Raw genomic sequence first — 56,049 nt, forward strand, 5'->3', positions numbered from 1 at the left:
GCTTGCGGCCACTTGCTGAAACCATTCACCAGGTTCGCCAGGTCCTGCGGAGTAAAATCAGAGATCAAGGCGCCGCTTCCGGAGCGACGAAGGACCGCCTCGGCGATAGCGACTGTGGCCTTGCGACAGTCCGGTGCTTCCGGCCACTTGCTGAAACCGTTCACCAGGTTCGCCAGCCCCTGCTGAGTAAAGTCAAAGAGCCGGACGTCGCGTTTAGCGCGGCGAAGGACCTCACTGGCGATCGCCACTGTGGCTTCGCGGCAGTCCGGCACTTCCGCCCACTTACTGAAACCATTTACCAGGCACGTCAGATGCTCCTGCATAAAGTCAGAGAGCCCGACCTCGCTTTCGGCGCGGCGAAGGACCTCATCGGCGATCGCGGCTGTGGCCTTGCGACAGTCCGGTGCTTCCGGCCACTTGCTGAAACCATTGGCCAGCAACGAGAGATTTTGGCTGCCCAGCTCACCTAGTACGCCCCTTTGATCCTGACAAATTCGGGCGATTCTCATCGCTCCATCGCGACATTTCGTCGACAATGGGTCCCGACCGAATGATGATGCGAAGAGCGAAAGCGCTCTCGGTTCAATCTTCTTCATTAACGCGAGATCAAGCTGCGACAGCCGAGCTGCGACAGCCCTGCAAGCTTCTATCCCTGCCTGCCCTCCCGCATACCGGCTCACCGCATTGCACGTAGTGGCGTACCCCCATGATTGCCGGGCGTCGATATCTTCCTCCAAGCGCGGGACAAATTTGCGTTCAAAATCGACGGAGGCCTTTTGCATGAACGTTGCTTGATCCGGCATCCGCAGGCGCTTGGAATGCTTCACCACCTCTCTTGAGAACCCCCCGATGTCACGCGCGTTAGCAATTCCTCTTAGTGCTGCATGCAACTCGCCTGAATACTGTGGATCAGGTCGCTCAAAGCTGGCGTGGCTCTGCGCGGCTACGTCGTCTACGCGCCGCTTTCCAAGTCCAGGACCCAGGTCGCTTGCGGATTGCCTTGGCTGCGGAAGCGCGCCCGATTGCGAGCTCTCGGCCGCCTGATTGCGCTGGCGCATGCTTGCTTGCGAGTCTCCGGCCGCCCGATCGCCGCGCCAATGCTCGCTATCAGAGCGCGAGGAGCCTTCTTCCCGATAGAGTGCGCGACGATCCTGTCGCTGAGGCGGGCGCTCAGCCCATTGCGAGCCCTCGGCCGCCCGATCGCCGCGCCAGGGTTCGTCCCCGAAACGCGAGGGGCCTTCTTCCCGATAGGGTGCGCCACGATCCTGTCGCTGAGGCGGGCGCTCAGCCCATTGCGAGCCCTCGGCCGCCCGATCGCCGCGCCAATGCTCGCTATCAGAGCGGGAAGAGCTTTCTTCCCGATAGGGTGCGCCACGATCCTGTCGCTGGGGCGGGCGCTCGCCCCTTTGCGAGCCCTCGGCCGCCCGATCGCCGCGCCAATGCTCGCCACCAGAGCGGGAAGAGCTTTCTTCCCGATAGGGTGCGCCACGATCCTGTCGCTGGGGCGGGCGCTCGCGGCGCCAGGGTTCATCCCCGAAACGCGAGGGGCCTTCTTCCCGATTGAATGCGCCACGATCCTGTCGCTGAGGCGGGCGCTCGCCCCTTTGCGAGCCCTCGGCCGCCCGATCGCCGCGCCAATGCTCGCCACCAGAGCGGGAAGAGCTTTCTTCCCGATAGGGTGCGCCACGATCCTGTCGCTGGGGCGGGCGCTCGCGGCGCCAGGGTTCATCCCCGAAACGCGAGGGGCCTTCTTCCCGATTGAATGCGCCACGATCCTGTCGCTGAGGCGGGCGCTCGCCCCTTTGCGAGCCCTCCGCCACCTGATCGCCGCGCCAGGGTTCATCCTCGAAATGCGACCAGCCTTCCTCCCTATCCAACCCGCGCCGCCTCCCGCGTGCGCCAACTGATGGATGAGGAGACGCGTCCCGCAGGATATCACTGGTGCGGACGGGTCCGCCCTCTGGATTTTCATGGTCGGAACGCATCCGCTCCATGAGCGAATTGAACTGTTGGCCACCTTGTCCAGAGGCAGGACCGCGGGCCCCCCCTATGTCCTGCGCGCCCCCAGCTCTGACTTGCCCACTGTACAAGCCACCACGTCGACCAATACCCGTCATAGCCAACCCCGAGTGCAAATGAAAATACAATTGCGCACGGTCATTCCTGTCGCATTGCACGCTGAGGGTATCATCATACTCGTGGTATCTGACGGAAGCCTGACTAGACCTCATGTTGGACGAGTATCGCAATAACCTGGCGAGAGATTTATTGCTTTGCGCGGCAACCACCACTGGCGCCTCACAGGTCGGCATGCGGGCAGGACGGGATGAGGTGGCTATGAAGGATCGACTGGATGACATTCTTCAACCGCGATCTTTGCCGGACGATCTGATTGCGCCGCGTCACTTGCCGGCGCAGCGCCTGTGTCGGCTCGTCCGGAATCCAGACTTCTGGCAGGAAGCCGCTGTCGCCAGAACGCCGGCATCGATCGTATCCGTCTTGATCTTGGCATAGGCAATGATGCGCACCTGCTTCGGGTTTGCGATCACCACTTCTGTACGTGCGGCGCGACAACCGCGGCGGCCGAGGACGCGTTGCCAGTGGCCTCTATCACCACGATGTCGCTCGGCGCCAGCTTTGCGGCAAACGCCTCTAGCAGTCGCGCCGCATGTCGACACGGCCCAGCCGCCTGAGCCTGCCGTCCTCCCACGCCACCGCCTCGGCGAAGGCGCGGTGGATATCCAGTCCGATGATGCACATGCCTGTTGCCTCCTTTCTGGCTCGGTCAAGAACGGGAGCTGGCGGGCAACACGACATCTACTGATCCGCGCTCGCAGCGCATCCGGGAAAGTCGCGAGGGGCGGCCATGTAACGAGCTCGGGCTCTCAGCCAACGGTCTAAAGACGGCCTGCCCGCACCTTCGTGCTCCCGGTGCCCCAGGTCCCGGATGGGCTCACCATAAGGCCGTTCCAAACAAAGAAACAGCAGGACGAATAGGCACCGCAGATCACATACCGGATAACGGCCAGGTCGAAAGAATGAACCGGACTATCAAGGATGCCACCTACTACGAGAGCCACGATCAGCTTCGCCAGCACCTTGCAGACTTCGTCTCCGCCTACAACTTCGCTCGTAGGCTGAAGACCCTCAACGGCCTCACGCCTTACCAGTTCATCTGCGAAGCTTGGGCCACAGAACAACAACGCTTCAAGCTAAATCCGCTCCAGCAAAATGCCGGGACTAAACACAAGGCTATGAGCAACTTGCGGGCGAGCGCTACGATCATCTTCGTTTTGCGTGCGGCGGTCGGACCTTCCGTTCGCGCCCGGTACCATTGGGCCAGAGCGCTATCCTTCTGGAAACGCAGAAAGCGCCAAGCAAGCTGGATCAGGCCGCGACGGACGCGGGCGTTACCTGCCTTCGCCAGTCCCTTCTGGCGCCGCTTGGAGCCACTTTCGTCGGGCGCGCCGGTCAGGCCGGCATAGCGCGCCACAGCCCGCCGGTCGCGAAGATTGCGGGAGAGCACCTCCTGAACCAGCATGTCTGCTGTCTCGATGCCGATGCCGATAATGCTGGCGATGAGACGCACCATCGCGTGCGGCCCCGCCGCCGGCTCCTGTTCGAGACGCGCAAGGCGGGCCTTCTCGATCGCTTTGATTTGCTCGCAGACCATGGCGAGCCGGGCCATGTCGCGCCGGAGCTCATCGATCGTATTGGGTAGCAGTGGCAGACCGTCCGGTGTCCGCAGCCCGTCAAGGCGCTGTACTGCCTTTCGCAATTTGGGATTGAAGCTGCGGATCCCGAGCCACGCCAGGATCGCCTTCATGCGGTTGATGATCCGCGTGCGCTCGCTGACCAGACTTTCCCGCTCACGGCTTGGACGCCTGGCATCCTCTTCCTCGAGCGTCGGAACTGCGACCATCCCGCAATGTCCACGCTCGCCGCGCAGCCAGCCCAGGAAGACGCGCATCAGCATCGCCGTGTCCAACCGATCGGTCTTCGCCCGACGATGTTCGCGCGACACCGCGACGCTAGTCGAATGGACGACGTGCACCTCGATGCCGCGCCTCTCCAGCCACCGCGCCAGCCAGAACCCATCGCGCCCGGCCTCGAAGGCCAGCGCAATCCGTTCGATTGCATTGCCCACCTTGACCGCCTCGTCACGCCACCGCTCCACCAGCCGCAGCAAAGCAATAGGATCAGGCTCCAACTTTTTCAGAGGCAAGCGTTCAATGCCGGGAACCTGTCCCGCCGCCAACCAACTCGATTCACTCATTTCAACAACGACGATTACGCTGCTATTTTGATCAAACGGGACGAGCGAACGGCTCAGATCGTCAACCTGGGTCAAACTCAGCGCGCGCGCAGCCAGTTCCTCTTGCGTCAGGTCCTGCTCATGGCCGCGAGGGGAAGGTGGGCGGCCGAGACCGCCCGGAGCCGGCAAAGCAGATCGGGCTCGGTCCATTGCGAAGCAGATCCTGCGGTCTCGGCCCGCCGGACGCCTTGTTGAAGGATTCGACTTGAGGACGTTTCTCGCTGAAGCTCCCCTTATCGTGACCTATCGGTGGCGAGAACGAGGAACCTGTGCCAGCAGCTGGCAGGGATCGACCTCCAGAATCTCCGCTAGTTCTAAAAACTCAATGACGTCCAAACGACGTTCACCGCCCTCATACTTTGCGACGAAGGACTGTGGGCGGCCCAGCGCCTGCGCAACCTGGAGCTGGGTCAGGCCCTTGTTCTTTCGCGCCGCAATCAGCTGTTTCAGCATCTGGCGCTGGCGAGATGATCGAAGGGATTTCGGCATTTTGCGAACCGGCCATGAAGGAACCGGCTCGCCGACTAATCCCAGTTTCGGAGTATCCCGTTTTAGGATATTGACCGGGCGTCAGGGCGGACGCGCGATCGTACAAACCGAGAGAGAGAATTGGGAAACAGATCGCGCCTCGAGCCTAATGAACCCGTTATCGACGAAGTCCCCTGGTCGGACAGTCTCACGGCCTACGACAGGGAGCATTTCACGATCTACATGCGGCTGCTGGATGCATCGGCCGACAACGCAAGCAAGGAAGAGATGGCGCAAGTCATTCTCGGCCTCGATCCGGTATGCGAACCGGAGCGAGCCCTAAAGTCGCTTGACAGTCATCTGCGACGTGCAAACTGGATGGTGAGGACGGGCTACAAGGCAATGTTCGGCAGCTGACCATTTGCTCGGGTGCGCCACACCGCATTTTCAAGTGAGCAGGTCCTTGTATCCATCGTTCATGAGGGCATGGCCGCGGCGTATGGCGCGACGGATCAGGTCGCGCAGATGATCGCGCGGATCTGCCCAATCGGCCCTGACGCGCGCTTGGCCAAGCAGGGCTTCGGCGATGACCCGGTGCGTTGCCCCCGACAGCGACCCATCGAGCGCACGAAGGACGAAGCGGAGACGTCGGCCACGCGCCTCCGCACGAAACAGGGTATTCGGCAGCCGTCCGCGCATCGCCAGGCTGTTGAGGCATTCAAGTGCCCATAGCCGATGCTTCGCCTGCCCGGCCGGCCAGATCGCGTCGACCTGCAGGCGCACGCGCTGAGCGACTGTCGCACCTGAAACCGCGAGCTGAAGATGTCGCTCAGCAGGGCGCAACAGAACGTGCTGGCGGCCGTTGCCTGCCAAAAGCACCGTGGCACGACATGGCGGCGCCGTCAGATCGAAAGCGGGCGGCGCGGCCGAGGAAGATGCCGGTTCGGCGGTGATCGGCAAGACGTAGGGACATTGGCGTGGACACCAGAATACACGCGCATCAGGCCGCAAGGAGTCCGCGAAACAAAACGCCCCACCGCGTCAGGTCGGCGCGCGACGCGATGATGTCGAGCGACCTTGGACTGCCCAGCCATTCGGCCCCCTCCAGTGCCTTGGCCAGATCGTTGCGGAATGCCGGATTGCGCCGCAAGAACTCCCAGGCCCACTCTCGCCGCGTCAGACGAAACGTATGCTGGTACGCCCTATCATCGCACCAGTCCGGCCAGTCGGCTCCGGTGTCCTCCACCGACCTCATGGACAAGCCCCACGGACAAACCGACCAGGCATCACATCGCGCCGCAGGCTATTGGCGCCCACAGAACCGGCCCATGGAAACCGCCATTGCGCCGAACGGAACCAAGCGTCTCGGCCGAGACGTCGAGATATCCGGCCACCGCGCGGGTTAGGCTGATCGCGTGCGGTTCGCCGATCCGCTCAAGCGGCCAGCCGGCGCGGCGCAGGATGCGCTCCATGCGCAGATCGGTGACCGTGACAATTCGCTCGAGACTGCATGACAGGCCGAATTCGATGATGCCGGCGAAGAGTTCGTAGGTGGCGACAGCCACGCCGCCGGCGCCCTTGGGGGTCGATGGCTGAAGATCGAGGGCAAAGCGGCTGCTTTCCCAGATATCCGGCTCGCTGGGCGCTGCCTTGCCTTCCAACAGCTCGGCAAAAGTGTTGCCCAGCATGGTGGGTCCGGTCGACGGAAGCAGCCGCGCGCATCCCTCGACAGCACCGCCGAAACCGCGCAAAAGGAGATAGTTCGGTTTCAAGGAATCGAAGCAATCGATCTCGTAGCGGCCGTTCGTCGGCACCTGCCAGTCCAGCCGCTCCTTGAAGACGCGGTAACGCAAGCGGTGCATTTCATGAAGTTCGTCGACAAAGTCGCCATAGCAATCGGGTGTAACAAGCTGAATCACGCTGGGCCTCCTTAAAGGGATCACCCTGGCATTGGAGGCGAACCTTCGGCACGAAGCATCCTGTGCAACTGTACAGGGTAAAGCTGCTTGTCAGAAAAGATCGTTGTTGGAAGCCGAAAGCTGCATCACGGCTTGCATGACTGTGCGCACGCCGAGCTTCTTCCTGGCATTGTCCAGATGATACGCGGCTGAACGGCGCTTGACGCCCAGGATACGGCCGGTCTCCCACGCTGACTTGCGGCGCGCCGCCCATTGCATGCACTCATATTCCCGCAGCGTCAGCGCAATACCACTTATCACTCGATCGGTAACAAGCTTGCGACGAATGTGAATATGGAAACAGGTCGCCATGAGTTGAAGCGCCTGTTCATAGCGCTCGGCGGCGAGCAGGAACGAGCGATTGGGTTCGTCAGCGGCAAAGGTCACGGCCGCGACACCGCCCCGGCGTTCGACAATCGCAATGGTCACACCGCAGCGGTCGGCTGTTCGGGAGCTGGTGGTTGAGGCGAAGCGAACCGTCCGGGTCGGCGCGCGGAAAGCGACCAGAGCGCGTTGACCAACGTCAAGCCGGCATCGCCGTGCAGTTTTCCGCGCACCGAGCAAGCGGATGGGCCATCGGATCGCCAGCGCTCGAGCTGGACGGCCGCGCAGCCGGTCCCCGCCATCAGCCGGGCAGCATTATGGAAAGCATGCTTGGCACCTCGTGCTGGGGGTCGAAAGGCAAGTCGACTGCCGTCAGTGCTCGTTTTTAGCCTGCTCCCGGCGCCAAGCATGCATGATCATCATGTTACGGCGTAACGCCGAGGGTGGCTGGCGGGCCAAGCAGCACGATGCCGACGCTGTCACCGACAAGAACGATGTCTCGCGGCGCGCAATCAACCAGCTTCGCGCTCGCCCTGCCCGCAGGCCAACCAGTGGCGTTCCGCGCCTGCGGGAACGAATATCCGGAGGCGTGATGGCATTGCGTCCCGACCGCGCTCGAAGGTGCCTTCCCTCACGTTACCGCCGGCCGGTGTCGCGTTTGAAGCCCATTGGTGCAGCTGGGAAGAGCTAAAATCACGCAATTGGTGGTGTTGACGCTCCGGCAGGCATGATAAAGATTGATTAAATCGATTGAGTTCCTTCGCGGCGGGGTTGCGACCATTTTGGGGAACATGGACGCAAAAGACACCAGAAAAGCCCGCGCCGGACGCAAGGCCAACGACGTCAAGGCGGATCTGATCGCTGTCGTGGTCGCGGTCACCGATGGGCACCCTTGCGTTCTCACCATTGGGCAGGCCAATGCACTTCCGTCGGACCCGTTCGAGTTCGATCACCGCTCGCTACAATCGGGCCTTCGGGCATGGGTCGAACAGCAAACCGGTCAGCCGCTTGGTTACATCGAGCAGCTCTACACATTCGCCGACCGCGACAGGATCGGCGCCGAAAACCCGCAACGTGTGATTTCGATCAGCTATCTCGCACTCACCCGGCAAGAATATGCCAGAGACTCGGCCAAGCCCTGCTGGGGGAGCTGGTACGATTACTTCCCGTGGGAGGACCATCGCTCCGGCACGCCGCCGGTGGTGCTGGATGTTCTGCGCCCCCGTCTGATCGAATGGGCGCAAGGCGCGCCAGAGGTCGAGGCGCGTCGCGAGCGCCAGCGGCGGGCAGCAGTCGCTTTCGGCTTCGACGATCTGGGCTGGAACGAGGAGCTCGTTCTTCAACGCTATGAGCTGCTCTATGAGGCTGCGTTGATTGAAGAGGCGGCTCGCGGCGGGCAGCATGCGGGTGCCCTCGCCCCGATGCCGGGCAGATCGATGGTCGCCGATCATCGCCGCATCCTGGCAACAGGTATTGCGCGGTTGCGCTCCAAAATCAAATACAGGCCCGTCGTGTTCGAGCTGATGGCGCCGGTTTTCACGCTTCTACAGCTGCAGCGAACCGTGGAGGCGCTCGCCGGCAGGCTCGTTAACAAGCCGAATTTCCGCCGCCTGATCGAGCAGCAGGAGCTAGTCGAGGAAACAGGCGAGACCACCACGGAAACCGGCGGGCGGCCCGCCAAGCTTTATCGCTTCCGTCATGCCATTCTCGACGAGACGGTCATAGCTGGGACAAAATTGCCGCTGGCGCGGTCTTGACATCCTTATAGTCGGTGTAGAAATATCCCCCTTATAACCAGATTGACTATAATTGGAGGCGCCGATGACGCGGGCGTTACCTACGGCCACCTCCCTATACGATCGCGTCAGCCGCGTGATTCCGTCAATCGAATGGTCGGCCTTCAGCGACGACATCGACGCAATCCTGGGGCTGAAGCGCCAACGCAACGCCGTCATCCTGGCCCACAACTATCAGACGCCGGAGATCTTTCATTGCGTGGCCGACATCGTCGGCGACAGCCTGGCTCTCGCCCGCAAGGCAATGACGGTCGAGGCGCAAGTCATCGTGCTCGCAGGCGTGCATTTCATGGCTGAGACGGCCAAGCTGCTCAATCCCGACAAGACAGTACTCATCCCGGATCTCGGCGCCGGCTGCTCGCTGGCCGACTCGATCACGGCATGGGACGTGCGGTTGATGCGTGAGCGTTATCCGGGAGTTCCGGTTGTCACCTATGTAAATACGTCCGCCGCCGTGAAGGCTGAGTCCGACATTTGCTGCACCTCGGGGAATGCGCTGGCGGTGGTGAAGTCGCTCGGCGCGCCTCGCGTGATCATGTTGCCCGACGAATATCTGGCGAGAAACATCGCCGCGCAGACAAAAGTCGAGATCATTGCCTGGAAGGGACGGTGCGAGGTGCATGAGCGCTTCGCAGCGTCCGACATTCAAGAGCTGCGCGAGGCCTATCCCGGCGTAACGGTGCTTGCTCACCCTGAATGTCCACCGGAGGTCGTGGCGGAGGCAGACTTCGCTGGCTCGACGGCGGCGATGTCGGACTACGTCGGACAGCACAAGCCAGCGCGTGTGATGCTCATGACGGAGTGCTCGATGAGTGACAACATTGCCGTCGAACATCCGGAAATCGAGTTTGTACGCCCCTGCAACCTGTGCCCGCACATGAAGCGCATCACGCTCGCCAACATCCGCAGCGCGCTCGAAGAAAACCGTCACGTCGTCACGATCGATCCCCATGTTGCTGAGCGGGCCCGTTGGGCTGTGGAGCGCATGCTCTTCGTATGACGCAAGAGATGCGTGACATTGGCGGGGCGCCAGTAATCATCGGCGCGGGCGTTGCCGGCCTGGTGACGGCGCTTCATCTGGCGCCGCAACCAGTCGTCCTTCTCTCCACGACCCCGCTTGGAACGGACGCCTCCAGCACGCTGGCCCAGGGCGGGCTCGCGGCGAGCGTCGGCGAAGACGACAGCCCCGAACTGCACCTCACCGATACGCTTGCCGCCGGCGATGGGCTTTGCGACGAAACGATGGCCAGGCGGGTGGTCGAGGCCCTACCTAACGCAATCGACCATCTCATTCGTCTGGGTGCTCCTTTCGACCGTGCGTTGGATGGGAAACTGCGGCTCGGCCTCGAGGCGGCGCATTCGCGCCGCCGGATCGTGCACGCCGCCGGCGACGCCACCGGCCGCGAGTTGTTCCGCACGCTCCTCGCCGCGATCCGGCGGACACGTTCGATCACGATCCTGGAAGGCGTGACAGCCCTTCGCCTCGTGGTTGCGGAGGGCGGCATTGTGGGCGTGTTGGCGGCCCGACATAGCGGTACCTTCGCACTGCCGACGCGACGCGTGGTGCTTGCGACCGGCGGCATCGGCGGCCTATTCAACGATACAACGAACCCACTTGGCTCATTCGGGCATGGTCTGGCGCTGGCTGCCTGCGCAGGCGCCGAGCTTGCCGATCTTGAATTCGTGCAGTTCCATCCGACCGCCCTCGACAGCCCCCGCCGACCAATGCCGCTTGTAAGCGAAGCCGTACGCGGCGAAGGTGCAGTGCTCGTCGACGAACACGGTCAGCGCTTCCTTGCCAATACGCCCGGCGCCGAGCTCGCCTCGCGTGACGTGGTCGCGCGGGCCATCTCCTGTCAGCTCACCGTGGGACGTCGTGTCTATCTCGACGCCCGGCAATGCCTCGGCCAGAAATTCGCCAGACGCTTTCCGGCGATCGACGCGGCTTGCCGGCAGGCCGGCATCGATCCCGCCATCGAGCCGATCCCGGTACGCCCGGCCGCGCACTATCACATGGGTGGCGTGGCCGTTGACGCTGAAGGGCGCAGTTCCGTCTCCGGCCTGTGGGCATGCGGCGAAGTTACATGCACCGGGCTGCACGGCGCCAACCGGCTGGCCAGCAACTCGCTTGCCGAGGCGGTCGCAACAGCCGCGTGGGTAGCGGCAAGCGTCGGTGGCACTTGCGCCGGCTGGCAGTGGCCCAGGCTTCCTTCAGCCGGTCCCTTGCGACCTGACCCTTCACCCCTACGCCAAGTCGTCTCGAATGCGCTTGGTATCATCCGCAATGGCAAGGGGCTACGCCAGGCCGTGGCGGCTCTGCTGCCGATCGCCGTTGGCGAGACGGCGGCGGCCGACCCGGGACTGGTGGCGATGTTGATCTCGATTGCGGCGCTTCGACGTGAGGAGAGCCGCGGCTCGCACCACCGATCCGATTTCCCCGGGCGCGGTGCTGCCGCCCTCCCCTCGCGACTGACGCTCTGCACAGCCTTTGAGAATGCCGTCGCGCTCAGCTGGCAAGCATCCGAACGGAGCTGTTGATATGACTTCACTTGCACCGCTTCCCCAGATCATCATGGAACCCATCGTGCGCAGTGCCCTCCTGGAAGATCTGGGCAGAGCTGGCGACATTACGAGCGACGCAATCATCCCAGCCGATTGCAAGGCGACGTTTGCGTTGAATGCCAGGCAGGCTGGCGTTGTTGCCGGGCTCGATCTGGTCATGTTTGCCTTCCTGCTGGTCGATCCTGGGATCAGCATACAGTTGCGGTGTCCCGAGGGTGGCAAAGTGTCGGCCGGAGAAACCATCGCGATGGTAAACGGGCCGGCGCGCAGCCTGCTAACGGCCGAGCGGACGGCGCTCAATTTCCTCTCCAGGCTGAGCGGCATTGCGACGGCTACCGCCGCGCTGGTGGATGCGGTACGCGGTCATAACGCAAAGATCGTGTGCACACGAAAGACGACACCCGGCCTACGTGCTCTGGAAAAATATGCGGTGCGCGCTGGCGGCGGCGCCAATCACCGCTTCGCACTCGACGACGCCGTGCTCATCAAGGACAACCACATCGCCGTTGCCGGCGACATCCGCACCGCAATCGAGCGCGCGCGCGGCGCGATTGGCCACATGGTGAAGATCGAGGTCGAGGTCGACACGCTTGACCAACTCGAGATGGCGCTTCAGGCGAGCGTCGACGCCGTACTGCTCGATAACATGTCCCTCGAGGATCTTGGCCAGGCCGTGGCGATGGTCGGCGGCCGGGCTATCACCGAGGCGTCGGGTCGGGTGACACCGAAAACGGCTTCGGCAATTGCGGCGACCGGCGTCGACCTTATCTCGGTCGGCTGGCTTACCCACAGCGCTCCCATCCTCGACATTGGCCTGGACATGCCAGCCAACCGGAATTGTAGCAGGCATCTGAACTGAGGGAGAGGACATGAACCGGAACCGCAGGAACTCCTTTGGCCGCAGACTAACTTGCGCCAGCACGTCCCCAGTTCCACCGACCGTCGACGCAAGCCTGCTAGCTGCACGACCACACAGTTCAACCGGCGAGGCGGGAGTGACGGGCCAGGAGCAAACAAAAGACTGCGTGGACGTACTTGGCTCTATCATATGCCGGCTCGACGAACTGCGCCAGATGGCGGCCTCCCACGGGCTGGAAACACTCAGTTTTCTACTGGACGTCGCCTTCACCGAATCCTGTGACGCGATTAGAAGGGAGCGTTCCTCCGCTCAAGGCGAAACAATGGATGCCGCGGTCCGCGCTGACGACGTGAGTTGAGCCATTGCCGGCAGCAGCTGGGGTCTTCTGTTTTGAACGAAACCGGTAATCGCCTTTCCACACGAGTACTTCTGGCTGGGCCAAGGGGATAGGTTTGTCGATCGGCAAGGCGGCGGCCCGCGGCCGCTGAGCGAGCGTGATGTGACGTTGCTCGCCGACCTCGCGCGCCTCGTCGAGCCCCGCGACGCAGGGCGATCCGGAGCGTCCGCTGCTGTGGGTGTCGAAGAGCCGCGACAAGCTGGCGTCGGCGCTCGTTGACATGGGCCACGCGATCAGCCCCAACAGCGTGCGCAAACTGCTCACCGAGCTCGGTTTCTCGCGCCAGTCCAACCGCAAGGCGGAAGAAGGCTCCAAGCATCCCCACTGCAACGCCCAGTTCGAGCACATCAACGCCAAGGTCATCGCGGCGCAAGCGGCGGGCCAGCCCGTCATCTCGGTCGAAACCAAGAAGAATGAGCTCGTCGGCAACTTCAAGAATGGCGGAACCGATTATCGCCCGAAAGGCGACCCGCACCGCGTGAACGTGCACGACTTCGAGGACAAGAAGCTCGGCAAGGACGACGTGAGCGCCAACGCCGGCTTCGTCAGCATCGGGATCACGAGCGATATGGCCGAGTTCGCCGTGCAATCGATCCGTTGCTGGCTCGAACGGTGCGCGCGTGCGGCTCTGGAAGGTCGAGCTGCAAAGGCTTGCCGACGAGACGGTGCTGGTGATCCGCGTCCACCACTATCCGCCGGTCACATCGAAGTGGAACAAGGTTGAGCATCGGCTGTTCGCTGTTCTGCCACATCACGCAGAACTGGCGCGGCCGGCCACTCACGGATCGCATAGCAGTGGTCGAACTGATCGGCGCCACCTCGACAAAGGCCGGTCTCAAAGTCGAGAGCGCACTCGACACGCGCAGCTACCAGAAGGGTATCAAGGTCAGCAATGCCGAGATGAAGCGCCTCGACATCACAAGCGATCAGTTCCATCCTGAATGGAACTACTCAATCAAACCGGGGCGGTCGCTAAAATCGTAGCGCTTATCGCTGCAGGTGTCCTAAGGAAGCAAAGCCGGCCGTTTTTTCTCCGCCATCCGCTCCGACGACGATCGCGCGGGGAGCGCCCAGATCCATCCGACCTGCTAATGAAAAGATCGAGAAGCACCAACGCAACGCCGGCCATCAAAACTTCAGACGGCGCCAGAATCCCAGGCCAGACCGGAACGAGGCAGGGGCCGTCCGGTACCAGGTCGTTTGCTACGTGAGCGATCAGCCAGTTCGATGCCGGAACGTGGGCCATGAAGTTGGCCAGCGCCAAGCACGCCGGTCAATCCTATTCGGCGGCGCAAGTCAAAGCCGCTCGTCCTGAAATTCGCCGGTCTCTGTCAGATCGGCTTGAACATGCTTTCCGCTGAGTCGGATTTCAAACGCGCCCAGAACTCAATGGCATACCGATCCGTCATCCCCGCCACGAAATCGCACACTTCGCGGGCCCGACCAGTGATGTTGTCTGCCTTGTTGAAACGCTCTCTGACGTCCTCTGGCATCAGAATATCGCCCTTGTCAGCCATCAGCGCTTCGAAAAGATCGGTCACAACATCGTAACCTCGATATTCGCCCAGCTTCACGCGCGGGGCATAGATAGCGGCCTCATAGGTGTACTGTTTCAAGACTTCCTTCCGGCGCAATCGCCCTTTGGACAGCTTCACTTGGCTCAGAGGCGGACATTGCTCGTTGTAATCCAGCTCCACTGACGAGATGAATTCGTGCACCAGCTGCGACGACAACTCTGTGCGGTTGTATCCGTCATCACTGATCAGTCTGGACGTCTTATAAACAGCGGTAAATCGCTTGAATCCTTCCCGCTCGGCCTCCAGCTTCTGTCTTCTGGCCGCCTCGGCTGGCTGCAGACTGTCGCGATCCTCGTGGTCGCGCATTCCAGCGCCATCCGGACTCCCAGTCACATCTACCCCCGCGCCACTTTCATCGTTATCGGGCTCGCCCTGGAACAGTCCGGCAAAGATATCGAAGAATACGTCGAGCACATCTTCCTTGCTGACGTCCTCCTTGATCTGCTTCGATACGCTCGCTGCCACCTTGTCCAACAGCGCATCCTTGGTCGCTAGGATCTTCGCAGGGCTGAGGAACCCCACCTTCAGGCAGTCTTCAAGATCGTAGACGGAATATGCAATGTCGTCTGCCAGATCCATTATCGAGCATTCGAGCGACTTGAACTCTTTTCCGCGCTTCAGTTTGAAGTCGCCCACTACCGAGCTTTTGATGTTCTCGACGATCGTTTTTTCCGTAGCGTAGTAGCCCTTCTCGACCTTTGAGCCTTCAGGGCGCACGGCTTTGATCATGTTGTCGTACTTCAGGATAGAAGCCAGCGTCCGATGGCAGAGATTTAGACCGGCCCTTATATCTCCATCGCCATCGAGAGGTTTGGCGTATTTGACCTTCTTCTCCAGCCTGGTCAGAATTCGCAAGGTTTGGGCATTGCCCTCAAACCCGCCATATTCAAGCATCGCATTGTCGAGCGCCCCTTCACCGTTGTGACCGAATGGCGGATGGCCAATGTCGTGAACCAGACCAGCGGCGAAACACAACCTGACGTCAATCGGTTCAGGCAAAGTAGTCTTGTATGTGTAGTTGATGAACTCGGCTATTCCCTGGGCTATCTGGGCCACTTCAAGCGAATGTGTCAGACGGCTCCTGAAAAAATCGGACTCGCGGCTGGGGAATACCTGTGTCTTTCCCTGCTGACGGCGGAAGCTGGCGCTGTGAATGATCCGACCGTGATCTCGGGAGTAATTGTGCCGGTAGTCCTTATTTTGGGGGTCCGCGCCGCCGCGGACCACTTCCCTGGTTTCATCGTTGCTCGTGTAGAGCTTAATCTTGCTTTTCGGCGCTGTTTTTGACGGGCTCTTTGGCGGTTTTGCCATCGTTCTCTGTCTCTTCCCTCATGCGGCGTTCGAAGCGCATGCGAAGAGCCCTATCCAAGGTTCCGAGCTGCGACTCAGCATCTTTACGAGCGTTTGCGATAGCGGTCAAAAGCATCTTCGTTTCCCTTTGTTTACCATTGTGGATACTTTATATTTTTATTGTGTTCTCATTATGTTCCGATTTCACGCAAGCGTCAATTAGAGTCTTGGTCAGCAACCAGACGCATTCGTGTCGGCACACTGGCCTGTCGGACGACATCCGCGATGTGACTTGTCAGGCCGACCTCCCCCTCCAGTATCAGGCCATGGCCGAACGGAATCATTGTGAGAGCTACTCGTAGCGCTTCCAGGCCATCTCGAACATCGAAACTTTTCCATTCCGCAGCCTCTCCCGGGACAATTGTTGCACCGGATGAAACGCTGCGCCCCTTATGCAGTTGCAGCAGCCACGCGGTGCGACCGTCATATGCCCATTCGAATCTCACTGCACCAAGTTGAGCGGAAGTTCGTTGATAGAGAGTTTCAACTGCACTCAGAACTTCAGGTGGAAGTTCTTGAGGCGCCTTCTTGCCGAGCATGAAGGCGTCGCCGGCGCCAAGAACTCCCTCGACGTGGAGGTTTCCCTCAGCGTCGCAAATCGCAGCACCCGACCAGGTCGCGGGGACGCCTTCCTGCGCAATGACTGACGCAATTGCGCGATGATCAGGGTCTTCCGCATTCAGGAGCTTGAACGGGTCAGTCCAACCTCGAACAGTCGTGAAATGGCCCGGCACCTGTTCGGTCGGACATGTCCGTGTCCAAATTTCGCGGGTTCCCGTGCTCTCGCCGAACGAGAATGGAGCGACCCGGCGAGAAATAACTGTCGTCCGCGGCACGGGCACGCCGGCAAGATGACCGATCAGCAACCCGTACGCCTTGTCTCCAAGCAGGCGGGAGAAGCCATTTGGCCATCTCGGCTCCACGTCAGCGGCATGCATGGCTTCGTTCTCACCGAATTCCCAATATATGACATGGGATTGACGATAGCCGCGCGGCTTGGGGTGAAGGCTGAACTCAAGGCGCGCAGATTTTGCTGACGCGAAGTCGGGACCAAATCCGTAGACTATGTCGAACAGCCGGCGCGCCCAGTCAGAGCGTAGCGTCGCGAAACCCGCTTTCTCGACCCCGCGTGGCGTAACATCGGGACCAAATTCAACGATGTCATCAAGGATCACCCCCGAAACTCCGCCATCGCTGACATCAATAGTCTCGTTGACAATCGTGAACCAGCCTGCGGCAGAGAGACGCTCAACCGCAGCCACGACATCAAGTGGCGAGGAAAGTCCGTAAAGAAACTCGGCACTCTGAGGCCGGTGTTCGTTGAAGCTCCGGACGTTGAGTGTGCCTTCGACGCTCCTCAAATAGAGAGCCCCGATCGCCTCCGCCGGCGTATCGAAGTGCTGATCGGCCGGCAGCCCAGCGAGCCGGGCAAACTGCTGTATCGGAGCCCCGGCTTTCGGTGCGAAACTCACGAATTGCGCGACATTGAATTGTTCAGCCAGTCGCGCCAGCACAGCATCCTTGCGGAAGGCAGAGGGGCGGTCGCTCATGTAGCTCGATCGATCAGGCATGGCAGTCGGTTCATTGTGCTGGCTCGGAAATGGACACGACGAGAAGATGTGAGGCCGCCACCTTAGCGCCTTTTGTACGAACTGGACCAGCAGCGACGGCTCTATCGTGTGGAAAGAGTGCTTCTTGACGTCGCTGGGGGCTAAGTTGCCACAATGCGACGGCGGCGACTATAGACTCCACGCCCCTCACGACATGTCGGCCAGACCGCGAAGAATATTCATTATATGTATTCTTCTTTCCGGCCTTGTCTCAGCGAGGCGTCGAACGATTGCATCGATCTCCGAACTCGAAACCGCTTCCTTCATGGAATGGACTGAAAGCCAGGATGTCAGCCTCCGCTCCAGCTTAACGGTCATTTTAACACGAAAATTCAAAACTTTACTGATGTACGATTGCGTGTAACCACAAGACAATGCCAGCTGCACCTGGCCTATACCGAGCCGGTCCATAGCCTCTCGTACCTCGTTCAGCAGCGTGGTGTTTTCCGTTGTCATTTTGATCAAAATTGTCTATGAATTATATGAATAGAGATTGGAATCGAGAGATGCAACAGGTTATCTCGCTGAAGGAAGGGCAGCCGATCTTCCTGCACCTGCCGGATGCCGATGCTGAGGTCATGCCGTCGGTCCCCTGGGGGAATTTCACAGCAGTGTTCACCCCGGCTTTCTGGGCAACTCAAGTTTGGATGGACGCGCTTGACGTGCCCGACGAGAGCGGACTTGGCGAAACGCTCGCGGAGGAAGTGGTCGCGTGCCTTCTTGGCGGGCACGGCGCCCCTGCTGAGGTTGGCCTTGCTGCCTATGATCGCGTCCGCTCCTATATGCGCGCGAACGGCCCTCGCCTGTCTCTAGCCCAGGCGGAAGCATTGCTATCAGAACCGCTATCAGTCCTCGGACGATCCGTGCGATACCGCTTCGCAAAGCAACGTGCCGGCTATCTGCACGGATGCCTTGAAGGCGTTCCGATGATTGACGAGGCCCAGTTGAATGACAGAGAGCTGCGCGATAGTCTTTGTTCCCTGCCTGGGATCGGTCCGAAGACCGCATCATGGGTAGTTCGCAATCGTCGACGCAGCGACGACGTTGCTATACTCGACGTTCATATCATCCGCGCCTGCCGCCAAATAGGCGTTTTCCCGGCAAATGCTAATCCAGCTACCGATTATTTCGGACTGGAGAAGAAATATCTGGATTTCAGCTCTGCAATTGGAGTCCGAGCATCGATGCTTGACGCCGTAATGTGGAAAATCATGCGAAGCGTGCATCCGCGCCTCCTACAAACGTTGATGAATGTATCGAATCAGGCTCTAGTCCTCCCGCACTAAGCGAGGAGGACTGGACATGAGCGGTGGCGGCGGAGGCAGTGGACGGAATGATCTCGGTCCCGCTGTCGGAGGCGGATTTGATCAATGCAGCCGCGAATACCAGACCCCCGTGAACAGTCCGAAGCCTTCGGTTCTTGGGCCGCTTAACGTCGGCGACGTTCTGGATGTCGATGTTGTCGCCATAGGCAGTTCTTCAACGCTTGTCGTACGGGATGCCCGCGGAAACCTCGGCGGGTCGCTCACGTTCGTTGGCTATCTGCAGGTGATCAACTGCATCGTCCAGCAGGCGGTGCCCTATAAAGCTGAGATTCTGTCGATCTCCGGCGGCGTCTATACGGTCAGGGTCTACCCGGTGTGAGCCGCGACGTAACCGTTGCAGGCGGTGTCTACCATGAGCGTTGCCTGCAACCCGAATGGGATCATATCTTCGGGTCGGCAGGACGCGCCGCGTTTTCGATCGCGCAGCTTGCAAGTGGCCGCGTGCAATTACGAGGTTACGCCAACAGCCGGCTCAGCGATCGGATTGCTGTTGAGGCAGAACTCGCTGACGTGCAACTGGATCTTCTGGGGACCGAGCAGGCAGTCACTTTCGATTATGTCCATACGCTCTCGATACCGCTTATCTCGCCGCCACCGGCATTGCTGAAGAGACTACCAGACATCAAGGTCGAGAACAGTATCGTCATCCGCTACGGGATGATCGAATCAGACGTCGTCGTGTCCGCGAACATCGCAGTATACGACCCTCAATCCGCGTTCGACGCCCAACCGTTCAGACGAAACGGTTCGTCGGCAGCTAGGCTCGGTGTGGTTCTCAACCGGTTGGAGATGCGGTCCATCACCGGCACCGACAATCCGCGCGACGGCGCCAATTGGCTGTTTCACAATGACGGCGCCGAAGTCGTTGTCTTGAAGATGGGCGCACTGGGAGCATTGGTCCTCACGCCTGACCACCAACAACAGATTCCGCTCTACGAATCGGATTCAGTCTGGAAGCTCGGGTCAGGCGACGTGTTTTCCTCAACGTTTGCCGGTTTGTGGGCGATAGAGGGGAGGGACCCGGTCGAAGCCGCGGATTTGGCGTCGCGCGCAACCGCTTGGTACTGCAACTCGCGAACCCTTCCGCCTCCCACTCCAGATGGTTTGATGTCCGCCAGGGCAACACCGATCAAGCCTGGCTCCGGACGCATATACCTTGCCGCACCTTTCTTTGACCTTGGACAACGCTGGCTGGTCGAAGAGGCGAGGCTCGCACTCATTGATGCCGGCGCAGACGTTTTCTCGCCCGTACATGAAATCGGACCCGGCAAGGCCGACGTCGTCGCTCCTGCGGATCTGATCGGTTTGGACGGCTGCGACGTCATCTTCGCAATACTTAATGGCATGGACCCCGGAACCGTATTCGAAGTCGGGTACGCGAGAAAAAAAGGCATCCCGATCGTGGCATTGGCGGAGAACGAGAAGGAGGAAGACCTAAAGATGTTCGTGGGCTCGGGGACGATCGTGGCTCAGGACTTCGTGACCGCGATCTACAAGGCGATATGGAGCCTGCCTAAATGAGGACGGCATTGCTTCTCTCTGGAGGCATGGACTCGGTCAGCATCGCTTGGTGGAAGCGCCCGGACGTTGCCATCACCATCGACTATGGGCAGAAGCCGGCTGAGGCTGAAATCGTCGCCGCCGGCCAAGTCGCGCGACTCCTCAATACCCCCCACGAAGTCATTCGCGTCGATTGCTCGGCTCTAGGATCTGGGGACATGGCGGGCCGTGCGCCGTCTGAGGTCGCGCCAGTGTCGGAATGGTGGCCATTCCGCAATCAGCTGCTGATTACGCTCGCCGGCATGGCCGCGGTGAAGAGTGGGATTAAACGCCTCCTTATCGGCGCCCTCGCCACCGACGGCGTCCACGCCGACGGGCGTCCCGATTTTGTCGAGCATATCTCGAAGCTGCTGGCGCTCCAGGAAGGCGGCATCACTGTAGAAGCTCCGGCGATCGAGCTGGATGCGGTCGAACTGGTGCGAACATCCGAGATCGACCAAGCGACCCTCGCCTGGGCGCACTCGTGTCACGTCGGGAATTACGCCTGCGGCAAATGCAGGGGTTGCGTTAAGCATTACAACACGTGGTCGGCTCTTGGCTGGACGCCTCACTGAAGAAGCTGCTCCCCGGGAGCAGCCAGGTGACTGGTCTGCCTGGTTGCCGGCAGGCGCGTTGATACGTGAGCTTCCCAAGCCGGAAGAGCAGCGCGATCGGTCATTTATAGACGTAATGGAGTCGCGGCGGTCTGCCACTGGGGGGCCGGTAAGCTGGCAAGAGATTGAAGCATTGCTTTGGTACGCGTGCAGGACTCGCGAATTTCGCGGGATCGGGCGTGCCGGCGTGCCTTTAGAACACCGTATTTCACCCTCCGCAGGTGGATTGCACGCCATCCAGATCATCTGTCAGATGTCGAACAGCGATCGTGCGGCACGCGCTTACCTGCCCACGAGACACGCTGCGGCTTTACTCTGCGTCTCATCCCAGGCAGCCGAGCTCAACAGAGAGCAGGTGAAAGCGGTATTGGGGATCGCATCAGGCTGCACACTTCGGTTGATAGCAGACCTTTCCAAAATCGATGCAGCCTATGTGAATGAAGAAAGCTTGGCTTGGCGCGATGCCGGTGTTGTTAGCGCGACCCTAAGTTTCGTAGCGGAGTGGCTTGGCCTGCGCTCGAACGTGCTGGGCTTTTCAGGCAATGCCTATCTGCCCTTGATTGGGTTTCCAACAAACCGCTTCATGGCCGTCGGGGCCGTGCAGATCTCCAGTTCCGCATAGCAGTCGCACCAAACGACAACCTAGAGATCGATGCATCGCCAAACCAAATCAGTGTGCGGGATCACTGCATAATACAGAGCTGGCTTCGTTTGTTTGGACAGCGCCCTGCGGAATTTAAGTGGTTTCCTGCCGGGTTACGTGAACGCAGCGCTTTGCGATTTTGCTGCGGCGTCGGAAGGGCGAAGCCCGACCAGAGCTGCAGCAAAATCGCGCGGCGACGATCATGCGACCGTCGCCATCGCGTGCCCGCCGAAGGAAGCCTCGTCGGGCGTGTGCCCGTCAAGGCTCGAATGTGGGCGTCCTCCATTGTAGAAGGTCAAGTATCTGGAGATCGACGCACGCGCTTCTGACACGCCGTCGTAGGCGCGCAGATAGACCTCCTCGTACTTGACCGTCCGCCAGAGCCGCTCGACTGCGGCGCGGCAATCAGCCTGGGAACAGCGTCAATCTGGAAGGGAGCGTCGCCAGGGGCGTCACGGAGGGAGGGCGTAGCCCGACCGGAGGGACGTTCCTGGCGACGGCGCGAACCCACATAGGGGTTCACGCCGTCTGGTGATCGCGATGTGTCGGGTGCATTTCTTCTTCCCGCTCAAAGGAAGAATGAATGCCCGGCAGACACATCACGGATCAACAATCGAGGCTCTATATGCAAAATCGCCAGAAGCACAGTGTCCCTGTCGCAGCCGCCAAATCAGGTTTCAGCCCATCGACTGGTTATCGGATCGAAGCAGACCCCCGTCCACCGAGCGAGAAGAAGGTCAAACACGAACGCCGCCGGCCTGATCCATTGGAAGGGATATTCACCGAAGAGGTGGTTCCCATGCTGCAAAGCGCTCCCGGCTTGCGCCCTGTCGGCATTCTTCGGGAGCTTTGCAAGCGTCATCCCGAACTCGGTTCTGGTATTCGCCGCACACTTGAGCGCCGGATCCGCACATGGCGCGCGAGCCATGGCGAAGATCAGGAGGTCATATTCCGGCAGGTTCATGAGCCGGGACGCATGGGGCTGTCGGATTTTACCCATGCGCCGGGCCTCAAGGTCACGATCGCCGGCGTGATCTTCGATTATCTGCTCTATCACTTCCGGCTTGCATACAGTGGCTTCGAGCATGCCGAGATTGTCGAAGGCGGCGAGAGTTTTGCCGCGCTGACAAGTGGCTTGCAGAATGCCCTTTGGTCTCTCGGCGGAGCACCGCGCGATCACCGCACTGACAGCCTTTCGGCTGCATTCCGCAATCTCAATGCCGATACCGCGCAGGATATGACCGATCGGTATGAAGCGCTTTGCGCCCATTATGGCATGAAGGCCAGCCGCAACAATCGCGGCGTCGCCCACGAGAACGGCGCCGTCGAAGGATCCCATGGCGATCTGAAGCGGGAACTGGAGGATGCTCTTCTCCTGCGCGGAACGCGTGACTTTGCCGACGTCACCAGTTTTGCCGCCTTCATCGACGAGGTTGTCGGCCAGCGCAACGCCCGTCGGGCCAGGGAGATCGCCATTGAGCGCGAAAGCCTGCTGGCGCTGCCGCGCAAGCGCCAGCCAGAAGGCGAAGACGAGATCGTCTACGTCACCAGCAGCGGAGGTTTTACCCTTCGCCGGGTCTTCTACACCGTTCCTTCACGGCTGATCGGACATCGCCTGCGCGCACGGCTCTTCAAGGAGCATATCGAACTGTTCCTCGGCGGTACCTTCCTGATGACATTGCCGCGCGTCAGAGGCCAGCTCGGCCCCGTCCAGCATGTCGTGAACTATCATCACGTCATTCATTCGCTGCGCCAGAAGCCGGGGGCTTTGCCCAGACTCGGCTATCGCGATCAGCTCTTCCCCAGAGATGCCTATCGCAATCTCTACCATGCCGCCATGGAGGCGCTGCCGGAACGCGATGCCTGCCGTCTGACGGTGGAACTGCTGAGCCTCGCCCATGAGCGCAATGTCGAGGCTGCACTCGCTCACGCCATCCAGGGCGAGCTCGATGCGGGAACCTTGCCGACGCTTGACGACATGCGCGCCCGGTTCGCGCCGAACCCGGCCTGTGTTCCGCAGGTTAGCGTCAATCTGGGTAAGCTGGTCGATTACGACCGGCTTATCGGCACCCGCGTGGAGGTCACGGCATGAGCCCCAACAATCCTGTCGATACCGCACGCCTGTCCCTTATGCTGACCGATCTGCGGTTACCGGGCATCTCCAGGGCCTGGCACACCTTCGCCGAGCGGGCTGACACCGAAGGCTGGCCGGCCTCCCGGCTGCTTTCGGCGCTTGCGGAGTTCGAGGTCGCCGAACGCGAAACGCGGCGTATGCAGCGCCACCTCACTGAAGCGCGTCTTCCTCCGGGCAAAACCCTCGATACCTTCGACTTCACGGCTGTGCCCATGGTCTCGAAGGCCCGGGTCATGGCATTGGTCGCAGGAGATGTCTGGTTGAAGAACGGCGCCAATCTGATGCTGTTTGGCGGGCCAGGCGGCGGAAAATCGCATCTGGCGGCCGCCATCGGCGCCGGGCTGATCGAGAATGGGTGGCGTGTGCTGTACACCCGGACCACCGACCTCGTTCAGAAACTGCAGGCCGCCCGCCGCAATCTCGATCTCGAAGGGGCCATCGCAAAGCTCGACAAGTATCATCTGCTGGTGCTCGACGACATGGCCTATGTGAGCAAGGATCAAGCCGAAACCAGTGTGCTCTTTGAGCTGATCAGTGCGCGATACGAGCGCCGCTCGCTTCTCATCACCGCAAATCAGCCCTTCGGTGAATGGGACAAGGTCTTTCCAGAACCCAACATTACAGGGTGCCGCCATTCTGGACGGGGTGGTATCTCATTTAACCGTCACGGATCCGCGCCACGGCCTTGCGGGTCAGCGTCTTCAGCTTTTGTCATCCCATTCGGCCCGAGGTCCAGACTTCGTCGTCGTACGGCTGCCTGACGGGCGCCGGCGTTCTATTCGGCGCTCGGTAACCGACCTCGCAGCGCCGTCTCCGAAAGAACAAGGCGCGTCGAAGTCGTTGGGGCGGATCAACGCCCGGACGTTGCTCACATTGATGCACCATTTGAACAGCACATTCGCCTCTCGTATCGAGGAGGTGATTCGCGATGAACATCCAGTCGAATCTGCACCGCGTAGCGTCCCAGACCTTCACCGAACTTCCGAACCCGGGCATGACAACACTCCCGGGACCTTGGCTCAACTTGCCAGCGGAAACGCAAAAGCAGATCGCACAGAACCTTGCTCCCCTGCTGATGCGGATGCGACCAACGCGCGCGCTGCTCGAGGCGGACGGGCATGTTGAGAGCGTCGAATAGGCCGGACGAATGTGTGACAGCCGCGCATCGCGGCAAGCTCGCTTATATTTACGTTCGCCAGTCTTCCGTGAACCAGGTGCGGCATCATCAAGAAAGCACGGAGTTGCAGTACCGCCTCGTCGATCGTGCCGTCGCCCTCGGCTGGCCGCATGAACGTGTGCACGTCATCGATGAGGATCTTGGCAAATCGGGGTCCGGGACAGTTGAGCGGGTGGGGTTCAAGAAGCTGATCGCCGAGATCGGGTTGGGCAATGCCGGCCTTGTTATCAGCCTCGACGCTTCGCGGCTTGCCCGCAACAATCGCGACTGGCATCAGCTCCTTGATTTGTGCTCGCTCTTCAGCGTCATCATTGCCGACGGCGAACGTCTTTATGATCCCTGCGCTTACCACGATCGCCTGCTGCTCGGCCTGTCCGGCATCATGAGCGAGGCGGAGCTTCACCAGATCAGGCAGCGCCTCCATCAGGGCGAACGTCAGAAGGCGGCGCGTGGCGAGCTGCGGCTTCCCGTTCCCGCCGGACTGGCCCATGATCGCGCAGGCGGGATTGCTCTCAATCCCGATGAGCAGGTGCAGGCAAGGCTCATCCTTGTCTTCGCCAAATTCCGCGAGCTTCACAGTGCACGGGCCGTGATGCGATACTTGCGAAAGAACGATCTGCCACTGCCTGTGCGTCCACTTATGGGTCCCGCTCCGCACGATATCATGTGGCGCGAGGCCGACAGTTCACGGGTTCTCAGCATTCTCCAAAATCCTGCCTATGCCGGGGCGTATGTTTATGGACGATACCGGGCGGAGGGCGGGCGGGTTCGCCATGATGTCTATCGCCCGAAGACGGTGAAGGTCCCCATCGCGGACTGGGAGGTTTGTCTTCAGTCTGCCCATCCCGGATACATCGACTGGGAGGAATTTATGGAGAATCAGAGACTACTGGCAAACAACATCAACCGCTATAAGGCTGGCCATTCCGGCGTGCCGCGCAAGGGAGCGGCACTGTTGCAGGGTATTGCCGTTTGTGGCCGGTGCGGTCGCCGGATGAGCCTACGCTATAGCGGTCCTGCAGGTAACTATCCCGTCTACACGTGTCGTGCCGACCGCGATCAGGACGGCGGACCGCTATGCCAGGAAGTGCGCGCGCTGCCCGTCGACGCACATGTTGAAAGCATCCTGCTCGACGCTTTGAAGCCGGACAGGATTGCCATCGCCATTGCCGCGCTGGGCCAGATTGAAGAAGAGACACGTCAGCTCGAGCGACAGTGGGCTCTGAGGCGCGAGCGGGCCCGCTATGAGACGGAACGGGCACGGCGCCAATACGACGCGGTGGAGCCCGAGAACCGTCTGGTGGCGCGTTCTCTGGAGCGCGGCTGGGAAGAGAAGCTGCGCGCCGCCGAAGCCGTCGAGCAGGATTACGAACGGTGGCGGTCCGACGAGCCCCTGGTCTTGAGTGAGTCCGACCGCGAGTGTCTTCAAAAGCTGGGCGAAGACCTGCCTGGCATCTGGTATGCCCCTTCAACGACGTCGGCCGAGCGAAAGGGCATCCTGCGTCTCATCATTGACGAGGTCGTCCTCGATCAGAAGCGGTTGCGGGGCCAGGTCTGGTTCAAGATCCTGTGGCAGACCGGGGCAACAAGCGAGCATTCTCTTCAAAGGCGTGTCCACACCTACGCCAACTACATCGATATCGAGAGATTGCGCGAGCGCGTGACGGAGCTGAATGCCGACGGCAAGATGGACAAGGAGATTGCGGCGACGCTGAACGCGGAAGGCTTTGTCGCAGCACGCGGCTGCGCGTTCAAAGGTGAGAATGTCTGGCTTCTGCGGACACGCTGGAGCATTCCCACCGTCAAGATCAACGGGATTGGCGCCAATCCAGCTCGGTGGCCGGATGGAACCTACTCCGTTCAAGGGGCAGCAGCCGCCTTGGGTATCACACCGCAGGTTATCTTCGACTATCTCGCCCGCGGATGGGTCACGGGGCGTCAGCTCACGAAAGGCCAGCCATGGCAAATCGAACTCTCGGACAACCAGATCAGCACGCTGCGGGCGCGCATCGCACGCAACAGGCGATCAAGGAAGGAGGCATCATGACAACTTCGGTGATAAGGCCATGACGTTGGCCGCCATTGACAGACTGGTTCATCACGCGACGATCTTCGAGATGAACGTCGAGAGCTACAGGCGCAAAACCGCAATATCCCGTTTGACGGAAAACAGCGACGGCGCGACGGCAACGCTGGCCTCAGCCCCCGCTGATTGACGCGCCGCGACAGACAAACGTCAACATAGATTGTCGCGCAAATGAAGGTCGGCCTCCCGCTTCAAACGGAGGCCGGCTTTCTTGCTGGGATCACAGCACCCGCGACAAACATCTCTCATCCAGATTGCCGCTCCGCGACAATCTAAAAGCCGGCCTCATCGACGCGCCGCGACAATGACGAAAAATACCCCTTGCAACTCACTGATCCACAGTCCATCTTCACCAAATCGCGACCACCTGACCCTTCATCCTGATCGTCGCGCTTCCCATCCAAATTGTCGCGCCACACTCGACAAAGACATTGTCGCGCCAGGCGCCTTTGCCGTCCATGCTGATGGCGATCTTCGCGTCCAGCAGCACACCCGTGAAGTCGAGGCTGGTGAATTGGCTGCCCTGATCCGTGTTGAAGATCTGTGGCCTGCCGTATCTCGCCAGAGCCGCCTCGAGCGCGTCGACGCAAAAGGCCGCCTCCATCGTGATCGAGACGCGATGGGCGAGCACGCGCCGGCTGAAGACGTCGACGACCGCCGCCAGATAGACGAAGCCCCGTCGCATCGGAACGTAGCTGATGTCCATGGCCCAGACATGGTTCGGCCGCTCGATCTTCAGCCTCCGCAACAGATACGGATAGACCTTGTGACCCGGCGCGGGCTTGCTCGTGTTCGGGCGACGATAGATCGCCGAAATCCCCATGCGTTTCATCAGCGTCGTCACATGGCGGCGGCCGACCGAAACGCCTTCGCGCCGTAGCAGCGATCGAAGCATCCGCGCTCCCGCGAACGGGTAATCGAGATGCAGTTCGTCGAGCCGACGCATCCGCGCCAGGTCCTCGGCCGAAACCGGCCGAGGCTTGTAGTGGACCGTGCTGCAGGCCAGCTTCAGCACCTTCGCCTGACGCACCACAGGCAGAGTGGGGTCGCGGTCGATCATCGCTTTGCGCTCAGCAGGCCGGCGTTGCCGAGCGCGCCGGACAAAAAAACGTTCTCCAGCGCCAGCTCACCGATCTTGGCGTGCAACGCCTTCAAATCGACCGGCGCCTCGCTCGAAGCCGCCTTGTCCTGCCCGAACACGCCCGCGGCGCCTTCGAGCAATTGGTTCTTCCAGGTCGTAACCTGGTTCGACGTCGAACTGCTGCGCCAGCTCCGAAAGCGTCTTCTCCCCCTTTACCGCGCCCAACGCCACCTTCGCCTTGAATGCGGGTGAATGCGTCCGGCGGCTTCTCTTCGTCATCTCAACTCCTGATTCCCGGCGAGAATCCTCGCCAATCTCAGGCAGAAAATCCACTTATGCCACTGTCCGATTTTGCGGAGCCAGCTCTGTTCCCACGGCCCCGGCCATCGAACTCGTCGCGATGATGATGCGCTGGGGTCGGCATCTCAAGCAGTGGAAGGCCACGACGCTGGCCGACTTCGCGCGCGTGTCCCTGTCCACATTCGAACGTGTCGAACGCGGTGACAAGGTCAGCGACGAGGCGCTCGATCGGATCGCGGGCGGCGCGATCTCTACAACGACATTCTGAAGTGCGTGGCCGAGCTCGAGCGTCGCGGGCTCACCGTATTGTCGGTCGTCATGCAGGCGCCGCAGCCGGGACTGTCGGGCTGGAAGGTGGCCATTATCTCGGCGACGCCGCGGCTCACCGATCCCGGCGCGCCCAAGCGCCGCCATGTCCTGGTTGACCGCTGCTGCGTCGCGCTGCCGCCGACCGCGCTGGACGGCTAGGCAATGAGGGCCGCGCGTTCGGCGATGAACTGGGCGATCTGGGCGGGCGAAAAGCGGCGCGCATCGACATAGCCGTCGGTGCGGAACACGCCGTCGACGGCGCCGTCGTCGACGCGCACGAACATGACGCGCTGATCCTCGCGCGCCATGATGATCTCGCGGATGGCCCTGAACTCGACGCCGCACCAATCCTTGCGCTGATAGTCCTCACCGAGGAAGACGACGATCAGTTTGGACCGGTTGCGGTAGATGTCCTGGAGCAGGGTGTCGAGCGAGGGCCGCGCGAGCTGGGACACGTAATTGTTGTCGTAGAAATAGGCGTTGGGGCCGATGCGCGCCTCAAGCTCGCGGGCGACCTCTTCGACCAGCCGACGCGCCTCACCGGGGAAGGAGAGGCCGACATCGAAATTGTGCCGGGTAATGTCCACGTCCCGCCCTGCCTGCCGGGTCCATGACGGCAGCATGATCCCGCGTGCGGCGTGCAGTTCCTTGGGCAGGTTCACGTCCTTGACTGCCCAATGGGTGCGGGTCATTTCCCAGTTGCCGATGTCCAGCTCAAAACTAAGGGAATCGAAATCGGCCGCCGCGAGGAACGGATCGACCGGGATGATCTCGTATTCGATCCGCACCTGGCCGCGGCGCACGGTGACCTCGCGAATGAGGCCAAATTTCGGGTCGAGCTTACAGCCAGCCTCGTAGGCGAAGATAGAGGGCAGGCGCTTCAGCTCCTTCAGCGCCACTTGGTCGAGCGAGCCATACTGATCGGCGATCTGCTCGTCCGTATATTCATGGTGGCGGACGCAGCGGCTGGCATCAAGCACACAGGGATCGCCTTTCCACTGGTCTGACCATCCCGAGACAAAAAGATTGTACATAGCTTGCTTTCCAGGTGATGTCTTCGAGTCAGGGCAGAAGCCCATACATCGTGAGGAAGGCCGCGAGCGCAGATTCCACGCTAGCAGGATCTTCGTCTTCGGTTTTCCATATTGCGGCTAACAGGCGACGCTCCAGGCCTGATGAGCTCGTTGGCAGCGATGATCGTGTCGGCTGAATGGTTTCTCGCGCGCAGTCAGTTTGGAGTTCTCGGCAAATCGTGCGCCTACCTGTTGATGGTCCCCTGGAATTTCTCAATTCTGGAAAGAATGTCGTCGAATGACGGCGAGGTGTCATCGAACATCATCGGCGCCATTGCCCGATAATCCGCTCTGAGACGGTTGATCCGGGCTTCGCTTGGCATCAGCCGCAAAGTGCCTGGGCGCGCCGTATCGTAATTGGCCCAGCCCGAGCGAAAGAATGTCGCCTTGTGCTTTGCCACGGTTGCCAGCAGCTCGAGATCAGCGGCGGCAGCCTTGCCCTCGTCGGAGTCGAGCATCATGGCGAGGTCATAGTAGTGGCGCGAGAAATATTGCGGGGTCGCCCACTCTGCCGGACGATGGGCTTCCGCGTGCAAGGCAGTGGCTTTTTCCCAGAAGGTGCGCCATGCAGACAGGACCGTGACGGTCGTATCCGGATGTTCGAAGAAATCGGGAAAATCGTCGGCCGCGTAGGGGCGAATGACCTTCTTCTCGGCGGGCCATGGATCGCCGCGGGCGCCGAGCTCAAGCTTAACCCGTGGCGTGATGTACGCCATGCCTTGATACTCGGCCGTCGGAAGCACTACTGGGTAGTGGAAGTTCAGTGTCTGCGCGTCGGCTTCATCGATCGCTAACGACCACTCGTCGTGCTGCGGTTCGCCGAGTTCTTGGACGATCGCGGAACGAAGGGCAAGAAGCAGCTTGTCGGCTATATGCTTCTCAACATCTCCCACCAGGTCGTCGATGAGTTGACCTGATTTCTTCCGGCTGATGCCCTCCTTTTCTGGATCGCGATCACCTGTGTAGCCGGGATCGGCCCGGTCGAAGGACAAATCGATGTCCTCGGAGAAACGGCGGATGATGCCAAAGGCCTTGGACAGGGACGTTCCGCCTTTGAAGACTAGGCTGGCTGCGGCGTCCTCCGGAAGACCGAACAATCGTTTCAAGGTCCAGCAGACCCAGAAGTCCTTCTCGATGATCGTGTTGGCGACGCCGCGCCCGGCACCAGTTTCGCCAAAAAGCGCTGCCCGATCACTCGGCGGTAGAAGGGCGACCTTATCCATTCGCTGCGTTCGACGCTGTGTTGCCGATCGAGATCAGTGTCGGACGCATCCAGGCGGGAGCCTGAACTGCGTTGGACGCGAGTAGCCTCTTGTCGCTGGCCGACAGCCGGCGCGCGGCGAGCTGAGCCACATCGGCGGCCCGCACCGGCCCGACGTGGCGAAGTGCTTGGACGACTGTTCCGGCAGGACTGCCCGGTGCGATCAGATGCTTGGGCGAAGCGTGACGCAAATCGACCACGCGCTTACCCAGCACGATCCGGCGCGAGGGCCCGTCCGTCAAATAAAGGCTCTTTGCGGGAACCTGCGTCGAGAGGCCGAGCGCATTGGCGGCGTGCGCGCCGGCGATCTGCGCCTTTGAACCAGTCTCCCGCGCGAGCGCACGCGCGACATCGTCGGGAGCCGGTGAAAGCTGGCCCAGCTTCGGATGGACCTTCGGATAGTCATAGAGGCCACGCGCCAGGCGGCGCAGCTTTCCACTCTTGACCAAGCGGGAGAGGGCCTGATCGAGAGCAGCGCGCCCCGCGACGTCGAGGAAGTCGCTGGGCGTGAAAACACCGCCACGCCCGCCGGCGCGGGCGCGGCGCATGACCCGATCGGGAACTGATGTCATGGCCGTTTTCATGCGTCAGAAAATAGGCTATCTTTTTCTGACATTCAAGATGCAAAACGTGCGAAAGGGGCAGAAAGGGTGTCCCGACAACCCCCACGTGGCTTGCGAATGCCGTCGCGGACCTCATCCTCCGTGAGAACTTGTCCATCGCCCTGAGCTTGCACTGAATTCCAACATGATGCGACGGATCGCCATAGCGTACGCCAAACAGATCAACACCATTCCGCCGCTGGCCGCGCCTGCCGTTCCTCGGAACGTTGGGATCGCCGAGCAAGCTTCGCCATAGCGCGACAGAGGTAAAATTGATTGTAATTATGGTCGTCATTCACTCCCCTGATAGGTTCAGACGGGTTTCAGGGCCTAGATCCAGGGCCCGGACTCATAACCAAGGCCGACGATCGCAGCGGTGCAGACCGCCGCTGGGTAATTTGACGGCAAGAGGCTCGCATCGTATCGCAATGAGCCGGCAGAACATGCGTTCGACGGCGTTTCGGTCGTGGTAGAGGACAGGCGAGAGGCAGTTCTGCCAAGCGCCGGCCGCCTTTGGCGCGATGGCCGCGGGGCTTCGATCAGGCGGCGGGTCGCGTCCGAATCATAACGCTTGTCGGCCTGCAGGATCCGGGTGTGTGGCAGACGTTTCAGTGGCTGGGCTCCCCTCCAATCAGCGACCTGGCCGCCGATGAGCTTTAAGGCGGTGGAACGACAGGCCGGTCGCGTCAATAGGTCGTCTCCGTCTTTGCTGGATCGCATCATGTTCAAAGGTCGGCATTTCCTCCTCCAGATGCGTTTTGCCCTGGTGGTTTGAATATTGCGCCTTTATGCCTACCGTTGATGGGTCGAAAATACGAACCTCCGAACTTGCCTGGCGGTTTGGACTCGTGTTATTTTCCCCTACCAATGATAGGTCGAAAAAACGAAAAAATAAACCAGCTTCATCGCCTGCTCCCCGAGGGGCTAGTGGTCGATACTGCTTGGCTGGATGAATACGGCTACCGTCGGCAGTGGCGTGAAAAATACGTGGCGCAGGGTTGGCTCGAAGGTGTCGTCCGCGGCGTCTATCAGCGACCGATCGGCAACGTCGAGCAGACCATGGCCTGGCAGCGCGTGATGATCTCGCTCCAGCGACTTCTCGACAAAGCCGTGCATGTCGGCGGCCGCAGCGCCCTCGAACTGCAGGGCCTGACCCACTACCACCGCTTTTCGGGCAAGCCTAAAATCCACCTCTATGCCTATGGCAGCCTGCCTGGCTGGGTCCAGCGGATACAGACCGACGCTCAGTTCGTCGAACACAAGGCAGACAAGCTCTTCGATGCCGACGCACCTGGAAGGACGCGCATTGTATGGGGACATTGGGGATGGGAGCTCGATGTCTCCGCGCCGGAGCGAGCACTTTGCGAGCTTCTTGACCTTCTCCCATTCCGGGAGACCTTCCATCAAGCGGACGTTCTAATGGAGTCGGTTCGCACTCTGAGCCCGAAGCGGGTTCAGGCAGTGCTGGAAGCATGCGGCTCCGTGAAGGTGAAGAGACTATTTCTCTGGTTCGCCGAGCGGCACGCCCATCCGTGGTTCGGCCGGCTCGATCTCAAACGTATCGACCTTGGTCGTGGCAAGCGCCAGATCGTGGTCGGGGGTCGGCTGGACAGCAAGTATCAGATCACTGTGCCGGAGACACTCGATGCCGGCGTCTGAGGCTTACCGCGCGCAAGTCAGCCTCCTCGTTCGGGTCCTGCCACTCGTTGCTGAGGAGGCTGTCTTTGCATTGAAGGGTGGCACGGCCATTAATCTCTTCGTCAGAAACCTTCCGCGCCTGTCGGTCGATATCGATCTGGCCTATCTGCCGGTCGAGGATCGCGCGACTTCCCTCGCCAATATCGACGCTGCGATACGACGCATTGCTGCTCGAATAGGGAAGAATGTGCCGCGTAGCCGCACCCAGGTAGTGCCGCTGCACAGTGATGGCGCTGCCACAAAGGTGCTGATTGCCTCCGACAGTGTACAGATCAAGATCGAGGTGACGCCTGTCATTCGTGGCTGCGTTTACGCGCCCGAAACGCGGGCGGTTTGCGACCGAGTTGAAGAGCTCTTCGGCTATGCCGAGGTGCCTGTTGTGTCCTTCCCGGACCTCTATGCCGGCAAGATAGTCGCGGCCTTGGATCGGCAGCATCCGCGAGATCTGTTTGACGTCAGGGATCTGCTCGCGAATGAGGGCGTGTCCGATGAGCTGCGGCGCGCCTTCATTGTGTACATGCTGAGCCACAACAGGCCGCTGGCGGAGGTTTTGGCGCCGACGCGCAAAGACCTGCGCCGGGAGTTTGACGCTGGATTTGCTGGCATGACGGAAGAGCCCGTGACCCTGGAAGCGTTGTACGATGCTCGTGAAGCTCTAATCGCCGAGGTCGTTGGCAAGATGCCTGCCGAGCACCGGCGTCTTCTCCTATCCTTCAAGGCCGGCGAACCTGACTGGAGCTTGTTTGGTGTGCCCGGAGCCGCGGAACTGCCGGCAGTGCGCTGGAAGGTCGACAACTTGGCCAAACTTTCCAAGGGCCGGCGCGAAAAGCTGCTATCAGATCTCGAGCGGGCGCTCGCGAAATGACAGAAGTGGGATGCGTAGGGACGTCGAAGTGAACGGAGCGGGGCGAGGGCGACGACATGGAATTGTGCTCCGCAGTGGTTGGTTCGCAGACTGCGGAGCTGGCCATGTGGAGTGCCAGGGGTCGGCGCTTCAGAACAGGGCGGAGCTGAGAGGTTAGGCCATGGCCCGTCTCTTCGTCGGTGTTACGGACAAGGCCTGGTTCGATCAGTTGAGGCGCCTTGGAGCGCGGTCGCGTGGGCAGAAATCCTGCATGAAGGAAATCCGCTCTCGGTTTCGTCATTCACGGCGTGTTCGGCGCATTTCGTCACGCTTCGGTGCCAGCTGGCGCTGGCTGACAGGGGCGCTCGACGCAAGCATCGCGCGGCATGGGCCTTGCAGAACGAAAAAGGGCGGCATCGCTGCCGCCCTTTTTCGTATCTGAAGGCTGAATGGGTTCGATTAGAAATCCAGGCTGCCCCTCAAACCCGCTTGCGGGTTGAGCATTGTCAGTTGATGGCGTGCTTTATGGAGTTCTCATTGCGAATGATCTTATCCGAAAAGTCTGCAACTTTTCGGGATCATTCGTCAATTAGAAGTCCATGCCACCCATGCCACCCATGCCGCCCATGCCGCCGCCGCCCATGCCGCCAGGCATGCCGCCGCCAGCCGACTCCTTCTTCGGAGCCTCCGCGATCATGGCTTCGGTGGTGACGAGCAGGCCGGCGACCGAGGCCGCGTCCTGGAGAGCGGTGCGCACGACCTTCATCGGATCGACGATACCCATGGCGATCATGTCGCCGTATTCGCCGGTCTGGGCGTTGTAGCCGAAGGTCGCGTCCTTGTTCTCGAGGATCTTGCCGGCAACGATCGAGGCTTCAGCTCCGGCGTTGGCCGCGATCTGGCGGGCCGGAGCCTGCAGCGCACGACGCACGATGGCGATGCCAGCGGTCTGGTCGGAGTTGGCGCCGACCGCCTTGATGCTCAGCGAAGCGCGCAGCAGCGCGACGCCACCACCAGCAACGATGCCTTCTTCCACGGCCGCGCGGGTCGCGTTGAGGGCGTCATCGACGCGGTCCTTCTTTTCCTTGACTTCGACTTCCGTCGCACCGCCGACGCGGATCACCGCAACGCCGCCGGCGAGCTTCGCCAGACGTTCCTGCAGCTTCTCCTTGTCGTAGTCCGAGGTGGTCTCCTCGATCTGCTGCTTGATCTGGGCGACGCGGCCCTGGATCTCGGCCTTCTTGCCGGCACCGTCGACGATGGTGGTGTTCTCCTTGGAGATCGACACCTTCTTGGCGCGGCCGAGCATGTTGAGGCCGACATTCTCGAGCTTGATGCCGAGGTCTTCCGAAATGACCTGGCCACCGGTGAGGATGGCGATGTCTTCCAGCATGGCCTTGCGGCGATCACCGAAGCCCGGCGCCTTGACGGCGGCGATCTTCAGGCCGCCACGCAGCTTGTTGACGACGAGCGTGGCCAGGGCCTCGCCTTCGACGTCTTCCGAGATGATGAGCAGCGGCTTCGAGGTCTGCACGACGGCTTCGAGAACCGGCAGCATGGCCTGAAGGTTGGACAGCTTCTTCTCGTGCAGGAGGATGTAGACGTCCTCGAGCTCGGCAACCATCTTGTCGGCGTTGGTGACGAAGTAGGGGCTGAGGTAGCCGCGGTCGAACTGCATGCCTTCGACGACTTCGAGTTCGGTCTCGGCGGTCTTGGCTTCCTCGACGGTGATGACGCCCTCGTTGCCGACCTTCTTCATCGCTTCCGCGATCATCTTGCCGACCGACTCGTCGCCATTGCCGGCGATGGTGCCGACCTGGGCGACTTCCTCGGAGGTCTTGATCTTCTTGGCGTTCTTGGTGAGGTGGGCAACGACTTCGGTGACGGCCAGATCGATGCCGCGCTTCAGGTCCATCGGGTTCATGCCGGCGGCAACCGCCTTGTGGCCTTCCTGGACGATCGACTGCGCCAGAACGGTCGCGGTCGTGGTGCCGTCGCCGGCGATGTCGTTGGTCTTCGAAGCAACTTCGCGGACCATCTGCGCGCCCATGTTCTCGAACTTGTCCGCAAGCTCGATTTCCTTGGCGACGGTGACGCCGTCCTTGGTGATGCGCGGGGCGCCGAACGACTTGTCGATGACGACGTTGCGGCCCTTGGGGCCGAGCGTGACCTTCACCGCGTCGGCGAGGATGTTGACACCGCGCAGCATGCGCTCGCGGGCATCACGGGAGAATTTTACGTCTTTGGCAGCCATGTTTTAGCTCCTGGCAGGGGGCTCATAGCGAGCCCGAAAATTCAGTTGACGGTGAGGCCGATATTCAGCCGATGATGCCCATGATGTCGGATTCCTTCATGATCAGAAGGTCTTCGCCATTGAGCTTGACTTCAGTGCCCGACCACTTGCCGAACAGGATGCGGTCGCCAGCCTTGACGTCCAGCGGAACCAGTTTGCCGGCTTCGTCACGAGCGCCGGAGCCGACAGCGATGATCTCGCCTTCCTGCGGCTTTTCCTTTGCCGTATCGGGGATGATGATCCCGCCGGCGGTCTTGGATTCGGATTCGACCCGGCGAACGACCACGCGGTCATGAAGCGGGCGGAACTTCGACTTTGCCATTTTTTCTTCCTCGATGAGAACGGTGAGAACTGTCCCTCTATCCGGCGAAGCCGGACAAACCAGTACGCCCGGCGGTTCCGGACATTAGTTAGCACTCATCAATGGCGAGTGCTAACACCGCGGGGGATAGGCTCCTGGCATAGGAGAGTCAAGACGCTCGTGAGGCGATTGCAGACAGCCGGTATGATGATTTGGCCGGCTGTCCTATTGCCGCCGAGGCGACCGCAGCGCCAGCAGCGGCCATCGTTTGGCGAGCCCGTAGCTGCCGGTCAGCTCGAGACCGAGATCACCGAAAGATTTTGGCGTCACAGATCGGTCGAAAAACGGCGTTTCTGCGAAGCAGCAAACCGAGCCAGCCGGCGGCTTGGCAGCCCCATGACTGAAATGGAGTGCGGGCGGAACGCACTACTCAGCCGCCCGGATCGATGATGCGAAAACAGGCCTAATATTCCGTAAACAGAAAGGCTGGCGGCGCACCGATTGCAATTGCACTGACGTAGGGTAAGCTTGGCCCGTCCTGGATCGTCAATCCCATTGCAGATTCGGGCACTCCCGATCTTGCCGCCTTCGGGCGGCCCTTTTGTTTCATGTAAGCTATTGCCGCCGCGATCCGAACCGCGACAGCGGGTGCGGCCCGATGGGTTCGCCGCCAACCGCGTCGATCAATCATATTCAGGGACCGGCTCGGCCGTAGCAGTCCCCGCAATCGGCGAGCGGCTGGGTAGCGCCGACATGGCGGGACGCCATCAGACAGGCCCCGTCTTGATGGGCGCCAATTGTAATGCTGGTCCGCACGATGGAACACCAGCTTCGCTGTCGCGTGTAGCTAACCGCTGGCGCTGATATTACTCTAGTGAAGTAGAGATGTTGCTTCCGTTGGATCCGGAGACGTTTCGGACCGTATTGGCCGAACGGCGAGCCGCGCGAATCACCTGATTGGTAGATTACCCTGGGGAAATGCAGCGACGCTTGCCGGTGTTCCGAAAGTCCCGTCGGCAAATCCACTATGTGGAATCCTGCAGTCACCGCTGACGCGTTGAGTTACGGATGAACATGCTATTCTCCCGTTGATTGTGTTTGGAAGTTGGAAAGATGAATGTTTCGAAAGGAGAACCTGCTTTGGCTGAGGACATGACTAATATAACATGCTCGGGCTGAAACAACTGACATTGTTTCCGCTTACGTCAGCAAGAACGCGCCGCCGATTTCCTCTCTGCCGGATCTTATTCACAGCGTGAATCAATCGCTGTCGAAACTCGGACAGCCCGCCGAACCCGAGAAGCCGGCGCAGGCTCCCGCAGTCAACCCGAAGCGGTCGGTGTTCCCGGACCACATCATTTGCCTGGAGGACGGGAAGAAGTTCAAATCGCTGAAGCGCCATCTAAACGTCCATTATGGGCTGACACCGGACGAATACCGATCCAAATGGGGCCTGCCCGCCGACTATCCGATGGTCGCCCCGAACTCTTCGGCCTCGCGATCGCAATTGGCGAAAGCGAGCGGTCTCGGCCGCAAGGTTGCTGCGAAGGCGCCTGACAAGCGAAAGGCACGAGCTTAGAAGAAGGCAACTGTCGCCTTTCAATATCGGGCGATGGCCCGGCACGATGCTCAGGCTCCATCGCCAACTTGTGCTTGCGGCGTTGTCGCTACTGCTTGCGCAGCCGGCGCTCGCGAAAACTTGGTGCCATCCGATTGACAACACCGCCCGGATCCTTGCGTCGCCAAGCCCGAATGACATTCACAGGGATTGGCGGGACGAAAATCACATAGGCATGTCGTTGGCATTGGCGCCGCGCCGCAAAGTGACGGCAGAGCGCGTTGTTTATATCGAGGGAGATCTTTTTTACCACGAAGCGGCCTTGTGAATAAAAAAGTCAATGTCCTCCAAAAGGAATGGCAATGTGATTGGCGGCTCTCGCCGGGCGCTCCGCATTCGCGGATATACACACCGGGCAATAGGGTCGCGGCACCTGAGCCACCGGACCTTGCTGGGTATGTCTCCTGAGCACTTCCCAATGCCCGGGACAGTTGCCTTTGCCGATAAGCGAAGTATCGTTGCGCCGCGAATCGGCTGGAGGATCAATGCGCAAGCAGACAAAACCGTTCATCATCGAGGTCAAACCCTCACGGAAGCCGAAATCCGGCCCACGGAAGACGTCGATCTGGGGGCAGTTGGACTTGAGGACCGAGGACGATCCGCCGGCTGGAGCGGCGCCACAAAAGGTGCCAGCCGCCATCGAGGATAGTGCTGCGGCCGGGGGCCGCTGACCCAAACGAACTGCTGCGCGCCTATGTGGAATCAATGACAAGGAGCCGTCGGCAGCAGACTGCTGGCGACGGCCGACGGTGTGAGTGTCAGCCTGTAGGCGCTGTGCGAGTCTCGGTGGCGCGGGGCCAGATAGCTGCGGGCCGCCTCTCCGAACTTTTCGCCGGTATTCTCACCACGGGCATCAGCTTGTCGGCGTGTGGGATAAACCACCAGGCTTTGGATGAGGCAGGTGGCGAACGGCGGCTTCAGACGCACCTTCCGGCCGGTATTTTGAGAAAGGCGGGAAACACCCCGCCTTTCCTTGCAAATTGTCTGGCTTGGCCTGTAATTCGTGAAGGCTGAGAAAAAGCTGCCCTGGCCTCTGGCTCCGTCACGTTTGCCCGGCGCGCAAGACAGTCAGCCTGCCTTGCTCAGACTGCCAGCTGAAGACTTGCCGGTGCGGCGGTCCTGCTCGATTTCATATTTGATCTTCTGACCATCGACGAGGGTCGAAAGACCGGCACGCTCGACAGCCGAAATGTGGACGAACACGTCCTGACCGCCGCCATCGGGCTGGATGAAGCCGAAGCCCTTGGTGCTGTTGAACCACTTCACGGTTCCAGTCGCCATCTTCTTATTCCTTCATAACAACTGCAGAATGGCCTGGCCAAAAAGCCAGGCCGGTTTACATTGCGCCAGGAGATAACGCAGCAAAATCGCCAAATCGCAAGGCCTTTGACCACTTGGCCGAAGAAGAAACAGGGCTCGGACTCTCTTGGGCACAGACAAGATCCACCTTGTCCCTGGTCTACGCTCTGGGACGGCCGTTCGGCGCCGCCTCGACAAGGAGCTGGTGTGCCGACCAGGTCGTCGATGTGGGTCACGGTCGACGAGGCCGCGGCCTTGCCACCCGATCCGGCCACGAGCGGACCTCGGGCGCTTGATGACCGTCGCGACTGTTTCGGTGTCCCGCCGGCAGATGAGCACATCGCGCCGTCGAGTTCCGGCGCTGGACGTTGCCGGTCCAGGCGAGCGACTGTTTGGCAAGTCCCGGTTGCGGGGGGAGTGGTCGACCATGATGGACCACCATTCCAAATCGGGCTCCGGCCAGAAACCCGCGTTGCACGACAGGCCCCTGACCGGCAAATGACGGGTAGCCTGAAATCGAGGAGTGCTCCCGCATTGATTGGATCATCTAGCAGGCTGTTGAAAAAGCCTCTCGCGGCCGGATTGGGATCGTGATTCACTGTCACCGAAGGAACTCGGAGACTGAATCGTGCGCGGTGGCGACAATCGAACTGGCGAACTGTTCAGCTATGTGGACCTCGAGGCGCGGGTTCGGCGGGATCATCCGCTTCGGACGATCCGTGCGATCGTGAACGAGGCACTGTCGGCGCTGGAGCGAGAATTCGCGGCGCTGTATTCGCCGATCGGGCGACCATCGATCCCGCCGGAGAAGTTGCTTCGGGCTATGCTGCTACAGGCGTTCTATTCGATCCGTTCGGAGCGTCTGCTGATGGAGCGGCTGGAATACGATCTTCTATTCCGCTGGTTCGTCGGCATCGGTGTTGTACGACGCGGCGTGGGACCATTCGGTGTTCTCGAAGAACCGCGACCGGCTGCTCGAAGGCGATATCGCGGCGAAGTTTCTGAACGCGGTCTTGGCACGGCCCAAGGTGAAGAAGCTTCTCTCCACGGATCACTTCTCAATGGCACGCTGATCGAGGCTTGGGCCTCGATCAAGAGCTTCAAGCCGAAAGACGGCCCGGATGAGCCGCCGTCGGGTGGCGGCGGGCGCAATGAGGAGGCGGACTTCCACGGCCAGAAGCGGTCGAACGAGACGCATGCCTCGACGACCGATCCCGATGCGAGGCTCTACCGCAAGGGCAAAGGCAAGGAAGCCAAGCTCAGCTTCATGGGGCATGGGTTGATGGAGAACCGCCATGGTTTGCTGGTCGATGCCTGCCTGACGCCGGCTGACGGGCATGCCGAACGGGTGGCGGCGCTGCACATGATCGAGCCGCATGCCGACCGGCCGCGAGCAATCACGCTCGGTGGCGACAAGGGCTATGATGCGCAGGACTTCATCAACGAACTGCGCTCGATGAAGGTGACCCCGCACGTGGCGCAAAACACGAACGGGCGCCGTTCCTCTATCGATCGCCGCACGACCCGGCACGGCGGCTACGCCGTCAGCCAGCGCATCCGCAAACGGATCGAAGAGGCGTTCGGCTGGATAAAGGTCGTCGCAGGTCAGCAGAAGACGAAGTACCGTGGCCGAGATCGCGTCGGATGGGCCTTCATCTTCGCTGCAGCCGCCTACAATCTGGTGCGGTTGCCAAAGCTGCTGGCGGCGCCGACATGACCGCGCCTGCTGGCTGCCAATTGATCGGCCGCTGGCGCATCGTCGAGGCCGATCTGTGGGATCGCGGCTATCTCAACCTCGGCGGACCCGCCACGATCACCATCAGGGCCGACAATAGTGGTGAGATCGCCTTTGGCGCTCTGCAAGCCGGCCTCGATCTGAGCTACAGCCCCTCGACGGTCTGCTTCACGTGGGCCGGCTTCGACGAAATGGACGAAGCCACAGGTGATGGCTCCGCCGAACTGCTCGACGACGGCTCCATCGAGATCGCATTCGCCTATCACAATGGCGATGAGGCCATCCTCAAAGCCAAGCGCGACACTTCTTCAACAGCCTGCTAGAAAACTAGGCGGCCTCGAGGCCCTTCAGGGCCTTCGCGAAGGCGTCCTTGACCGGCTTGGAAACGTCGGCCGCCGCCCTGGCGGTGAGCGCCTGGATGTCCTTGACTTGCTCGACACCCATTTCAAGGCGCTTGCGCAGAAAGATCCTGTGCAATTCAAAAACTTCGGACAGCGACTTCACACGGACCAGAGCCTCAAGGTGCGAGAAGTCAGCTTCGGCGTTCGCGCGCAATGCCGCGATCATCTTCAGCGACAACTCGTTGCCGGCCGACTTCGCGGTTTCGGCGCTCGACTCGAGCGCCTTCTGGGTCTCTTCAGCGCCTTTGAATTTTTGAAGCACCTCGTTCGTTTGCTCCATACCCTTGTCAGCGACGGCGCGAAGTTGATCGGTAGCCTTGTCGGGATTGAATGCCGCAAATTCGGTGGCTTCGGTTGCGCTGGACTTGTCAGTGGGTTTGGACATTTCTTGAACCTCCGCTTGAAGATGGTTTCCCGCCCGCGACAGCACATTGGGGCTGATGTGTGACAGTGGTATGTGCACTGCACCAATCTGGTGCGGCGTGCCGGCTCGGCCGCTGCAGATCGGCTTCGCGCGGACGTGCCAGTGATCAAATGGGTTACGGGTAATGACGTGCCGTCATGGCGCGTGCCGACCTTCCCTTTGCCGAGAACGGTTTCAGATCGGACCGTCGCCGGCCTCGAATTTCTCGGGCGCTCTCCGGGCCCCCGCTCGATCCATGATCGAGATTGCTAGACAAGCAGGCCTTCCTCTCTGGCGGCTGCCTTGAAGGCGATGCGGGCATCGGCAGGCGTCAGTTCTCCGGCCAAGGCGGACAAACAGACGCGTACGGCCTCGTTCCATCTGGGACCGTGCTTGGTCCACTGGAGCAGCTGATCGGCTGCATCTTCGACGCTGCTGCACTCGTAGCGAATACCTGGGGTGCTGGTATTTATCACGACAGGTGGCGAAAACCTATGAAGGGACACCGGGGGCGTCATTCATGTAGATCGAAAATAACGAACGCGGCGAGAAACATGGGTCTCCAAGACGATGCGGCCAGACCCACTAAGGGCCTGCCTCATGTTCAGGCGGATACGCATACGGCACTGATTTCGCGGCCTCCCGAGGCCGTCGTGCTGACCGAGCCAGGTTCTTTCGGGAAAAATGGGCCGCCCCGAAGTGGCTCAGTTTCACGACGAGGGTTAGCGCCGCAAACAGAGATCGTCCGATCCCCAAGCCGCATGTCGACGGCCATCAGCTCACTTCGTCTCTTTAGAAAATGCGCATTGGTTTGCACTGCTCCGAATGCGGCTTGATAGAACGACGCAGCTCCCTGCTGCCCACCATGCTCCACAAAAATCGTCAGTGAGAGTGATATCCCAACACCGCAAACCGACTTTTGAGAACGTTCCCGTCTGAAATGCCATGCTGCTGAGGGACTACTTCATGGGCATTCGCTGCCGACAAATCGATCTGCCGCATGGCCAAAGCTTTTCGCAATGCTTTGGCCATGGACTGGGAACGCCGGAGAGCATCATGGTTCATCCCTTCTGTAGTCAGTGTCAGTGCTCGCGTTGCTGACGGCCACCCACGAGGGTCAAACCGTAAGGATTGTGCATTCACCATTCCAGGAGGAGCGAGCGGCAGGCTGCACAGCCTGCCAAGGCAATAGCTAGATCGTGACGTAGATCAACAACTGCTCGCGTCAATTGCGAATCAGGTTTCCCAAAAACTGCGAGAGTGCCCGCCGAGCGCCGTTTCAAACGTCAGCTACGGGCGCGATACAAAGGGCACAGGCTGAACTTCGCTGCCAGAGGCAGGGCTTGTCGACCGTTCGATCGAAAGTGCGAGATGAGGAGAAGACCCATCAGCCTGCAGAGCGGCTAGGCGCTCGGCTACCTCCCTGTCAGCCAAAGTCAGGCGATGATTTAGACGAAGGTAATCCGTCCATGTCGGAGTGCGGAATGTCTCAGTCCAAAGAGTCGGATTCTGAAGATTTCGCTGCAGCGTCCAATTGCGCGCACCGGCACGGGTCTGAACGCGCCGCCTTTCGCGCATGCAGCGCAGAAACGCCTCGATATTAGGTTCGGGGATCGAGTACTCCACCTTGACCACGATTGGACCGCTCCTCGGCCGGAGAGTAAGGGCCAGTTCTGGTGGGATGAAGTCGGCAGCCCCTTGATCCGATTCTTCCCATAGTCGTATCGGCAATACCTTTCCCGCTGCTGCAACCAGCAACAGTGCCACTGCAGCACCTTCCAAAGCCCACGTCAGGGAATAGTTCTGCGCGACAGCTCCCCAGATCCAGCTGCCGGCTGCCATACCGCCGTAGGTCAAAGCGTAATAGATCGACAGAGTGCGACCAACGACCCACCTTGGGCTTGCCAACTGCACACACACGTCGGTTCCGGTCCAGGTGACGACCCAGCCTGCGCCACCGATTGCAAGCGCGATCGCCGCCACCGTCACGGATGATGTGACGGCCAGCAAAAGGCAACACGTTGCGCAGGCAACGGACGCCAGCGTGACCAATCGCTCTTGGGTCGCAATGCGTCTCAAGTAACCATTGCTAATGCCTGCGACAAAGGCACCTGTGCCGAAGCCGGCCAACAGGACGCCGTAAACAAGTGGCCCACCCGCCAGCTGATCGCGGACGAGGAGGGGAAGGAGAGCAAGGATCGAGATGCTCGACAGCCCGAACAGGGTTGCACGCACAATCGCCACTCTGATCTCCGAGGAGATCGCGGTGAAGCGCATGCCATCATGAATGGCGGTCGCCATGCGCTCGCGCGGAAGAGGCGAAGAGCGAACCTGCCACTTGGTGCGCAGGACAGCGCTCAACGGGACCAGGTCGCTCAGCGCCGCCAATGCAAATGCTGCCAGCGGGCCAAGGAAGGCCAAAATAACACCGCCCAGTGCGGGACCTACGCTTCGGACAATATTATATCCCACCGACATCAGTGTCACCGCAGCGGGTATCTCGCGCTTTTCCAGGATATCACCGACGGAGGCGTGCCAGGCTGGATCATTCAAGGCAAAGCCGCATCCGGCCAGAAAACCCAATCCGAGGATCAACCACGGACTGACAAAGCCCAGACCGACAGCGAGAGCCAGCGTCGTGGACGCCAGTGCGATCAGGCAATGTCCGGCAAGCATCACCCCGCGGCGGCTAAAACTGTCTGCAATGGCTCCAGCAAGGATCGACAAGAAGAAGGCGGGCAGTGTAGATGCAGCCTGAACGAGTGCCACCATCAGGTCGGAGGCTGAAATCGTCGCCATGAGCCAGCCGATAGCCACGCTCTGGACGAGCCAGCCGAGGCTGGAAATCTGCGTGGCTGTCCAGATCGAGCGAAAGACCGGGTTCTGAAGAGGCATCAGTGTGGTTGCCGCAAAGGGCGGGGAATCTTCACGCCGCATGACTATCTCACCTCCACCAAGTCGTTCTTCGCTCACCTGCCGACAGCTGGGCGCTTCGCGCACAGCTGCGTCACAACCAAGCTCCGTCATCGCGCTCTCAACACAGGAGATGTCGCATCACCATGCTGATGCGCGATAAGTCCAGTTGGGTGTAAGCCGGTCGAGGTCGCGCAGCCCGATGGATGCGGTCAGTTCTGCCCTGCGACTCTCAGCTTTGGATGGTGCTAGCGCCCCGATGGCCGGCTTGTCAAACGGCCGCAGGCTGGCAGCGCCCATCGGCTGGATCCGCAGCAAGAACGGAAACCGCCTGCTGCTACGGGCGAGCCGCTTTCACCCCTTGGGACCGGACAAGGCCAGTGAGGTTCAAGGAGCAGCGTCTCGGTCGCTCAGCGCCTTCTTGATCTCTTTCAGCGTGCCGGCCCCGCTTTCGAACAGCGCCATGATCTTCGCGGCCAAGGCCTCGCGTTCGGGGCTGTCCGGCGGGAAATGGCCGCCTAGCTCCGCGAGGGCCTTGCTGAGCATTGCCAATTGCTCTGGACGAGCAAAACTGTTATGCGGCATGGCGAACCTCCCTCAACGCGCCTCTAGCCATCCACGAAGTCCCAGCAGCAGAAGTGGCCAAAACCTATGCTTGCACCTTTCCGGTGCCCGACTTGCAGGCGGCGAGCCACTGCATCGCGGAAGTTTCATCCTCCAATATGGCGACCCGTTTCGCAAAGCCAAAAAAGGCGTTGCGGGCAGCACTCACAGGCTTTCGCCCATCATAGGCATCATAGCACGTCCTAAGGGCGATCTCGTGGACTCCGTCCCTGCGATCGTCTGGCCATTCAGTGAGGAAATCGATGGCGTCCGCGAGGTCCGCAATCTCTTGTACGATGTATGTGTCACGTTTCACGAACAGCGGGGTGCCGAAAGCCTCAGCGTTCATTCTTTCCTCCCGATCTGCTGAACAGCTAATTTGTGCGAACAGATGCATCACCGGAACCCGCTCACGATAGCTGAATGTGTTGTCAAGGCGATGACGGTTCAACACGAAAGCGGCGGCTTGCGGAGTTGTGATCGAGAAGTCCGCAGGTGCAATTCGACGAATCTTACATGAGGCTGCGGAATCACGTCTGTGACCCGACGGTGCAGGGTTCGTTTGACGACGTGCTCTTGCACATATATTCTGGCCACATGGTCATTTTATGGAGACGCCGATGAAAAGCATCACCGTAGTGGAGGCGAAATCCCGCTTCTCAGCTTTGCTGGCGGAAGTCGAAGCTGGCGAAGAAATCGCCGTCACCAGGCACGGCAAGGTGATCGCGCGCCTTGTTCCCGACCATCCCCGCGTGGCGGCCGACGCCTTTCGTGATTTTTGGGCAGACGCCGATGAAATCGATCTGGTCGCGCCTGACGACAAGCAGGCTGAACATGAGACTTCGTTGGACGGTTAGATTGTGACGTCACTCTACCTTCTCGACACGAATATCCTGATAGCGGCTATGAAAGGTCGAATCGAGGTGCGTGGACGATTGGAGTCCGAGCAACTGAGCGCCATGCGGCTCTCTGCCATTGTGTGCTGGGCGAACTAGAATTCGGCGCCGAGAACAGCGCTTATGGCGACCGCAACCGCGCTCGCTTGGCCGCGCTGGCTCAACGGCTCCCGTTTGTCGGAGTCGACTACGACACAACGCGACATTATGCGAAGGTTCGAGCATTTCTGGAGCTTCAAGGAACGCCAATTTGGGCCAACGATACATGGATTGCCGCGCAAGCGTTGGCGATCGACGCCACGCCGGTCGCAGACAATGAGCGCGAGTTTTCCCTCGTGCCTGGACTGGCACTCGAAAACTGGTTGGAACATGGGCAACCGTGACCTTGTCTATCCTAGGAAACCCGACTGCAGTGACGGTTCGGGCCTCACTCACCTGCCAAGCCAATATCCGCCGGGTCGGGAACCGCCGCCTCGAAAATCTCAAGATAGCTCTTACGTCTCTGGGCTCTTGTGGAGGCGCGCTTGCGAACCTTCCCGCCGATAATTTCCTTTAGCTTCTCGGCCGTTGGCTAAGCGCCGTTCATTTTTGGCGAAACGCTTGGCGATGATCCGGGTAACCGTGGAATGGCCCAAACCGCTTCGCAATAGTTTCGCAATAGCGAGGTCGCTCGACCAATTCGGAATGATCCGGCATTGTTGGTGACGTAGCCGGTGAACTCGGTGAAATAGCCCGTGATGGGAACATGGACCAGCGAGGCGCTTCGAATGGGGCCGGAAACTGCGTACGCCACCGCCGGAAACATCCGTGCTATCGGGGTGGCAAGCTCACCCGCGCAGGGAGTCGAGGGTTTTGAGGCAGACTTGGATGCGTCAGGGACTTAAGCGGCTGCAGGTGAAGCAAACCTTTTGGAAGTGCTTTGCTTTGGCCGGACGCACACATTGTCAACGAGCCGGATGTCCCCCAGCCATGCGGCCACGAGGATGCGTGTCGATCTGTCCGCGGCGTCGAGCGGCGCGAGGTCATCGTCGGCCCGCAGTTCAAGATACTCGACTTCTTTGTAGCCGGCCGCCAGGATTGCCTGCCGCGCCTCAATGAGTACGTCGTCGGCTGTCGCCCCTGTCGCCAGCCGCTCGGCCAACGCGAACAGGATTTCCGCGAGGCTCGGCGCCGCCTGTCGCTGTACGGACGAGAGGCGAAGGTTGCGCCACGACATTGCCAGACCGTCGGCTTCGCGCACCGTCGGGCAAGCGACGATCTCGATCGGAATATCGAGATCGCGCGTCAGCCGGCGCACGACGTGCAACTGCTGGAAGTCCTTCTCTCCGAAGAAGGCCAGATCGGCGCCCGTCTGCAGAAAGAGCTTGGCTACGACAGTTGCCACGCCGTCGAAATGGCCGGGACGGTACGCACCGCACAACCCATCGCTCACCCCGCTCACCGAGACCGCGGTGGCGAAACCTTCCGGATACATTTCAGATGCATCGGGTGCGTAGAGCATATGGGCACCCAGCGGCGCGAGCTTGGCAGCGTCCTCGTGCTCCGTTCGTGGATAGGCGGCAAGGTCAGCCTCATTGTTGAACTGTCTCGGGTTGATGAAGAGTGTCACGATCACCCGATCCACGCGCTCTAGCGCCGCCCGCACCAGGCTGAGATGGCCTTCATCCAGCGCGCCCATCGTCGGCACGACGGCAACCTTGAGGCCTTCGCGACGCCAGGCTGAAACAATGCTGCGCAATTCCGCGACGGTCCGGACGATCGGTATGCTCACGCTGCCTCTCCTCCTTTGACGGTCTTCGGCGCATCGCCGAAGACATGCTCGGCCGCAGGAAAATGGCGCTCGCGTATATCCTGCGCATAAGCCGCGATCGCCGCTTCGGCAATTTGTCCGAGCTCTGCGTAACGCTTGACGAATTTCGGGCGGAAGTCGCCGAACAGGCCAAGCATGTCGTCGACCACCAGGATCTGCCCGTCGCACGCCGGCGAGGCGCCGATTCCGATCGTCGGGACGGCCACCTCTTCGGTGATCCGCCGGGCGAGCGGCTCAAGGCACCTTTTCCAGAACGACCGAAAAAGCACCGGCCTGCGCCACTGCCTTGGCATCGCGCCGGATGCGCTCACCGTCCTCGCCCCAGCCCTGCACAGGATAGCCGCCGAAAGTATTGACCGCCTGCGGGGTCAGGCCGACATGGGCCATGACCGGTACGCCACGCGCGGCGAGAAAATGGATCGTCTGCGCCATTGCCTCGCCACCCTCGATCTTGATGGCCGCACAACCGGTCTCGGCCATCACCCGGGCTGCGTTTCGGAAAGCCTGCCCGGGACCTTCCTCATACGAGCCGAACGGCATGTCGACGACCATGAGCGCACGCTTGAGGCCACGCCGCACCGCCTTGCCGTGCAGGATCATCATGTCGAGCGTCACGCCGAGAGTCGAAGGCAGGCCGTGGAGCACCATGCCGACGCTGTCGCCCACCAGCACAACATCGCAGTGCGGATCGATGAACCGGGGGCGACCGGGGTCGTGTAGGCTGTCAGGCAGACGAGCGGAGCCTGGCCTTTACAGCAAGCGAATGTCCGGCGGCGTGATCGCCTTGGTCTCAGCAGATATGCTCAAGCGAAGCCTCCTTCCCTAGCGTTATCCATCGCGGGTGTCGCCTTTGGCATATTTTTGTGCAACTGCGAAGAGCAAAACGGCTACCTCTCGGGATTGGCGCCGAAAGGCATGCCCACGGACCATCGGTGCAGTCCCAGCCCCGACTGCACCCTTGCCAGGCGCATTCATTCAGCTCCAGCGCAACGATCAAGTTGGATGATAGGCGATCCCGCACTATGGCGGTACTTTCGCCGACAACCGCAGTGCCGCAGTGCCGATCAGCTTCGCCATCAACGTGATATGGGCGGGAAGCGTTGCTACCAACCGCGGTGCAGGACGAGCATCGCAATAGTCTTGCCTGGGCTTTATTGCTTTCCGCGGCAACCGCCACTATGTAGCGACGCTTCCCCGACTGTCTTTCAAGCCATCTGGAGAGTTTCATGACGGAAGAAGCCAAAAACAACATCGACACTCTCATCGAGCTCACCGCCGATGTCGTCTCAGCGTATGTGTCCAACAATCCGGTCCCGGTAGCTGATCTCCCTGCCCTGATCAGCCAGGTCTACGCGGCACTCAAAGGCACTGCCGGCGCCAGCGTTTCCGCAGAAGAAGCGGAGGCTCTCAAGCCTGCGGTATCGATCAGGAAGTCGGTGACACCGGACTACATCATCTGCCTTGAGGACGGCAAGAAATTCAAATCGCTGAAGCGCCATCTGTCGACCCATTATGGGCTGACGCCGGACGACTATCGCGCCAAATGGGGTCTGTCGGCGGATTATCCCATGGTCGCGCCGAATTACGCCGCAACGCGTTCGGCGTTGGCCAAGACGATGGGGCTCGGCCGCAAACCGAAAGAGCCGGAAACGCCGGCGCCAACGAAGCGGACCCGCAAGAAGGTCGCAGCTTGATTTCAGAAATCGAGGTTTTTCTGGAGCGCGCAAGCTGCCATCGGCACCATCTGCATCTGCCCGGAATGTGAAAAGGCGGGGTCCAGCCCCGCCTTCCCTTTCAAACAGCTTTGGCTTCCCAGCCTGGATGCACCTTGTCCATCGGCTGTTGCCAGGACGCTGGAGAAGATTCAGCCAGCTTTGCTGAGGCTGCCAGCAGAGGACTTGCCAGTGCGGCGGTCCTGTTCGATTTCATAGTTGATCTTCTGGCCATCGGCGAGGGTCGAGAGCCCCGCTCGCTCAACGGCGGAAATGTGAACGAAAACATCCTGACCGCCATTGTCAGGCTGGATAAATCCAAATCCCTTACTGCTGTTGAACCACTTCACGGTTCCAGTCGCCATATGCGTGTTCCTTTGTAACAATTGCAACGTGGGCAGGCCGTCCGGCCAGTCCCGATTCATAACCGAACTTTGGAGTTGGGCGCAGCAAAAAACGAAAAATTGCAAGGCCCGGTAGATCGGCGGCCGGCAGCTCGCTCACTGCAATGACCCTATTGTCAGCAAGCACGTCCTGCGCTCTCGCTCTCGCGCATGGCCCAGAACGACCCGCAATCTGAAGCCCGGGCGGTCTCATCGCTCCGAGGAATTGCAAATCCAGGCCTAGCGCTGCCGGGCCGACGTAGTGAATGTGGCACCGACGGCCACCGGTCCACCAAAAAGCCATCAGCACCACCAGGCCGCGGCGTGTTTTTCCATCGGCCTCTCTCCCAGACGGGGTTGGTTACGGTGTCACGACTCGCAACTTGGCTGCTTCATAATCGAACGAAACGCGGTTCCGCCCACGTTGTTTCGCTTCAAAAAGGCATCGTGCGGCAGTGCGGAGGACATCCTGAGTATCTGCACCATGAGGGATTTCCGCACCACCGATGCTGACGGTCACCTTCACGCCGTCTTGTTGCCCTTTCACGCCAGGAACCCGCTCGATATGACGACGGATCTTCTCCGCAATGGTCTTTGCATGCTCTTTGCGGATGTGACGTAGCAACACCCCAAACTCTTCCCCGCCAAGGCGACCGATCCCGTCTCCTGGGCGCGTTGTATAGATGAGCGCCTTCGCAATCCGAACCAGAGCTTCGTCACCCTTGGCATGGCCGTGCTTGTCGTTGATTGACGAGAAGTGATCGGGATCGATGAGGAGAAGGGTGTCGCATTCCCCTTCATCGCGGCTTCTATCCATCCTTGCGATGAATTCACCGCGACTAAGAAGTCCTGTCATCGGGTCATGACTGGTGACGAAGGTGAGCCTGCTATGCGTCTCTTTCAGGGCTGCATGAGACTTCTCCAACTTGTCACATGTCTCCTGGATCGTTTCCGCCTGGGTGAAAATGTAGGCACTGACCGGCATCCCGATGAGGATGGGAATGAAGGTGCATTCCACCCAGCTCAGCCAGTCGATCGGCATCTGCAGCGCAAGCCGAGCCGTAAAAGACAAACCGAAGGTTGCGACGACTGCAATTATCGTCACGACTATTGATTTGCCCAGAATACGCCTGCGACGCGGTGTCATGCGGTTCCTTTAGATACTGGCGCTGAACAAGCTCTTACGAAGTCCATTAAGATTATTTCGGACGCGAAGGGCAAGGAAGCGCAACTGTCGCCGTACAAAGGTTGATGCAGCGAGCCAGTTGCCGGCGGCGCGGCTAATTTTAGCGACGGTTAAAATTCGAGTTTTTCGAATCTGCCGGCGTTAGTTTTCGGATGCTACCCAGCCTTCACAGATGGTGAGCGTGGAATATGCGTGGTCCAGGCTGGATTAGAGATATACGGCAGGCTGAGGCTCAGCACCTGCGAGATCGAATAGCTTGGCTTGAATGCGAACTGATTTCTGCGGCCGCGTCCAAAGGCAAATCCAAGTTGCAAAACGTTGGTCACGAGCTTCGTTCGCAGAAGGTTCGACTGGTGGCACGCCTCGAACAATGCATAGCGTGGATGCCGAAGCGGCTCTAGTGTCGCGCCCACATGCGAGGGGTAGATCCGAAGATCGCCGTTGTGGCGGGACCCCGGCTCGCGGTCCGATTATTCACACGTCGCCGCTCGCTCAACAGGGCCAACGCACTGGGCTCACTTTAGGAAACGCTCTACGGCTACGATGCGATACGCGAAACGGACGGCGCCGAGCAGGGCACGAGCTATGCGACGAATGATCTCCTGGGCGAATGGCTGTTGGACCAAGACGCTGGCGAACGGTTCGTAAGACCGAACGACCTTCTTACTTCTACTTGTTTATAAACAGATAATTGGCATGTTTTCTTACTTTGTGCAAGGATTTGTGTAATCAAATCTCCGCCCTTTCAGGCATCGGCTTCGGAAAATATGCTTGCCGAGCGCTTTGATGGTGGCGCAAAGCCCTCGTATTCCGCAGGAGAGATCGTGCGAAGTTTGCATGGGCGGCGGCTGGGATTCCGAGGGCTGCCAAGGCGCTGTGTTTCCGTTGTACACAGCGTGCCGATCCGGTGGAGGTGGCCGGTTGGTTACTCATCTCAAGCAATGGTTTGCCGCCTCGATTGCCTTGCCAACGCCGATCATGCAGTCTGCCGGACGAACGGGCGAACCATCCTCGAGTCGAATAGATGGACCAGACAGACGACAGCTCAGAGTGGGGCAGCATCGACACCCTAGAGTTCTTTGGCCGTCATCTCTTGGCGATTTGTGTCACCTAACGATTAGCGAACGCTTCCAAAAACGACGCACTGTCCTTTGCCGCATACAACGGAACGCTGATCGACATCGGAGGCTCGGTCTGCTTTCTAACCGCAGGCCACGTACTGGCTGACCTTAAACAAAAGCTCGCCGACGTCAGAGTAGAGATCGTAGAGGTCGTTCTGGCCGACACATTCGCGAAGCGCCGTCTCAGCGACAAACCACTTCCGTTCGATATAAGGAACGAACCATTCCTCTTTGTCGATGAGGAAGACCAGGGGCTTGATTTCGGCGCGATTCCCCTGCGCCCCTACTACGTCAATCTTCTGGCAAAGAACGGAACGGGTGTCCCTGTCCCGCTTCTGCGGCAAGGCTGCCCGACGAATGTACTCCAAGGCACCATGGGTGTTCCTGCCGGGCCGAAACCCGTAAGAGACATGCCAGAACTGTGCCTCGAAGATCGGCTCCAGAAGAACCTTGACCGCGCCTTGTACGACGCGGTCTCTGATGGTGGGGATGCCCAAGGGCCGGAATTGCCCAGGTTTCCCGGCCTTTGGAATGAACTTGCGTCTGGCCGGACTTGGCCGGTATGCGCCGCGGCGCAGATCCGCCTGGAGATCGACCAGAAAGCGATGTTCACTCCTGTTCCGAATGCGTCCCACCGTCATCCCGTCAACCCCAGCCGTGCGCCCACCTTTGTTGGAGGAAACGCGCTGCCAGGCGTGACGCAGCACACCCTGAGGTCGGTCAACCAACCCCACATGTCGCACCACTGGTCGTCGGGATTAGCCTTACTCCACTGATAGAGTTTGCTTTGAATGCCGAGTACCCAGACTTTGTCTGTCCGATGATCCATGTCCACAGATCACTCCTCCGTCGTTGCAATCCCATCGCCTTCCTGCTTCCCTTCGCCATGTGCGCGGCTTTCCCGTGCTCCGACTACTACGAAAGCTCCGCCCTTGGGGCTGTCCAATATCTGGCCGTCGCAGCGAGCCCGGCTTCCAAACCGGGCAGACAATCCAAGTTCCCGTGTTCCGACTTCCAACCTTGTGCCGTTAGGCGGTGAGCTCTACCCCGTGCAATGCGGGAGATGGGGCATAGGAGCCAGTCCCATCTCGGGTCTCTTCGAGAACCCGGCAGTAAGAATAGACGAGCCTTACCGCCTCTGATTGCTCTTTCGTGCCTCCACGCCATCACGCTAATGGAAGCGATTTCTGTGTTTCGAGGCTTCTGACGCTCGCTTCGTTGTCTCGCCATAGGCATTGCGGTAGCCCGGCCTGCGGTTGATGGCCCGCATCCGGCACACTTAAGGCCAATCTGTTTATGCAACCCAACCGACGACGCCCGGTCAGGCTTCTCGGCCCCCTTCGATCCACTGCTCCTGTAAATCGGGCGGCATCTCAGCCGCCAGTTGAAAGTCGGCAAGCTTGAGAGGTCACGCTAACTCATGCGCACCTCCCGCGCCGCACGGCGCACCATCGATCCACAGGTATGGCCAGTCGCCCTCGATGGGTCTTTCAAGGAACGCTTTGACCTTGCCGTCGATCTCTTCGCACAGCCGCGAGACCTGGCTCTTGGAGATGCCGCTCATGCCCATGGCCTTGACCAGGTCGTCGACCGAGCGGGTCGAGATACCCTGGACGTAGGCCTCCTGGATGACGGCCGTCAGCGCCTTCTCCGCCATGCGCCGCGGTTCGAGGAAGCCCGGAAAGTAGGAGCCCTTCCTGAGCTTGGGGATGCGCAGCTCGACGGTGCCGGCCCGCGTCTCCCAATCGCGATCGCGATAGCCGTTGCGCTGAGCCGTCCGCAGCGGGTTCTTCTCGCCATAGGCGGCGCCGGTGGCGGTTCCCACCTCCAGCTCCATCAGACGCTCGGCGGCAAAGCCGATCATCTCGCCAGGAGATCGCAATCAGGGCTCTTCTCCACGAGCGCGCGCAGGTTCATCATGTCGGGGGCGCGCTCGCGAGCGGCTTCGTCACCGCCGAGCTACACCACTCAGCGGGGCACGACCGAAAAATCGCCTCAGATACAAGGCATGGTCCTGCATCCATCCCCATGCTACCTATCGTTGACCCAACATAGCCTGAGAGCTATATTCGGTAAGAGAGTCGGCATTCCGATAGTTCGATAGAGCGTTCGGGATAGCACAATCGAGTTGTTGACTTACCTCGTAGCCATCGCGCGACCCCTCTCGCAAATCTAATATTTCCGTATAGACGGAAGTGCGGGCGCCAACATTACGGAGTCAATTTCATGGGACGCGGTCTCGATAGCGTCATCGCATCCTTTCCGCAAAGACCGCGGGATCGCATCGATGCGCGGTATACGGAGGAGATCCAGGAGGTAGAAGGTCTTCGGGCACTGCGCCGGATCGCAGGCAAGGCCCAAGCAGATGTTGCGGCCGCTCTGAAGATCAAACAACCGTCTGTTTCGAAGATCGAAAACCAAGTTGATATGTACGTTTCGACGCTTCGCAGCTATGTCGAAGCCGTCGGCGGAAAGCTTGAGTTGACGGTCAGGCTGCCGAAGCAGCCGACCGTGCGTATCCATGCTCTCGGAGAGATCGCTGCCACGATCTCCGAAAATCTCGCCCCTCCCAAAACTTCTCTCGCCAAGGCCGGACACCGCGGATGACCCAACCAATCCGCAACCTTCCGCGAAGCTATCGCTACAGAACGCTGAAGGACGGCCGCAATTTTGAAAGGCGTTGAATTCCATGATTGGCATCGAAACACGAACCGCAGCAGGCATTCTCACGCTCACAGCGTTGCGCGGCATCGGGCCCGCCACGGCTGAACGCCTTGCGGAACGATTTTTGCTACTTGACGCAATCATCGGCGCCGAGCCTGCGAAGCTTCGATCCGTCGTCTCGGCTGCCGTCGCCGAAAGTCTTCACGAGCCGACTGCCATCGTCAACGCCGGTGAGAAGGCGCAGCGGGTGCTCGACGAGGCTCACCGTCGTGACGTGCGTGTGCTTTCCATCTTCGACGTCGACTATCCGGACGCCCTTCGCTCGCTCTCCGATCGTCCGCCCATCCTCTTCGTCAAGGGCACTTTGCCGCCCCGTCGGAGCGTCGCCTGCATCGGTACTCGCGAGCCCTCCGAGTTCGGCGAAATCGTCAGCGACAGGATCGTGGAAACACTAGTTGCTGCGAATTGGGCGATCGTTAGCGGTCTGGCGACCGGCGTCGACACACTGAGCCACCAAGCGGCGCTGCGCCATGGCGGGCAGACCATCGCCGTATTGGCAGGCGGTCTTGACGGAATCTACCCAAAACAAAACACCAAGCTTGCCGACGAGATCCTGGAGAGGAACGGCGCACTGGTCAGTGAGCAGCCTTTCGGCGTGCCGCCTTCGCCGCGTAATCTCGTTCAGCGCGATCGCCTGCAGAGCGGGCTTTCGATCGCGACCTTCGTCATGCAAACCGACATCAAGGGCGGGTCGATGCACACCGTCCGCTTCACGATCCAGCAGAACCGCTTGCTGTTCGCGCCAGTAC

The 56,049-nt window shown here is 60.4% G+C and carries 51 protein-coding genes and 13 pseudogenes (2 of these 64 cut by a window edge); 33 read left to right on the plus strand and 31 right to left on the minus strand.

Annotation, left to right across the window (positions count from 1 at the left end):
* Positions 1-827: the beginning of a shikimate kinase gene (locus CGZ66_RS28950; protein ID WP_245331276.1), read on the minus strand. Its footprint begins 5,461 nt before the window's first position; only the first 827 of its 6,288 coding nucleotides appear in the window; the start codon lies at positions 825-827; its stop codon lies off the left edge, out of view.
* Positions 828-1,097: 270 nt separating this feature from the next.
* Between CGZ66_RS28950 and CGZ66_RS40995 the strand changes: the two genes are divergently transcribed.
* Positions 1,098-1,907, plus strand: a complete 810-nt coding sequence (locus CGZ66_RS40995) for a hypothetical protein (protein WP_245331277.1) — start codon at positions 1,098-1,100, stop codon at positions 1,905-1,907.
* A gap of 394 nt (positions 1,908-2,301) precedes the next feature.
* Here CGZ66_RS40995 and CGZ66_RS28955 read toward each other — a convergent pair.
* A pseudogene (locus CGZ66_RS28955) lies at positions 2,302-2,760 on the minus strand (IS110 family transposase); the annotation flags it as partial.
* A 230-nt stretch (positions 2,761-2,990) separates the two neighbouring features.
* Here CGZ66_RS28955 and CGZ66_RS28960 point away from each other — a divergent pair.
* Positions 2,991-3,221, plus strand: a pseudogene (locus CGZ66_RS28960) (integrase core domain-containing protein); the annotation flags it as partial.
* Here CGZ66_RS28960 and CGZ66_RS28965 read toward each other — a convergent pair.
* Both CGZ66_RS28965 and CGZ66_RS28970 read right to left on the minus strand, forming a co-directional pair.
* Positions 3,164-4,351, minus strand: a complete 1,188-nt coding sequence (locus CGZ66_RS28965) for an IS110 family RNA-guided transposase (protein WP_245331278.1) — start codon at positions 4,349-4,351, stop codon at positions 3,164-3,166. The pseudogene CGZ66_RS28960 and the gene CGZ66_RS28965 sit on opposite strands and share 58 nt — an antisense overlap.
* 207 nt (positions 4,352-4,558) lie before the next feature.
* Positions 4,559-4,804, minus strand: a complete 246-nt coding sequence (locus tag CGZ66_RS28970) for a helix-turn-helix domain-containing protein (protein ID WP_095090258.1) — start codon at positions 4,802-4,804, stop codon at positions 4,559-4,561.
* Positions 4,805-4,924: 120 nt separating this feature from the next.
* On the opposite strand from CGZ66_RS28970, the gene CGZ66_RS28975 reads away from it, so the two are divergent.
* Positions 4,925-5,200: a DNA -binding domain-containing protein gene (locus tag CGZ66_RS28975; protein ID WP_095090259.1), complete on the plus strand. Its 276-nt coding sequence runs from the start codon at positions 4,925-4,927 to the stop codon at positions 5,198-5,200.
* Positions 5,201-5,230: 30 nt separating this feature from the next.
* On the opposite strand, the gene CGZ66_RS28980 is transcribed toward CGZ66_RS28975, so the two are convergent.
* The 4 genes and pseudogenes from CGZ66_RS28980 to CGZ66_RS28990 all read right to left on the minus strand — a co-directional run.
* Complete coding sequence (locus tag CGZ66_RS28980) at positions 5,231-5,743, minus strand: DUF2285 domain-containing protein (protein ID WP_245331279.1); 513 nt, start codon at positions 5,741-5,743, stop codon at positions 5,231-5,233.
* A gap of 40 nt (positions 5,744-5,783) precedes the next feature.
* Positions 5,784-6,038 (minus strand): transcriptional regulator domain-containing protein, encoded by a 255-nt coding sequence (locus CGZ66_RS39465; protein ID WP_143748885.1) that lies wholly within the window; start codon positions 6,036-6,038, stop codon positions 5,784-5,786.
* Positions 6,039-6,069: 31 nt separating this feature from the next.
* The gene (locus tag CGZ66_RS28985; RefSeq protein ID WP_095090261.1) at positions 6,070-6,702 is read right to left on the minus strand and encodes an acyl-homoserine-lactone synthase; all 633 of its coding nucleotides are present in this window, start codon (positions 6,700-6,702) and stop codon (positions 6,070-6,072) included.
* Positions 6,703-6,792: 90 nt separating this feature from the next.
* A pseudogene (locus CGZ66_RS28990) lies at positions 6,793-7,176 on the minus strand (helix-turn-helix transcriptional regulator); the annotation flags it as partial.
* A 680-nt stretch (positions 7,177-7,856) separates the two neighbouring features.
* On the opposite strand from CGZ66_RS28990, the gene CGZ66_RS28995 reads away from it, so the two are divergent.
* From CGZ66_RS28995 to CGZ66_RS41795, 5 genes and pseudogenes are all read left to right on the plus strand, one after another.
* Entirely contained in the window at positions 7,857-8,822 is a 966-nt protein-coding gene (locus CGZ66_RS28995) for an NUDIX hydrolase (RefSeq protein WP_095090263.1), read from the plus strand.
* Between the two features lie 64 nt (positions 8,823-8,886).
* Positions 8,887-9,861: a quinolinate synthase NadA gene (nadA, locus tag CGZ66_RS29000; protein ID WP_095090264.1), complete on the plus strand. Its 975-nt coding sequence runs from the start codon at positions 8,887-8,889 to the stop codon at positions 9,859-9,861.
* On the plus strand, positions 9,858-11,399 hold the full coding sequence (locus CGZ66_RS29005; RefSeq protein WP_095090265.1) for an L-aspartate oxidase: 1,542 nt from the start codon (positions 9,858-9,860) through the stop codon (positions 11,397-11,399). The genes nadA and CGZ66_RS29005 overlap by 4 nt, the downstream gene beginning before the upstream one ends.
* Position 11,400: 1 nt before the next feature.
* Positions 11,401-12,282, plus strand: coding sequence for a carboxylating nicotinate-nucleotide diphosphorylase (gene nadC, locus CGZ66_RS29010; RefSeq protein ID WP_095090266.1), 882 nt, complete (start codon positions 11,401-11,403; stop codon positions 12,280-12,282).
* Positions 12,283-12,736: 454 nt separating this feature from the next.
* Positions 12,737-13,663: pseudogene (locus CGZ66_RS41795) on the plus strand (ISAzo13-like element transposase-related protein); the annotation flags it as partial.
* 347 nt (positions 13,664-14,010) lie between these two features.
* On the opposite strand, the gene dgt reads toward CGZ66_RS41795, so the two are convergent.
* Positions 14,011-15,567: a dGTP triphosphohydrolase gene (gene dgt, locus CGZ66_RS29030; RefSeq protein ID WP_095090270.1), complete on the minus strand. Its 1,557-nt coding sequence runs from the start codon at positions 15,565-15,567 to the stop codon at positions 14,011-14,013.
* A 194-nt stretch (positions 15,568-15,761) separates the two neighbouring features.
* Positions 15,762-17,177: a hypothetical protein gene (locus CGZ66_RS29035; RefSeq protein WP_095090271.1), complete on the minus strand. Its 1,416-nt coding sequence runs from the start codon at positions 17,175-17,177 to the stop codon at positions 15,762-15,764.
* 545 nt (positions 17,178-17,722) lie between these two features.
* Between CGZ66_RS29035 and CGZ66_RS29045 the strand changes: the two genes are divergently transcribed.
* Genes CGZ66_RS29045 through CGZ66_RS39475 form a run of 5 tightly spaced genes read left to right on the plus strand, consistent with a single transcriptional unit; the run spans position 17,723 to position 21,316 of the window.
* Positions 17,723-18,502: an endonuclease III domain-containing protein gene (locus CGZ66_RS29045; RefSeq protein WP_245331281.1), complete on the plus strand. Its 780-nt coding sequence runs from the start codon at positions 17,723-17,725 to the stop codon at positions 18,500-18,502.
* A 16-nt stretch (positions 18,503-18,518) separates the two neighbouring features.
* Positions 18,519-18,860 carry a hypothetical protein gene (locus CGZ66_RS29050; protein WP_143748887.1) on the plus strand — a complete coding sequence of 114 codons (342 nt, stop codon included), beginning with the start codon at positions 18,519-18,521 and terminating at the stop codon, positions 18,858-18,860.
* Positions 18,857-20,062 (plus strand): PfkB family carbohydrate kinase, encoded by a 1,206-nt coding sequence (locus tag CGZ66_RS29055; protein ID WP_095090275.1) that lies wholly within the window; start codon positions 18,857-18,859, stop codon positions 20,060-20,062. Before CGZ66_RS29050 ends, CGZ66_RS29055 begins: the two co-directional genes overlap by 4 nt.
* Positions 20,059-20,655 (plus strand): 7-cyano-7-deazaguanine synthase, encoded by a 597-nt coding sequence (locus tag CGZ66_RS29060; RefSeq protein WP_095090276.1) that lies wholly within the window; start codon positions 20,059-20,061, stop codon positions 20,653-20,655. The genes CGZ66_RS29055 and CGZ66_RS29060 overlap by 4 nt, the downstream gene beginning before the upstream one ends.
* Entirely contained in the window at positions 20,636-21,316 is a 681-nt protein-coding gene (locus CGZ66_RS39475) for a nitroreductase family protein (protein WP_143748888.1), read from the plus strand. The genes CGZ66_RS29060 and CGZ66_RS39475 overlap by 20 nt, the downstream gene beginning before the upstream one ends.
* A 221-nt stretch (positions 21,317-21,537) precedes the next feature.
* Here CGZ66_RS39475 and CGZ66_RS29070 read toward each other — a convergent pair.
* Positions 21,538-21,729 (minus strand): annotated as a pseudogene (locus tag CGZ66_RS29070) (integrase core domain-containing protein); the annotation flags it as partial.
* Positions 21,730-21,920: 191 nt separating this feature from the next.
* Between CGZ66_RS29070 and istA the strand changes: the two are divergent.
* The 6 genes and pseudogenes from istA to CGZ66_RS29095 all read left to right on the plus strand — a co-directional run.
* Positions 21,921-23,429, plus strand: coding sequence for an IS21 family transposase (gene istA, locus CGZ66_RS29080; protein WP_095090279.1), 1,509 nt, complete (start codon positions 21,921-21,923; stop codon positions 23,427-23,429).
* Positions 23,426-24,094 (plus strand): annotated as a pseudogene (gene istB, locus CGZ66_RS29085) (IS21-like element helper ATPase IstB); the annotation flags it as partial. The gene istA and the pseudogene istB, both read left to right, overlap by 4 nt.
* A gap of 22 nt (positions 24,095-24,116) precedes the next feature.
* Positions 24,117-24,242, plus strand: a pseudogene (locus CGZ66_RS41800) (hypothetical protein); the annotation flags it as partial.
* Between the two features lie 157 nt (positions 24,243-24,399).
* Complete coding sequence (locus tag CGZ66_RS41000) at positions 24,400-24,609, plus strand: hypothetical protein (RefSeq protein ID WP_095083306.1); 210 nt, start codon at positions 24,400-24,402, stop codon at positions 24,607-24,609.
* A gap of 13 nt (positions 24,610-24,622) precedes the next feature.
* The gene (locus CGZ66_RS29090; protein ID WP_245331040.1) at positions 24,623-26,695 is read left to right on the plus strand and encodes a recombinase family protein; all 2,073 of its coding nucleotides are present in this window, start codon (positions 24,623-24,625) and stop codon (positions 26,693-26,695) included.
* Positions 26,696-26,699: 4 nt separating this feature from the next.
* Positions 26,700-26,864, plus strand: a pseudogene (locus tag CGZ66_RS29095) (ATP-binding protein); the annotation flags it as partial.
* Between the two features lie 288 nt (positions 26,865-27,152).
* Here CGZ66_RS29095 and CGZ66_RS29100 read toward each other — a convergent pair.
* Positions 27,153-28,094, minus strand: a pseudogene (locus CGZ66_RS29100) (IS3 family transposase); the annotation flags it as partial.
* A gap of 121 nt (positions 28,095-28,215) precedes the next feature.
* On the opposite strand from CGZ66_RS29100, the gene CGZ66_RS40060 reads away from it, so the two are divergent.
* Both CGZ66_RS40060 and CGZ66_RS29105 read left to right on the plus strand, forming a co-directional pair.
* Positions 28,216-28,383 (plus strand): hypothetical protein, encoded by a 168-nt coding sequence (locus CGZ66_RS40060; RefSeq protein ID WP_167392293.1) that lies wholly within the window; start codon positions 28,216-28,218, stop codon positions 28,381-28,383.
* 5 nt (positions 28,384-28,388) lie between these two features.
* Positions 28,389-28,583: a hypothetical protein gene (locus CGZ66_RS29105; protein ID WP_095090280.1), complete on the plus strand. Its 195-nt coding sequence runs from the start codon at positions 28,389-28,391 to the stop codon at positions 28,581-28,583.
* Here the strand turns inward: CGZ66_RS29105 and CGZ66_RS29110 are convergent.
* The 4 genes and pseudogenes from CGZ66_RS29110 to CGZ66_RS41805 all read right to left on the minus strand — a co-directional run.
* Positions 28,580-29,458 carry a toll/interleukin-1 receptor domain-containing protein gene (locus CGZ66_RS29110; RefSeq protein ID WP_095090281.1) on the minus strand — a complete coding sequence of 293 codons (879 nt, stop codon included), beginning with the start codon at positions 29,456-29,458 and terminating at the stop codon, positions 28,580-28,582. The genes CGZ66_RS29105 and CGZ66_RS29110 overlap by 4 nt on opposite strands.
* A gap of 224 nt (positions 29,459-29,682) precedes the next feature.
* Positions 29,683-30,720: a nucleotidyl transferase AbiEii/AbiGii toxin family protein gene (locus tag CGZ66_RS29115; protein WP_095090282.1), complete on the minus strand. Its 1,038-nt coding sequence runs from the start codon at positions 30,718-30,720 to the stop codon at positions 29,683-29,685.
* Complete coding sequence (locus CGZ66_RS29120) at positions 30,713-31,306, minus strand: DUF6088 family protein (protein ID WP_095090522.1); 594 nt, start codon at positions 31,304-31,306, stop codon at positions 30,713-30,715. The genes CGZ66_RS29115 and CGZ66_RS29120 overlap by 8 nt, the downstream gene beginning before the upstream one ends.
* Positions 31,307-31,690: 384 nt before the next feature.
* Positions 31,691-32,050, minus strand: a pseudogene (locus CGZ66_RS41805) (transposase family protein); the annotation flags it as partial.
* Between the two features lie 177 nt (positions 32,051-32,227).
* Between CGZ66_RS41805 and CGZ66_RS29125 the strand changes: the two are divergent.
* Entirely contained in the window at positions 32,228-33,019 is a 792-nt protein-coding gene (locus CGZ66_RS29125) for a type IV toxin-antitoxin system AbiEi family antitoxin (protein ID WP_095090283.1), read from the plus strand.
* The gene (locus tag CGZ66_RS29130; RefSeq protein WP_095090284.1) at positions 33,006-33,923 is read left to right on the plus strand and encodes a nucleotidyl transferase AbiEii/AbiGii toxin family protein; all 918 of its coding nucleotides are present in this window, start codon (positions 33,006-33,008) and stop codon (positions 33,921-33,923) included. The genes CGZ66_RS29125 and CGZ66_RS29130 overlap by 14 nt, the downstream gene beginning before the upstream one ends.
* Positions 33,924-34,491: 568 nt before the next feature.
* Here CGZ66_RS29130 and groL read toward each other — a convergent pair.
* Together groL and groES are read right to left on the minus strand one after the other, a co-directional pair.
* On the minus strand, positions 34,492-36,156 hold the full coding sequence (groL, locus tag CGZ66_RS29135) for a chaperonin GroEL (protein WP_095090285.1): 1,665 nt from the start codon (positions 36,154-36,156) through the stop codon (positions 34,492-34,494).
* 64 nt (positions 36,157-36,220) lie between these two features.
* Complete coding sequence (gene groES / locus CGZ66_RS29140; protein ID WP_006203049.1) at positions 36,221-36,517, minus strand: co-chaperone GroES; 297 nt, start codon at positions 36,515-36,517, stop codon at positions 36,221-36,223.
* 1,159 nt (positions 36,518-37,676) lie between these two features.
* Here groES and CGZ66_RS29145 point away from each other — a divergent pair.
* The 3 genes and pseudogenes from CGZ66_RS29145 to CGZ66_RS29155 all read left to right on the plus strand — a co-directional run.
* Positions 37,677-38,075: pseudogene (locus CGZ66_RS29145) on the plus strand (Ros/MucR family transcriptional regulator); the annotation flags it as partial.
* 46 nt (positions 38,076-38,121) lie between these two features.
* Positions 38,122-38,382, plus strand: coding sequence for a hypothetical protein (locus CGZ66_RS29150; protein ID WP_095090287.1), 261 nt, complete (start codon positions 38,122-38,124; stop codon positions 38,380-38,382).
* A 217-nt stretch (positions 38,383-38,599) separates the two neighbouring features.
* On the plus strand, positions 38,600-38,785 hold the full coding sequence (locus CGZ66_RS29155) for a hypothetical protein (RefSeq protein ID WP_095090288.1): 186 nt from the start codon (positions 38,600-38,602) through the stop codon (positions 38,783-38,785).
* Positions 38,786-39,182: 397 nt separating this feature from the next.
* On the opposite strand, the gene CGZ66_RS29160 is transcribed toward CGZ66_RS29155, so the two are convergent.
* On the minus strand, positions 39,183-39,395 hold the full coding sequence (locus tag CGZ66_RS29160; RefSeq protein WP_095090289.1) for a cold-shock protein: 213 nt from the start codon (positions 39,393-39,395) through the stop codon (positions 39,183-39,185).
* 646 nt (positions 39,396-40,041) lie between these two features.
* Between CGZ66_RS29160 and CGZ66_RS29165 the strand changes: the two genes are divergently transcribed.
* Positions 40,042-41,130: an IS5 family transposase gene (locus tag CGZ66_RS29165; RefSeq protein WP_245331283.1), complete on the plus strand. Its 1,089-nt coding sequence runs from the start codon at positions 40,042-40,044 to the stop codon at positions 41,128-41,130.
* Positions 41,127-41,471 (plus strand): hypothetical protein, encoded by a 345-nt coding sequence (locus CGZ66_RS29170; RefSeq protein ID WP_095081501.1) that lies wholly within the window; start codon positions 41,127-41,129, stop codon positions 41,469-41,471. Before CGZ66_RS29165 ends, CGZ66_RS29170 begins: the two co-directional genes overlap by 4 nt.
* A gap of 4 nt (positions 41,472-41,475) precedes the next feature.
* Here the strand turns inward: CGZ66_RS29170 and CGZ66_RS29175 are convergent, their stop codons facing one another.
* From CGZ66_RS29175 to CGZ66_RS29190, 6 genes are all read right to left on the minus strand, one after another.
* Positions 41,476-41,934: a phasin gene (locus CGZ66_RS29175; RefSeq protein ID WP_095090290.1), complete on the minus strand. Its 459-nt coding sequence runs from the start codon at positions 41,932-41,934 to the stop codon at positions 41,476-41,478.
* Between the two features lie 287 nt (positions 41,935-42,221).
* On the minus strand, positions 42,222-42,470 hold the full coding sequence (locus CGZ66_RS29180) for a DUF982 domain-containing protein (RefSeq protein ID WP_095090291.1): 249 nt from the start codon (positions 42,468-42,470) through the stop codon (positions 42,222-42,224).
* A gap of 364 nt (positions 42,471-42,834) precedes the next feature.
* Positions 42,835-43,098: a glyoxalase superfamily protein gene (locus CGZ66_RS41810; protein ID WP_425352326.1), complete on the minus strand. Its 264-nt coding sequence runs from the start codon at positions 43,096-43,098 to the stop codon at positions 42,835-42,837.
* Positions 43,099-43,242: 144 nt separating this feature from the next.
* On the minus strand, positions 43,243-44,889 hold the full coding sequence (locus tag CGZ66_RS29185; RefSeq protein WP_095090523.1) for an MFS transporter: 1,647 nt from the start codon (positions 44,887-44,889) through the stop codon (positions 43,243-43,245).
* A gap of 363 nt (positions 44,890-45,252) precedes the next feature.
* Positions 45,253-45,450, minus strand: a complete 198-nt coding sequence (locus tag CGZ66_RS39480) for a hypothetical protein (RefSeq protein WP_143748889.1) — start codon at positions 45,448-45,450, stop codon at positions 45,253-45,255.
* Between the two features lie 64 nt (positions 45,451-45,514).
* Complete coding sequence (locus CGZ66_RS29190) at positions 45,515-45,817, minus strand: DUF982 domain-containing protein (protein WP_095090292.1); 303 nt, start codon at positions 45,815-45,817, stop codon at positions 45,515-45,517.
* A gap of 271 nt (positions 45,818-46,088) precedes the next feature.
* Here CGZ66_RS29190 and CGZ66_RS29195 point away from each other — a divergent pair, with 271 nt between their 5' ends.
* Positions 46,089-46,325, plus strand: coding sequence for a type II toxin-antitoxin system Phd/YefM family antitoxin (locus CGZ66_RS29195; RefSeq protein WP_095090524.1), 237 nt, complete (start codon positions 46,089-46,091; stop codon positions 46,323-46,325).
* Between the two features lie 122 nt (positions 46,326-46,447).
* A complete protein-coding gene (locus tag CGZ66_RS29200) occupies positions 46,448-46,747 on the plus strand; it encodes a PIN domain-containing protein (protein WP_206073801.1) in 300 nt (99 codons plus the stop codon).
* A gap of 497 nt (positions 46,748-47,244) precedes the next feature.
* Here CGZ66_RS29200 and panC read toward each other — a convergent pair whose 3' ends face one another.
* Both panC and panB read right to left on the minus strand, forming a co-directional pair.
* On the minus strand, positions 47,245-48,135 hold the full coding sequence (panC, locus tag CGZ66_RS29205; RefSeq protein WP_095090293.1) for a pantoate--beta-alanine ligase: 891 nt from the start codon (positions 48,133-48,135) through the stop codon (positions 47,245-47,247).
* Positions 48,132-48,981: pseudogene (gene panB / locus CGZ66_RS29210) on the minus strand (3-methyl-2-oxobutanoate hydroxymethyltransferase). The gene panC and the pseudogene panB overlap by 4 nt, the downstream one beginning before the upstream one ends.
* A gap of 419 nt (positions 48,982-49,400) precedes the next feature.
* Here panB and CGZ66_RS29215 point away from each other — a divergent pair.
* Positions 49,401-49,868 (plus strand): Ros/MucR family transcriptional regulator, encoded by a 468-nt coding sequence (locus CGZ66_RS29215; protein ID WP_095090294.1) that lies wholly within the window; start codon positions 49,401-49,403, stop codon positions 49,866-49,868.
* A gap of 170 nt (positions 49,869-50,038) precedes the next feature.
* Here CGZ66_RS29215 and CGZ66_RS29220 read toward each other — a convergent pair whose 3' ends face one another.
* The 4 genes and pseudogenes from CGZ66_RS29220 to CGZ66_RS29235 form a co-directional block, all read right to left on the minus strand.
* The gene (locus CGZ66_RS29220; RefSeq protein WP_095081581.1) at positions 50,039-50,251 is read right to left on the minus strand and encodes a cold-shock protein; all 213 of its coding nucleotides are present in this window, start codon (positions 50,249-50,251) and stop codon (positions 50,039-50,041) included.
* Positions 50,252-50,630: 379 nt separating this feature from the next.
* Entirely contained in the window at positions 50,631-51,416 is a 786-nt protein-coding gene (locus CGZ66_RS29225) for a GGDEF domain-containing protein (RefSeq protein WP_095090295.1), read from the minus strand.
* Between the two features lie 1,240 nt (positions 51,417-52,656).
* Positions 52,657-53,217 carry a reverse transcriptase domain-containing protein gene (locus tag CGZ66_RS41005; RefSeq protein ID WP_245331284.1) on the minus strand — a complete coding sequence of 187 codons (561 nt, stop codon included), beginning with the start codon at positions 53,215-53,217 and terminating at the stop codon, positions 52,657-52,659.
* Positions 53,218-54,026: 809 nt separating this feature from the next.
* A pseudogene (locus CGZ66_RS29235) lies at positions 54,027-54,496 on the minus strand (transposase); the annotation flags it as partial.
* A 306-nt stretch (positions 54,497-54,802) separates the two neighbouring features.
* Between CGZ66_RS29235 and CGZ66_RS29240 the strand changes: the two are divergent.
* Together CGZ66_RS29240 and CGZ66_RS29245 are read left to right on the plus strand one after the other, a co-directional pair.
* On the plus strand, positions 54,803-55,183 hold the full coding sequence (locus CGZ66_RS29240; protein ID WP_095090296.1) for an XRE family transcriptional regulator: 381 nt from the start codon (positions 54,803-54,805) through the stop codon (positions 55,181-55,183).
* 82 nt (positions 55,184-55,265) lie between these two features.
* Positions 55,266-56,049: the 5' portion of a DNA-processing protein DprA gene (locus tag CGZ66_RS29245; RefSeq protein WP_095090297.1), read on the plus strand. 272 nt of this gene lie beyond the right edge of the window; the window shows 784 of its 1,056 coding nt (coding positions 1-784); its start codon is at positions 55,266-55,268; its stop codon lies beyond the right edge, outside the window.

Origin of the sequence: Mesorhizobium sophorae (assembly GCF_002270415.1) — a bacterium.
Classification (GTDB): domain Bacteria; phylum Pseudomonadota; class Alphaproteobacteria; order Rhizobiales; family Rhizobiaceae; genus Mesorhizobium; species Mesorhizobium sophorae.

Bases quoted from the DNA above. Each gene is read 5' to 3' on its own strand.
- CGZ66_RS40995 (WP_245331277.1), top strand. From the start codon at position 1,098: ATGCTCGCTATCAGAGCGCGAGGAGCCTTCTTCCCGATAGAGTGCGCG.
- CGZ66_RS28970 (WP_095090258.1), bottom strand. From the start codon at position 4,804: ATGCCGAAATCCCTTCGATCATCTCGCCAGCGCCAGATGCTGAAACAG.
- CGZ66_RS39465 (WP_143748885.1), bottom strand. From the start codon at position 6,038: ATGAGGTCGGTGGAGGACACCGGAGCCGACTGGCCGGACTGGTGCGAT.
- CGZ66_RS28995 (WP_095090263.1), top strand. From the start codon at position 7,857: ATGGACGCAAAAGACACCAGAAAAGCCCGCGCCGGACGCAAGGCCAAC.
- nadA (WP_095090264.1), top strand. From the start codon at position 8,887: ATGACGCGGGCGTTACCTACGGCCACCTCCCTATACGATCGCGTCAGC.
- CGZ66_RS29005 (WP_095090265.1), top strand. From the start codon at position 9,858: ATGACGCAAGAGATGCGTGACATTGGCGGGGCGCCAGTAATCATCGGC.
- nadC (WP_095090266.1), top strand. From the start codon at position 11,401: ATGACTTCACTTGCACCGCTTCCCCAGATCATCATGGAACCCATCGTG.
- dgt (WP_095090270.1), bottom strand. From the start codon at position 15,567: ATGGCAAAACCGCCAAAGAGCCCGTCAAAAACAGCGCCGAAAAGCAAG.
- CGZ66_RS29035 (WP_095090271.1), bottom strand. From the start codon at position 17,177: ATGCCTGATCGATCGAGCTACATGAGCGACCGCCCCTCTGCCTTCCGC.
- CGZ66_RS29045 (WP_245331281.1), top strand. From the start codon at position 17,723: ATGCAACAGGTTATCTCGCTGAAGGAAGGGCAGCCGATCTTCCTGCAC.
- CGZ66_RS29050 (WP_143748887.1), top strand. From the start codon at position 18,519: ATGAGCGGTGGCGGCGGAGGCAGTGGACGGAATGATCTCGGTCCCGCT.
- CGZ66_RS29060 (WP_095090276.1), top strand. From the start codon at position 20,059: ATGAGGACGGCATTGCTTCTCTCTGGAGGCATGGACTCGGTCAGCATC.
- istA (WP_095090279.1), top strand. From the start codon at position 21,921: ATGCCCGGCAGACACATCACGGATCAACAATCGAGGCTCTATATGCAA.
- CGZ66_RS41000 (WP_095083306.1), top strand. From the start codon at position 24,400: ATGAACATCCAGTCGAATCTGCACCGCGTAGCGTCCCAGACCTTCACC.
- CGZ66_RS40060 (WP_167392293.1), top strand. From the start codon at position 28,216: ATGATGATGCGCTGGGGTCGGCATCTCAAGCAGTGGAAGGCCACGACG.
- CGZ66_RS29110 (WP_095090281.1), bottom strand. From the start codon at position 29,458: ATGTACAATCTTTTTGTCTCGGGATGGTCAGACCAGTGGAAAGGCGAT.
- CGZ66_RS29115 (WP_095090282.1), bottom strand. From the start codon at position 30,720: ATGGATAAGGTCGCCCTTCTACCGCCGAGTGATCGGGCAGCGCTTTTT.
- CGZ66_RS29120 (WP_095090522.1), bottom strand. From the start codon at position 31,306: ATGCGCCGCGCCCGCGCCGGCGGGCGTGGCGGTGTTTTCACGCCCAGC.
- CGZ66_RS29125 (WP_095090283.1), top strand. From the start codon at position 32,228: ATGATAGGTCGAAAAAACGAAAAAATAAACCAGCTTCATCGCCTGCTC.
- CGZ66_RS29130 (WP_095090284.1), top strand. From the start codon at position 33,006: ATGCCGGCGTCTGAGGCTTACCGCGCGCAAGTCAGCCTCCTCGTTCGG.
- groL (WP_095090285.1), bottom strand. From the start codon at position 36,156: ATGGCTGCCAAAGACGTAAAATTCTCCCGTGATGCCCGCGAGCGCATG.
- groES (WP_006203049.1), bottom strand. From the start codon at position 36,517: ATGGCAAAGTCGAAGTTCCGCCCGCTTCATGACCGCGTGGTCGTTCGC.
- CGZ66_RS29150 (WP_095090287.1), top strand. From the start codon at position 38,122: ATGCTCAGGCTCCATCGCCAACTTGTGCTTGCGGCGTTGTCGCTACTG.
- CGZ66_RS29155 (WP_095090288.1), top strand. From the start codon at position 38,600: ATGCGCAAGCAGACAAAACCGTTCATCATCGAGGTCAAACCCTCACGG.
- CGZ66_RS29160 (WP_095090289.1), bottom strand. From the start codon at position 39,395: ATGGCGACTGGAACCGTGAAGTGGTTCAACAGCACCAAGGGCTTCGGC.
- CGZ66_RS29170 (WP_095081501.1), top strand. From the start codon at position 41,127: ATGACCGCGCCTGCTGGCTGCCAATTGATCGGCCGCTGGCGCATCGTC.
- CGZ66_RS29175 (WP_095090290.1), bottom strand. From the start codon at position 41,934: ATGTCCAAACCCACTGACAAGTCCAGCGCAACCGAAGCCACCGAATTT.
- CGZ66_RS29180 (WP_095090291.1), bottom strand. From the start codon at position 42,470: ATGACGCCCCCGGTGTCCCTTCATAGGTTTTCGCCACCTGTCGTGATA.
- CGZ66_RS41810 (WP_425352326.1), bottom strand. From the start codon at position 43,098: ATGGTGAATGCACAATCCTTACGGTTTGACCCTCGTGGGTGGCCGTCA.
- CGZ66_RS29185 (WP_095090523.1), bottom strand. From the start codon at position 44,889: ATGCGGCGTGAAGATTCCCCGCCCTTTGCGGCAACCACACTGATGCCT.
- CGZ66_RS39480 (WP_143748889.1), bottom strand. From the start codon at position 45,450: ATGCCGCATAACAGTTTTGCTCGTCCAGAGCAATTGGCAATGCTCAGC.
- CGZ66_RS29190 (WP_095090292.1), bottom strand. From the start codon at position 45,817: ATGAACGCTGAGGCTTTCGGCACCCCGCTGTTCGTGAAACGTGACACA.
- CGZ66_RS29195 (WP_095090524.1), top strand. From the start codon at position 46,089: ATGAAAAGCATCACCGTAGTGGAGGCGAAATCCCGCTTCTCAGCTTTG.
- CGZ66_RS29215 (WP_095090294.1), top strand. From the start codon at position 49,401: ATGACGGAAGAAGCCAAAAACAACATCGACACTCTCATCGAGCTCACC.
- CGZ66_RS29220 (WP_095081581.1), bottom strand. From the start codon at position 50,251: ATGGCGACTGGAACCGTGAAGTGGTTCAACAGCAGTAAGGGATTTGGA.
- CGZ66_RS29225 (WP_095090295.1), bottom strand. From the start codon at position 51,416: ATGACACCGCGTCGCAGGCGTATTCTGGGCAAATCAATAGTCGTGACG.
- CGZ66_RS41005 (WP_245331284.1), bottom strand. From the start codon at position 53,217: ATGACGGTGGGACGCATTCGGAACAGGAGTGAACATCGCTTTCTGGTC.
- CGZ66_RS29240 (WP_095090296.1), top strand. From the start codon at position 54,803: ATGGGACGCGGTCTCGATAGCGTCATCGCATCCTTTCCGCAAAGACCG.